Origin of the sequence: Halobacillus locisalis (assembly GCF_013694105.1) — a bacterium.
GTDB classification, from domain to species: domain Bacteria; phylum Bacillota; class Bacilli; order Bacillales; family Halobacillaceae; genus Halobacillus; species Halobacillus locisalis.
The window spans coordinates 346029-401886 of the sequence record NZ_JACEFG010000003.1 but is presented as its reverse complement, the minus strand read 5'-3'; the positions used below and the strand labels follow the sequence as shown (position 1 = coordinate 401886).

Annotated in this window: 72 protein-coding genes and 3 pseudogenes (1 of these 75 running past the window's edge); 20 read left to right on the top strand and 55 right to left on the bottom strand. The window is 42.5% G+C overall.

Going from position 1 to position 55858, the window contains the following annotated elements; genetic code table 11:
* Positions 1-218: 218 nt before the first annotated feature.
* Complete coding sequence (locus H0266_RS15165; RefSeq protein ID WP_181473268.1) at positions 219-1067, top strand: STAS domain-containing protein; 849 nt, start codon at positions 219-221, stop codon at positions 1065-1067.
* 89 nt (positions 1068-1156) lie between these two features.
* Here H0266_RS15165 and H0266_RS15160 read toward each other — a convergent pair whose 3' ends face one another.
* Complete coding sequence (locus H0266_RS15160; protein ID WP_220127291.1) at positions 1157-1687, bottom strand: 5' nucleotidase, NT5C type; 531 nt, start codon at positions 1685-1687, stop codon at positions 1157-1159.
* Positions 1688-2115: 428 nt separating this feature from the next.
* Between H0266_RS15160 and H0266_RS15155 the strand changes: the two are divergent.
* From H0266_RS15155 to H0266_RS15145, 3 genes and pseudogenes are all read left to right on the top strand, one after another.
* Positions 2116-2544, top strand: a pseudogene (locus H0266_RS15155) (sigma-70 family RNA polymerase sigma factor); the annotation flags it as partial.
* Positions 2537-3628 (top strand): anti-sigma factor, encoded by a 1092-nt coding sequence (locus tag H0266_RS15150; protein ID WP_181473265.1) that lies wholly within the window; start codon positions 2537-2539, stop codon positions 3626-3628. The pseudogene H0266_RS15155 and the gene H0266_RS15150, both read left to right, overlap by 8 nt.
* Positions 3616-3927: a hypothetical protein gene (locus H0266_RS15145; RefSeq protein WP_181473264.1), complete on the top strand. Its 312-nt coding sequence runs from the start codon at positions 3616-3618 to the stop codon at positions 3925-3927. Before H0266_RS15150 ends, H0266_RS15145 begins: the two co-directional genes overlap by 13 nt.
* A 70-nt stretch (positions 3928-3997) precedes the next feature.
* Here H0266_RS15145 and H0266_RS15140 read toward each other — a convergent pair whose 3' ends face one another.
* The 3 genes from H0266_RS15140 to H0266_RS15130 form a co-directional block, all read right to left on the bottom strand.
* Positions 3998-4432: a stage III sporulation protein AH gene (locus H0266_RS15140; protein WP_181473263.1), complete on the bottom strand. Its 435-nt coding sequence runs from the start codon at positions 4430-4432 to the stop codon at positions 3998-4000.
* Positions 4433-4527: 95 nt separating this feature from the next.
* A complete protein-coding gene (locus tag H0266_RS15135) occupies positions 4528-4785 on the bottom strand; it encodes a SunI/YnzG family protein (RefSeq protein ID WP_181473262.1) in 258 nt (85 codons plus the stop codon).
* A 308-nt stretch (positions 4786-5093) separates the two neighbouring features.
* Positions 5094-5258, bottom strand: a complete 165-nt coding sequence (locus tag H0266_RS15130) for a hypothetical protein (RefSeq protein WP_181473261.1) — start codon at positions 5256-5258, stop codon at positions 5094-5096.
* Between the two features lie 614 nt (positions 5259-5872).
* On the opposite strand from H0266_RS15130, the gene H0266_RS15125 reads away from it, so the two are divergent.
* A complete protein-coding gene (locus tag H0266_RS15125; protein ID WP_181473260.1) occupies positions 5873-6118 on the top strand; it encodes a hypothetical protein in 246 nt (81 codons plus the stop codon).
* 91 nt (positions 6119-6209) lie between these two features.
* Here the strand turns inward: H0266_RS15125 and H0266_RS15120 are convergent, their stop codons facing one another.
* The 4 genes from H0266_RS15120 to H0266_RS15105 form a co-directional block, all read right to left on the bottom strand.
* Positions 6210-7052 (bottom strand): nucleotidyltransferase, encoded by an 843-nt coding sequence (locus H0266_RS15120; protein WP_181473259.1) that lies wholly within the window; start codon positions 7050-7052, stop codon positions 6210-6212.
* 66 nt (positions 7053-7118) lie between these two features.
* Positions 7119-7550, bottom strand: coding sequence for a hypothetical protein (locus tag H0266_RS15115; protein ID WP_181473258.1), 432 nt, complete (start codon positions 7548-7550; stop codon positions 7119-7121).
* Positions 7547-7738 (bottom strand): monothiol bacilliredoxin BrxC family protein, encoded by a 192-nt coding sequence (locus tag H0266_RS15110; RefSeq protein WP_181473257.1) that lies wholly within the window; start codon positions 7736-7738, stop codon positions 7547-7549. Before H0266_RS15110 ends, H0266_RS15115 begins: the two co-directional genes overlap by 4 nt.
* Positions 7739-7742: 4 nt before the next feature.
* Positions 7743-7901, bottom strand: coding sequence for a glycine zipper domain-containing protein (locus H0266_RS15105; protein WP_181473256.1), 159 nt, complete (start codon positions 7899-7901; stop codon positions 7743-7745).
* A gap of 60 nt (positions 7902-7961) precedes the next feature.
* Between H0266_RS15105 and H0266_RS15100 the strand changes: the two genes are divergently transcribed.
* Positions 7962-8459, top strand: coding sequence for a DUF948 domain-containing protein (locus H0266_RS15100; protein ID WP_343063325.1), 498 nt, complete (start codon positions 7962-7964; stop codon positions 8457-8459).
* 116 nt (positions 8460-8575) lie between these two features.
* Here H0266_RS15100 and H0266_RS15095 read toward each other — a convergent pair whose 3' ends face one another.
* The 23 genes and pseudogenes from H0266_RS15095 to H0266_RS14985 form a co-directional block, all read right to left on the bottom strand.
* Positions 8576-9235, bottom strand: coding sequence for a Type 1 glutamine amidotransferase-like domain-containing protein (locus H0266_RS15095; RefSeq protein ID WP_181473254.1), 660 nt, complete (start codon positions 9233-9235; stop codon positions 8576-8578).
* Between the two features lie 78 nt (positions 9236-9313).
* A complete protein-coding gene (locus H0266_RS15090) occupies positions 9314-10204 on the bottom strand; it encodes a phosphotransferase enzyme family protein (protein ID WP_246364131.1) in 891 nt (296 codons plus the stop codon).
* Positions 10205-10295: 91 nt separating this feature from the next.
* Positions 10296-11549, bottom strand: coding sequence for an aminopeptidase (locus tag H0266_RS15085; protein WP_181473252.1), 1254 nt, complete (start codon positions 11547-11549; stop codon positions 10296-10298).
* Positions 11546-12481: an alpha/beta fold hydrolase gene (locus tag H0266_RS15080; RefSeq protein ID WP_220127290.1), complete on the bottom strand. Its 936-nt coding sequence runs from the start codon at positions 12479-12481 to the stop codon at positions 11546-11548. Before H0266_RS15080 ends, H0266_RS15085 begins: the two co-directional genes overlap by 4 nt.
* Before the next feature lie 5 nt (positions 12482-12486).
* Positions 12487-13559 (bottom strand): annotated as a pseudogene (locus tag H0266_RS15075) (ABC transporter permease).
* 53 nt (positions 13560-13612) lie between these two features.
* Entirely contained in the window at positions 13613-14305 is a 693-nt protein-coding gene (locus H0266_RS15070; protein WP_181473249.1) for an ABC transporter ATP-binding protein, read from the bottom strand.
* 88 nt (positions 14306-14393) lie between these two features.
* Complete coding sequence (locus H0266_RS15065; RefSeq protein ID WP_181473248.1) at positions 14394-14789, bottom strand: group-specific protein; 396 nt, start codon at positions 14787-14789, stop codon at positions 14394-14396.
* 113 nt (positions 14790-14902) lie between these two features.
* Positions 14903-15034 (bottom strand): annotated as a pseudogene (locus H0266_RS15060) (alpha/beta fold hydrolase); the annotation flags it as partial.
* A 147-nt stretch (positions 15035-15181) separates the two neighbouring features.
* Positions 15182-16195, bottom strand: coding sequence for a C45 family autoproteolytic acyltransferase/hydrolase (locus H0266_RS15055; protein ID WP_181473246.1), 1014 nt, complete (start codon positions 16193-16195; stop codon positions 15182-15184).
* Positions 16196-16259: 64 nt separating this feature from the next.
* Positions 16260-16532, bottom strand: coding sequence for a hypothetical protein (locus tag H0266_RS15050; protein ID WP_181473245.1), 273 nt, complete (start codon positions 16530-16532; stop codon positions 16260-16262).
* A gap of 219 nt (positions 16533-16751) precedes the next feature.
* Positions 16752-17210, bottom strand: coding sequence for a hypothetical protein (locus tag H0266_RS15045; protein ID WP_181473244.1), 459 nt, complete (start codon positions 17208-17210; stop codon positions 16752-16754).
* A gap of 76 nt (positions 17211-17286) precedes the next feature.
* On the bottom strand, positions 17287-17559 hold the full coding sequence (locus tag H0266_RS15040) for a hypothetical protein (protein WP_181473243.1): 273 nt from the start codon (positions 17557-17559) through the stop codon (positions 17287-17289).
* 79 nt (positions 17560-17638) lie between these two features.
* Positions 17639-17866 (bottom strand): hypothetical protein, encoded by a 228-nt coding sequence (locus H0266_RS15035; protein WP_181473242.1) that lies wholly within the window; start codon positions 17864-17866, stop codon positions 17639-17641.
* Positions 17867-18296: 430 nt separating this feature from the next.
* Positions 18297-18584 (bottom strand): hypothetical protein, encoded by a 288-nt coding sequence (locus H0266_RS15030; RefSeq protein ID WP_220127289.1) that lies wholly within the window; start codon positions 18582-18584, stop codon positions 18297-18299.
* 145 nt (positions 18585-18729) lie between these two features.
* Positions 18730-18918, bottom strand: a complete 189-nt coding sequence (locus H0266_RS15025; protein WP_181473240.1) for a hypothetical protein — start codon at positions 18916-18918, stop codon at positions 18730-18732.
* Between the two features lie 148 nt (positions 18919-19066).
* A complete protein-coding gene (locus tag H0266_RS15020) occupies positions 19067-19924 on the bottom strand; it encodes an alpha/beta fold hydrolase (RefSeq protein WP_181473239.1) in 858 nt (285 codons plus the stop codon).
* A 256-nt stretch (positions 19925-20180) separates the two neighbouring features.
* Positions 20181-21332, bottom strand: coding sequence for an FAD/NAD(P)-binding protein (locus H0266_RS15015; protein WP_181473238.1), 1152 nt, complete (start codon positions 21330-21332; stop codon positions 20181-20183).
* Positions 21333-21349: 17 nt separating this feature from the next.
* Positions 21350-21619, bottom strand: a complete 270-nt coding sequence (gene rpsN / locus H0266_RS15010) for a 30S ribosomal protein S14 (RefSeq protein WP_181473237.1) — start codon at positions 21617-21619, stop codon at positions 21350-21352.
* A 76-nt stretch (positions 21620-21695) separates the two neighbouring features.
* Positions 21696-22058, bottom strand: a complete 363-nt coding sequence (locus H0266_RS15005) for a hypothetical protein (RefSeq protein ID WP_181473236.1) — start codon at positions 22056-22058, stop codon at positions 21696-21698.
* A gap of 223 nt (positions 22059-22281) precedes the next feature.
* A complete protein-coding gene (locus H0266_RS15000) occupies positions 22282-22605 on the bottom strand; it encodes a nucleotidyltransferase family protein (RefSeq protein WP_181473235.1) in 324 nt (107 codons plus the stop codon).
* A gap of 105 nt (positions 22606-22710) precedes the next feature.
* A complete protein-coding gene (locus H0266_RS14995; protein ID WP_181473234.1) occupies positions 22711-23424 on the bottom strand; it encodes a hypothetical protein in 714 nt (237 codons plus the stop codon).
* Positions 23425-23589: 165 nt separating this feature from the next.
* Entirely contained in the window at positions 23590-24042 is a 453-nt protein-coding gene (locus H0266_RS14990; protein WP_181473233.1) for a flavodoxin, read from the bottom strand.
* A gap of 3 nt (positions 24043-24045) precedes the next feature.
* On the bottom strand, positions 24046-24432 hold the full coding sequence (locus tag H0266_RS14985; RefSeq protein WP_181473232.1) for a hypothetical protein: 387 nt from the start codon (positions 24430-24432) through the stop codon (positions 24046-24048).
* Positions 24433-25113: 681 nt separating this feature from the next.
* Between H0266_RS14985 and H0266_RS14980 the strand changes: the two genes are divergently transcribed.
* On the top strand, positions 25114-26478 hold the full coding sequence (locus H0266_RS14980) for an LVIVD repeat-containing protein (protein WP_181473231.1): 1365 nt from the start codon (positions 25114-25116) through the stop codon (positions 26476-26478).
* 99 nt (positions 26479-26577) lie between these two features.
* Here the strand turns inward: H0266_RS14980 and H0266_RS14975 are convergent, their stop codons facing one another.
* From H0266_RS14975 to H0266_RS14960, 4 genes are all read right to left on the bottom strand, one after another.
* On the bottom strand, positions 26578-27942 hold the full coding sequence (locus tag H0266_RS14975; protein WP_181473230.1) for a M20/M25/M40 family metallo-hydrolase: 1365 nt from the start codon (positions 27940-27942) through the stop codon (positions 26578-26580).
* 63 nt (positions 27943-28005) lie between these two features.
* A complete protein-coding gene (locus tag H0266_RS14970) occupies positions 28006-29010 on the bottom strand; it encodes a hypothetical protein (RefSeq protein ID WP_181473229.1) in 1005 nt (334 codons plus the stop codon).
* Between the two features lie 113 nt (positions 29011-29123).
* Entirely contained in the window at positions 29124-29537 is a 414-nt protein-coding gene (locus H0266_RS14965; protein ID WP_181473228.1) for a DUF3021 domain-containing protein, read from the bottom strand.
* Position 29538: 1 nt separating this feature from the next.
* Positions 29539-29994, bottom strand: a complete 456-nt coding sequence (locus H0266_RS14960) for a LytTR family DNA-binding domain-containing protein (protein ID WP_181473227.1) — start codon at positions 29992-29994, stop codon at positions 29539-29541.
* Positions 29995-30202: 208 nt separating this feature from the next.
* Here H0266_RS14960 and H0266_RS14955 point away from each other — a divergent pair, with 208 nt between their 5' ends.
* Positions 30203-31513, top strand: a complete 1311-nt coding sequence (locus H0266_RS14955) for a cytochrome P450 (RefSeq protein WP_181473226.1) — start codon at positions 30203-30205, stop codon at positions 31511-31513.
* Positions 31514-31631: 118 nt separating this feature from the next.
* Here the strand turns inward: H0266_RS14955 and H0266_RS14950 are convergent, their stop codons facing one another.
* From H0266_RS14950 to H0266_RS14930, 5 genes are all read right to left on the bottom strand, one after another.
* Positions 31632-31775: a hypothetical protein gene (locus H0266_RS14950; protein WP_181473225.1), complete on the bottom strand. Its 144-nt coding sequence runs from the start codon at positions 31773-31775 to the stop codon at positions 31632-31634.
* A gap of 30 nt (positions 31776-31805) precedes the next feature.
* Positions 31806-32006: a hypothetical protein gene (locus tag H0266_RS14945; RefSeq protein ID WP_181473224.1), complete on the bottom strand. Its 201-nt coding sequence runs from the start codon at positions 32004-32006 to the stop codon at positions 31806-31808.
* Between the two features lie 36 nt (positions 32007-32042).
* Positions 32043-32267, bottom strand: a complete 225-nt coding sequence (locus H0266_RS14940; RefSeq protein WP_181473223.1) for a hypothetical protein — start codon at positions 32265-32267, stop codon at positions 32043-32045.
* 178 nt (positions 32268-32445) lie between these two features.
* Positions 32446-34782: a GGDEF domain-containing phosphodiesterase gene (locus H0266_RS14935; RefSeq protein WP_181473222.1), complete on the bottom strand. Its 2337-nt coding sequence runs from the start codon at positions 34780-34782 to the stop codon at positions 32446-32448.
* A 100-nt stretch (positions 34783-34882) separates the two neighbouring features.
* On the bottom strand, positions 34883-37066 hold the full coding sequence (locus tag H0266_RS14930; RefSeq protein ID WP_181473221.1) for an ATP-dependent helicase: 2184 nt from the start codon (positions 37064-37066) through the stop codon (positions 34883-34885).
* Between the two features lie 426 nt (positions 37067-37492).
* Between H0266_RS14930 and H0266_RS14925 the strand changes: the two genes are divergently transcribed.
* The 8 genes from H0266_RS14925 to H0266_RS14890 all read left to right on the top strand — a co-directional run bounded on the left by H0266_RS14925 (position 37493) and on the right by H0266_RS14890 (position 42453).
* The gene (locus H0266_RS14925; protein WP_181473220.1) at positions 37493-38683 is read left to right on the top strand and encodes a DUF4317 domain-containing protein; all 1191 of its coding nucleotides are present in this window, start codon (positions 37493-37495) and stop codon (positions 38681-38683) included.
* A 219-nt stretch (positions 38684-38902) separates the two neighbouring features.
* Positions 38903-39082, top strand: coding sequence for a hypothetical protein (locus tag H0266_RS14920; RefSeq protein ID WP_181473219.1), 180 nt, complete (start codon positions 38903-38905; stop codon positions 39080-39082).
* 87 nt (positions 39083-39169) lie between these two features.
* Complete coding sequence (locus H0266_RS14915) at positions 39170-39307, top strand: hypothetical protein (protein ID WP_181473218.1); 138 nt, start codon at positions 39170-39172, stop codon at positions 39305-39307.
* 67 nt (positions 39308-39374) lie between these two features.
* Positions 39375-39536, top strand: coding sequence for a hypothetical protein (locus H0266_RS14910; protein ID WP_181473217.1), 162 nt, complete (start codon positions 39375-39377; stop codon positions 39534-39536).
* A 369-nt stretch (positions 39537-39905) separates the two neighbouring features.
* Positions 39906-40073: a hypothetical protein gene (locus H0266_RS14905; protein ID WP_181473216.1), complete on the top strand. Its 168-nt coding sequence runs from the start codon at positions 39906-39908 to the stop codon at positions 40071-40073.
* Positions 40074-40159: 86 nt separating this feature from the next.
* The gene (locus tag H0266_RS14900; RefSeq protein ID WP_181473215.1) at positions 40160-41050 is read left to right on the top strand and encodes a fructose bisphosphate aldolase; all 891 of its coding nucleotides are present in this window, start codon (positions 40160-40162) and stop codon (positions 41048-41050) included.
* Positions 41051-41083: 33 nt separating this feature from the next.
* Positions 41084-41824, top strand: a complete 741-nt coding sequence (locus tag H0266_RS14895; RefSeq protein ID WP_181473214.1) for a hypothetical protein — start codon at positions 41084-41086, stop codon at positions 41822-41824.
* A 65-nt stretch (positions 41825-41889) separates the two neighbouring features.
* Complete coding sequence (locus H0266_RS14890; protein ID WP_181473213.1) at positions 41890-42453, top strand: hypothetical protein; 564 nt, start codon at positions 41890-41892, stop codon at positions 42451-42453.
* 31 nt (positions 42454-42484) lie between these two features.
* Here the strand turns inward: H0266_RS14890 and H0266_RS14885 are convergent, their stop codons facing one another.
* The 4 genes from H0266_RS14885 to H0266_RS14870 all read right to left on the bottom strand — a co-directional run bounded on the left by H0266_RS14885 (position 42485) and on the right by H0266_RS14870 (position 45352).
* A complete protein-coding gene (locus H0266_RS14885; protein ID WP_181473212.1) occupies positions 42485-42730 on the bottom strand; it encodes a hypothetical protein in 246 nt (81 codons plus the stop codon).
* A gap of 39 nt (positions 42731-42769) precedes the next feature.
* On the bottom strand, positions 42770-42973 hold the full coding sequence (locus H0266_RS14880) for a hypothetical protein (protein WP_181473211.1): 204 nt from the start codon (positions 42971-42973) through the stop codon (positions 42770-42772).
* The gene (locus H0266_RS14875) at positions 42970-43572 is read right to left on the bottom strand and encodes a methyltransferase domain-containing protein (RefSeq protein ID WP_181473210.1); all 603 of its coding nucleotides are present in this window, start codon (positions 43570-43572) and stop codon (positions 42970-42972) included. The genes H0266_RS14880 and H0266_RS14875 overlap by 4 nt, the downstream gene beginning before the upstream one ends.
* A 259-nt stretch (positions 43573-43831) precedes the next feature.
* Positions 43832-45352, bottom strand: a complete 1521-nt coding sequence (locus H0266_RS14870; protein WP_181473209.1) for an AbgT family transporter — start codon at positions 45350-45352, stop codon at positions 43832-43834.
* Between the two features lie 466 nt (positions 45353-45818).
* On the opposite strand from H0266_RS14870, the gene H0266_RS19650 reads away from it, so the two are divergent.
* Both H0266_RS19650 and H0266_RS14865 read left to right on the top strand, forming a co-directional pair.
* Entirely contained in the window at positions 45819-45950 is a 132-nt protein-coding gene (locus H0266_RS19650; RefSeq protein WP_281374348.1) for a hypothetical protein, read from the top strand.
* A 230-nt stretch (positions 45951-46180) separates the two neighbouring features.
* On the top strand, positions 46181-47134 hold the full coding sequence (locus H0266_RS14865; protein ID WP_181473208.1) for a calcium/sodium antiporter: 954 nt from the start codon (positions 46181-46183) through the stop codon (positions 47132-47134).
* A 113-nt stretch (positions 47135-47247) separates the two neighbouring features.
* Here the strand turns inward: H0266_RS14865 and H0266_RS14860 are convergent, their stop codons facing one another.
* The 3 genes from H0266_RS14860 to H0266_RS14850 form a co-directional block, all read right to left on the bottom strand.
* Complete coding sequence (locus tag H0266_RS14860) at positions 47248-47787, bottom strand: GNAT family N-acetyltransferase (protein ID WP_181473207.1); 540 nt, start codon at positions 47785-47787, stop codon at positions 47248-47250.
* A 336-nt stretch (positions 47788-48123) separates the two neighbouring features.
* Positions 48124-48675 (bottom strand): hypothetical protein, encoded by a 552-nt coding sequence (locus tag H0266_RS14855; protein WP_181473206.1) that lies wholly within the window; start codon positions 48673-48675, stop codon positions 48124-48126.
* 1 nt (position 48676) lies between these two features.
* Entirely contained in the window at positions 48677-49156 is a 480-nt protein-coding gene (locus H0266_RS14850; RefSeq protein WP_181473205.1) for a GNAT family N-acetyltransferase, read from the bottom strand.
* A 300-nt stretch (positions 49157-49456) separates the two neighbouring features.
* Between H0266_RS14850 and H0266_RS14845 the strand changes: the two genes are divergently transcribed.
* Complete coding sequence (locus tag H0266_RS14845; RefSeq protein ID WP_181473204.1) at positions 49457-49933, top strand: hypothetical protein; 477 nt, start codon at positions 49457-49459, stop codon at positions 49931-49933.
* A 160-nt stretch (positions 49934-50093) separates the two neighbouring features.
* On the opposite strand, the gene H0266_RS14840 is transcribed toward H0266_RS14845, so the two are convergent.
* The gene (locus H0266_RS14840; RefSeq protein ID WP_181473203.1) at positions 50094-50720 is read right to left on the bottom strand and encodes a DJ-1/PfpI family protein; all 627 of its coding nucleotides are present in this window, start codon (positions 50718-50720) and stop codon (positions 50094-50096) included.
* 252 nt (positions 50721-50972) lie between these two features.
* On the opposite strand from H0266_RS14840, the gene H0266_RS14835 reads away from it, so the two are divergent.
* Positions 50973-51200 carry a hypothetical protein gene (locus H0266_RS14835; protein WP_181473202.1) on the top strand — a complete coding sequence of 76 codons (228 nt, stop codon included), beginning with the start codon at positions 50973-50975 and terminating at the stop codon, positions 51198-51200.
* 116 nt (positions 51201-51316) lie between these two features.
* Here the strand turns inward: H0266_RS14835 and H0266_RS14830 are convergent, their stop codons facing one another.
* The 7 genes from H0266_RS14830 to H0266_RS14800 form a co-directional block, all read right to left on the bottom strand.
* Positions 51317-51799 (bottom strand): DUF4188 domain-containing protein, encoded by a 483-nt coding sequence (locus H0266_RS14830; RefSeq protein WP_181473201.1) that lies wholly within the window; start codon positions 51797-51799, stop codon positions 51317-51319.
* Complete coding sequence (locus tag H0266_RS14825) at positions 51799-52359, bottom strand: PadR family transcriptional regulator (RefSeq protein ID WP_181473200.1); 561 nt, start codon at positions 52357-52359, stop codon at positions 51799-51801. The genes H0266_RS14830 and H0266_RS14825 overlap by 1 nt, the downstream gene beginning before the upstream one ends.
* A 261-nt stretch (positions 52360-52620) precedes the next feature.
* Positions 52621-53091 (bottom strand): tetratricopeptide repeat protein, encoded by a 471-nt coding sequence (locus H0266_RS14820; protein ID WP_220127288.1) that lies wholly within the window; start codon positions 53089-53091, stop codon positions 52621-52623.
* A 125-nt stretch (positions 53092-53216) separates the two neighbouring features.
* Positions 53217-53369 carry a hypothetical protein gene (locus tag H0266_RS14815; RefSeq protein ID WP_181473199.1) on the bottom strand — a complete coding sequence of 51 codons (153 nt, stop codon included), beginning with the start codon at positions 53367-53369 and terminating at the stop codon, positions 53217-53219.
* Between the two features lie 1086 nt (positions 53370-54455).
* Positions 54456-54743, bottom strand: coding sequence for a hypothetical protein (locus H0266_RS14810; RefSeq protein ID WP_181473198.1), 288 nt, complete (start codon positions 54741-54743; stop codon positions 54456-54458).
* A gap of 131 nt (positions 54744-54874) precedes the next feature.
* On the bottom strand, positions 54875-55387 hold the full coding sequence (locus H0266_RS14805; protein WP_343063301.1) for a GNAT family N-acetyltransferase: 513 nt from the start codon (positions 55385-55387) through the stop codon (positions 54875-54877).
* 133 nt (positions 55388-55520) lie between these two features.
* A protein-coding gene (locus tag H0266_RS14800) for a serine hydrolase domain-containing protein (protein ID WP_181473197.1) crosses the window boundary here: on the bottom strand, positions 55521-55858 show its 3' portion. 688 nt of this gene lie beyond the right edge of the window; only the last 338 of its 1026 coding nucleotides appear in the window; the start codon falls outside the window, past its right edge — the gene reads right to left on this strand; its stop codon occupies positions 55521-55523.

Genomic DNA, 55858 nt, shown 5'->3' with positions numbered 1-55858 from the left:
GACGAAATTTTGACGACTTTCTCCAAACTATGATTCCTCCCTCAAGCTGCCAGCCTCACGTCACCCTAAATTCACACACCACCTCACCTGATGATCATTTTTTTAAAAATATAGCATCGTGGGTGCACGGCCCCATCGTTTCTCTAAAAATTCTATGTTTAACTACCCTTAAAAAAAGGAAATAAGTATAAGTTAGGAACAGGAAAGGAAGATAGAAAATGAAAAGCTCAAAGATTCCATTGAAGAAGCTGAATAATTTTGACGAAGCGGCAGATACGATTCTAAAGATGATTGCCAAACTAGCCGATGTGAATACGGTCTTCATTGCAAAAAATGATCGGACCACAAACGAAATCGTCAAGGTTCGGAACGAAGACACAGAATTATTACATACAGGCGAACAGACTCCATTCGATCAGACGTTCTGCAACTTGAGCATCAACCACGGCAATTGTGTGTTGCTAATTGAGGATATCAACAAAAATGAGACGACAAAGGATTTGGAAGTGACGAAGAATCTCGGAAGCGGAAGTTTCATCGGTATACCCATCAACTATGAAAATGGCGACAATTACGGTACAATTTGTGGACTCGACACGACATCCGTCAAATTCTCCGACGACCATGTGGAGCTGTTCGAGACAGCAAGCTCGCTATTGTCGTACGTCCTTGAACTCGATGCCGCCCATAAAGAAATCACCAATCTTTCTGTTCCGCTTGTACCGATTACAGAAGGTATCGGAATCCTACCGATCATCGGCACTCTCAACGAAGACAGGTTGAGGGGCCTTAGTGAAGTCGTCTTGTCGAGGAGTCAGGAGCTGATGTTGGATTATCTCGTAATCGATTTGTCAGGGGTTGATACAGTAGATGAAATCACGATTCAATCGCTATCCCAGCTTGCCGACATGCTCAACCTGCTCGGCATCACTCCATTGATCACCGGCATCCGCTCAGAAGTCGCAATTCAGACGACGAATATGCCCTCTTTGTTCCGAGATATTAAGACAACCTTGAATCTGGAGAGCGCGTTACAGTACATCGGATTCAGACTTGAGAAAAATTGATTATACGAATAGGAGTGCCTGTTCCCCGATAACGTCTTAAGGGGGCAGGCATTTTTCGTGAGAATACTAAATCGATGACCAATTCGCATTCATTTAAGGAAATAATGCCTTATCTCATTCCAATTGTTCACTCTTACATAATCCGTTTCAGCACCATTATAAGGGGAAGTAAATAAGATCCCCTTACCTTTAAATCTTCTGAAATGCTTAGGGTTGTCATCAATCAGGTAATCGGCATCGACTATACTTTTATCCCCGCAAAAGACAAAGTTGCGCTGATCCAAAAAGCCGAAATGTTCTTTCAACCATTCATATTTAGAGGTGAAAGACGTCGGCATCTCCATAGCCGCTGTCACTATGAATACCTCATAATGCTGACTCAGTTCTTTCAGGACTTCTTGGCTGCCTTCCATGACTCTTAAATCACCAAAAAAACCTGGTTCGTTTAATATGTTCATAATCTCTTCTCGTAAATGAGGTCGTACTTCTGTCAAATATGTACTTTGTAAATCGTTTACTGAAATATTCTCATTGTACCTTGTATTAAATATCTCTAAATGTTTAGATAGAGGATCCGCTATTACGTCATCCATATCCACCGCTATTCTCTGCACAAACATTCCTCCACCACCGTTCCTGGATCCAGGCATCATTCGATAACATACATAGAGACTGCCGTATGAGATGGCAGTCTCTTTTAGTGATTACTTTTGATGGTACTGTACACCATCATCCCGATACTTACGATAATGACGCCGATTATCACCCACATAAATACGTCGTATAGAGTCATTTCTTCACCTCTTTTGCTCTTATTTCAAATCAATCTTCCTTAAGAAACCTATTCCAATTGTAACACTTATATGGTAATAAATAACACCACGCCAGCAAATTCACCCAAGAACCTTATGGAAATATTTCTCTTGATTTTGCAACTTTTCCATCTCCTCATTCGTTGTTTAGAAAGGAGGAGGAGAAGCTTTGGATATCAATCAACTTTATAAACAATACATAAACGACGTCTACCGCTACCTTCTCTCTTTGCAGGGACCCAAGCCTGGCGGAGGATTTGACACAAGATACGTTCATGAAGGCATACGGTGCCCTTGAGAAGAGTCCACCTAAATCGATGAAATCGTGGCTTTTGAAAATCGCCTATCATACCTTCATCGACTACGTGAGGCGAAGTAAGAAGACGAATGTCGAGGAGCCGGAATATTTTATGAACATGAAGACAGACACGTCAGCCGAAGAGAAGGTACAGAAAAAGATCGAGAAAGAAGAACTCTACGAGAAGCTCGACCAGCTGAAGGATGTTCAGAAGCAGGCGATAGTATTATGCGATTTACGTGGCTACTCGCATAAACAGGCGGCCGCCACACTTTTGCTTAATGAGAATACATTGAAGACCCATATTTTTCGAGGGCGTGCAAAATTGAAACAGCTTTATAGAAAGGAAGTGTCTCAGAATGAGTGAGGAATGGAAGCAGCGATTGAAAGACTACTATGAAGGCAACCTCTCAGATAAGGAAGCTGCCGAAGTAGAAAAAGAGCTGGAGAAACTCGATACCTACCAGGAAGTCATCGCAGACGAATTGAAGCCTCCTGAGGATACTACGGATGAGTTGGAACCGGATAAAGCCGGGAAAATCATCAAAAACAGCATCCGAAATGCGAGGTTTTCACTCGCTGCTTATGTCACAATGATTATCCTGCTGATTCTGCCAGTCATGATGATGGTCAGCTACCTTTATTATGGATGGGGCCAGAAAGCAGAAGATCTCATTCAAGTCGCGATCCAGACGGTCTATGTTACCGAGCCGAATGTCAGCCTGGAGGAAATGGAGATTGAGCGGACATTCGGATTGTTTACGTTCGATGTTCATATGGATTTATATAAACGCGTCGGGAAAAGCGATATTTCCCTAGGCGATTGGGACGTTTCCTATAACTTTGATCAAGCAGAATTCCCGAACCGCCATTACATCATCGAGAACCCACCTCAGGACATCCCGTTACCTGACCAAAAGAAGCTGTTCCACCCAGAAGCTGAAGTTACGAATCGCGACTTGAACGCGTGGGATAAGCTTGAGAAATTGCCCGAAGGAACGGTTTCGGAACTGTACGTGTCCCTTGAAGGTACGTATTCCCCTACTGAGATGCGAGGTGTGTTGGAGGACGTGAGCGCCGAATGGATCTGGTATGCGATTGATACAGGATTGGAAGCAGAAGGAAAAAGCTCAGAAGGCGGGTTCCTGCCCCCAATCGGGTATCCGGCCAAACCCGACCCTGATGGATGGTCTCCTTATCACTCCAGAGAAATGAATGAAGAACAATTCATGGACAGCCTCCGTTTTTTAAGCAAGTATGAAAACCAGGCAACAAACATTGCTCACGCAAAATGGCTCGACCTTGAGGAACGAATAAATCATTTAGAAACGAATGGACTGAAAGCATACGGAGGAGTTGTGACAGGGCCTACGAAAGAATTGCTGAAGCTTGAGAATCATGAAGCAGTACGGTTAATCCATATCGGGGAGGTGCGGTTATGGAACTGGTGAAAAAGAAACCGAAGATAAAATTGAGGGAAACAAGATTGGGCGTCGTCTCCTTCATTTGCGCATTACTGACGCTCGGATACTTGAATATCTTCCTTTTGTCATTGGAAGGATACAGCCCCATTGCGAATCTATTTTTGCAGATCATTCCGACGACCGGCATCATCACAGGACTCCTCAGTTTGGTTCGGGTGCGCTACCGGAAAACATTCACATGGTGGGCGTTCGGTTTGTATGGATTTATGTTCGTCTGTGTTCTCGTCATTGGATTCATTGAGTTTGCTACGTACACGAAACCATAAGAAAAGTGACTGCACTCAACCGCCCTAAATCCAGGGTGGTTGAGGCAGACACTTTTTCTATTCACACACGTCAAATCGAATTCATCAGGTCATTAAAATCCTTGTATTCCTCAGTAACTATAAAGCGTTCATGAGAACAACCCGCCAGCCAAATGTCATCTCCATTATAGAACATCAAATCTTCTGGCAGCGGAGAAACCCAGTCAAATAAAGCATGGGCTTTCGATTGTAAAAAAAGCTTGGTTTGTTCATTCAACTCATAATAAAAGACATACGCGGTCGCACCGAAGAGTTGGGTTCCCGGCCATTCTGATTGTGCTTTCCTTTCAATGAACGAACTTTGAATATCTTTCACCCATTCATTATGGTATTTCAAGGCTACTTTCTCGTCTGCCATCATATCTCTTCTTTTGACGAAGGCGAATCTATCACATTTCTTTGAAGCAAGTTCAATCAGCGAACGATAATCGTCTCCTTTTAGATCTATATCATGGATTGTGTTCATGTTGTTCTCCTTCTCTCCATCATCATGTTATTTTCACGAAAAGGTCCTTGACGCTGGATTTCAAGTGGATTCATTGTTCATACCGATCCGGACGCTCATGTAATAAATTGCTCTATTTTATTTTTAACTGAAGTATTGTTCGTATATAGTATGTAATCCTCTTTAGTTGTTTTTATCACAATTCTCTCTGTTGTAGCATAAGGGAAGCCTATTCTCATCGCCTTTCTCTCTTCACCACCATAAGTGTCATCACTGATGACTTCTTTGATTTCATTTATCGGAATCTTAACTTTGCTGAACTGCCAGGAGATCAGCACATTTTCTCCACTCTCTCTTACTTTAACCCCGATCATACACACTTTCCTCCAATACTTCATTCATAATCATTCATAGCTATCAAGATAATCTGATAGTACATATACGATAAAAAATCCATTCCGTTTCAATTTAAAAACCAAGAGGATTCCCTAATGTGTAAGCAGTTCTAGTAACCTCGAAAAATCTTATAATCGCGACTTTAATCAAAGTGCTTACGTATTCCAAATAGCGAACGGATTAACAATAAAAAAATACATACATAAAGAGCTCATAATATCCCAAGCTCTTTTTCATTGACTTTGCTTCCTTATTCAATTTAGAAATCCTTAGGACGTATGATTAATCATCTTTTTTGGTTCTGTTTCTTTCTTTCTTTCAGCATTTCTAACTCAATTTCCTTCTCCTTTAAATCCATTTCCCTTATTTTTTGCTGATGGTTCAATTTATTCTTATGAGCATAATAAATCAAAGAAAATCCAACAATTAACGGTAACCAGAGCCAACCCAATATTATATCCCCCTCTCTTTCGTTAACAACACATCTATTGTATATTTAACCGATCCCTACATCTAATTTGATGTTGCCAAGAGTATAAGTATAGTCTTAGTTTGAAAGTACAGTACCAACTCATGAAACTTAGAAAGATTCTTATTTTCCATAAGTAACACTATGAATTGTGTTATATTTCAACTATTGTTATAGCTGCTGAGGGATTAATGATGATCTTCTTGTCATGTGTTGCCAAATGAAGAAAAAGTGAAAAGGATGATGAAACATTTATACCGAACCGCCTATTTTTGATACGATCTTAAATTTATTACTAACATTACTCCAAGTATTTATGTACATAGCCATCATAGGTTTTATTATCTGGTTTGCCTTATCACTAATAAAGACTCTAAAAGAGAAAAACAAGCTACTAGAAGAAATCTCCCAAGGAATTCAGCAGCTAAACCGTCATGATAGGTGAAACCAAAAAGACTGCTTAGGCAGTCTTTTTGCATGGCTAGTTATTCAAATTAATTAAGAATCGCAACTCATAAACAGATTCATTGGGAAATAGAGTGATGTGTGAGACAATTGACATAGTAAGAAACTCAGAAAAAAATAGGAGGTCCACAGTGAATCCTTATCGCAAAATGGAAATCAGTAAGATTTTTGAACTGTATTCCTTCTTAATAGAAAAAATACATACGGAAGAACTATCGACCATCATGTTCCAAGAAACGAACCTCTTAGAAAAAGCGGCTTTAGACAAAGGATTCAAGATTTTCAATTCAAAGAAAAACCGTTCATTGTCGCTCGTTTTTTATTACAAGCACCATTCCATATCACGGCAATATTGGTACCTATCTCATTACTCATAATGCTCTTACTTATCAAGCACCATGCGACATCCTATTGAAACCACCTCATCCTATCTCCCTTTTCCCCGAAAGTCCCTACTGCCTAGTATAATCAAAGCGGCAGATGCATTTCCCTCGTTGGATTATGAACATCAAGCCACTTTTCTTTTTCCATCTCCATCCAACTTCCGAATCCATTCAAGAATTCCAAGATTTCTTCAGGATTTGATAATGGATTGATCGAATACCAAAGCGCTCTTCTCATTTCCTGCTCTTTTTCAGGATAATGCTTCGAAAATAGTTCATACGCAGGGTATAAATCCCTTGTGTATGCACGTTCTTGGTCAATGACCAGCACACCACCCGCTCTGACGATAATTCTCATGATCCATGAACAGCAATCTCGAATGTCCTCAGGATCGTCATTTCCCTTTAATTCTCCCTTGGCCGTATCAATCAGAGATGATAAGTGGATGAGGTGTTCATTCGCCAGTGAGGTGTCGGGTTTATAATCAGGCAGCTTGCTGATCAGGTTCTCCCCGTAAACACATACACCATAGGTTTTGAGAATAAACGGAATCATCGAGCAATACTCGGTCTCCTCCATCTCACTCAAAGGAGAAAATCCTAATTCCACACCCTTTACAAAGGAGAATCGTTGATCAATCAATTGGCACGTTTCCTCTACCCAATCAAGGTTGAGATCTTGAGGATCGGAATAAGTTACGACAACGGCATCCACATCCGATACACCATCTATATCCTCCCCTTTTGGCACAGACCCTCTTATGTAAATGCTGTGAACTTCCTTTGGTAAAAAGGATAGGCAGCTATCGATGATGAGCTGGATAGCCTCTTGAAATTTAGGGTTGATTTTTCCGTGATCGGATTCGTTGATGATGTAGCCATTCTCGTCTACAGCACACAAGGATCCTATTTCTTTAATTTCTGTCATGTTTGAAATTCCTCTTTTCTAAATAAGTAGATTGTATTCAATAAAATAGCTTCTAAAATCATGTTTTTAATTATTTCCTGATATCGTCCCGAAGTTTGACTCTTTGCCATTGTGAAAAAGCAGGGTTTCCTCATATTCTTTACCTACTTCTATTTTATAGAAAAGCTCATGATCTAAGGATAAATTGGAGGAATCAGCTATAGCATCACTTTCATAGCTTACCTGTAAGCTCTCTTTAACCCCTTTCACATCAAACCCAGTAACATATGTAGCTTCTTCTCCTTGATCCACATTAGACTCGTTCAAATATACAAACATTGATTCATTACGCTTATCAAAATAAAGGTGCACCCCATTCTCTTCTTTGACACCTCGGAAAAAGGATTGGGTATCCTTTTTCAACTCTTCTTGACTTACTTCCGCATAAGACAATCCGGAGTTTGTACTACACCCTGTCAATAAAACAAAACCAAACAGTATGAACAGCGCTTTTTTCAATTCATGTCCCCCCTCCGGACAGTTTTCCGAATTTGATTTTTGGTAATCATCCAATGCGATGTATTCCATACTACTTCCTGATTATAGATGAGGAAAATTCGCGGTGATTTATGAGGGATGTTCGTATCTTTTGCCATTTCATTAGAGATCCTCCTGTTTTCAATAACGTTCACCAAGAAGCAATCCATATGCCTAACGATCACGTCGTTTGTCTATACTCGAACCAACAATCAAGCCGAGCACGATGCCTAACGGAAGAGTAATCGCTAGTTGATCAACAGCTACTCCCACACTAGTTCCAATCGCTACACCAAGGACGATTCCTATTCCACGGAACCTTGAGTTTCTCATATGAGCTCTCCTCTCCACATGCTAAAGGGAACGAATACATACTAACAAAAGCGTCGATACATTATATACGGCCATACGCTGCATTCGTTTCAAAAATGTACTCTTGCAAGCGCATGGATAAGGAATGTCCGTCCCTACACCCCCATAGACTTAGAAAGAAGAGAGGAGGGGTTCTCGATTATCGAGTGGAGTATTAGCCTGGCAGCAATTGCGTTTATCATTCTTGTGGTCTATTTGATTATGACATTGCGAAAACTCATGGCCACACTATCCGAAACCAAAGAGACGCTGTCTGACGCACGGCAATCGGTAAACACCATTACAAATGAGGCAGAAGAACTGATGCAGGAAGCGAACGACATTTCCGTTGATGTAAAAGGAAAAATGGAAGCCGTCGATCCTTTAATTGAGTCCGTTCATGATGTGGGAGATATGCTGCATGATGTGACCAGTTCAATGAAACGCACAGCCTTGCAAAAGGAAAACAGGAAGACCGTTCATACACAAGATACAGAAGATAAACAAGAGAACAAGCCGGTGAGAATTAAATTGAAGTAAGAGATATAGATTGAGAAGAGGAAGAAAGCGCCCACTATAGAAGGTGAATTTCTTCCTTTTTCATATGCCAACATTTTTATAGAATCTTTCTCATCTCACCCCTTTTTTATCGCTCCCTAAAGCGTCTCTTCCAATTTGTGAATCTTTGAATGTGAAATCAAATATACATCACTGATAATATCCATTCGGTCTCCCAATACACGAACAGCACAATCTTTGTTCGACGCATAAATATTGATTTCTTCTGATAATGGAGACAGTTCTCTTTGGACAAGATCCATATTATTCTCAAGGTCAAAATGTGCTAAGACAGAAAAATCGTCAAGGCCGATACCGTCGTAAACAGAGCTATGTTCAACTTTGAACCCAGAGCTTTCAGAGCCGAACCCTTTAACGGACATGTTAATGGCACCCGCACTCGCCCCCATCACAACGGCATTGCTTTTCTTAATCCATTCCGATAATTCATATTCCTTCAAAAATGCAATTTGCTTGAGAGGATCCCCACCCAACAAGAAAATAACGGAAGCTTCTTGGATCAACGTTTGGGCATCTTCCTTTAGGACGTGATTGTTAATTAAATGGTATTCATCAAACAGAATGCCGGCTTGATCAAGCCATGATTGTTCAGTAGCACCATCTTCTTCTTCATAAGATGATGGATTCGCGCTGATCATAACGACTGATTTCCTATCTGTTATATCCTCCTGTAAAACGCTTTTCAGATTCTCTGGAAAAAAGTGATTGAACCAGCCTAAATAATAGTGAGTTTTCATATGTACCTCCGTATCGGTATTAACTGATCCTTTTGTGTACCTTTTTGAAATAGTTCAATGCAACAATGGCCATTGTGGTTACAAATGAAGAATGGAATGCTTATATTCGATCCTCATTCTAAAGTGGTTCATTATTCTAATTTGTTCCTCAGTTAGTTTTTCTTTATCCCAGTACATGTGCATCAAATTGTATTCAAATACCTCTTTTAATTTAATGAATAGAGAAAGCTTTTCTACCATTTCTGGGGATAGCACATTTTCTTCTTCGTAGCCTTCTATGAGCGCTTTCGTAATACTTCTCCCATATTCAATTATGTTACCTCCACCGACAAACGAATACTCCATTGCACTATATATCGGGACAGCCAAGTCAAAGATATAAAAATTCTTTTCACAATCTTGAAAATCTATCAAAGTCAAATCCTTGTGTTTATCAACGAGTATATTCTCTAACCATAAATCCCCGTGTAGTAGCCCGTAATTCGAATCATTTATAGGGATTTCATTAATAGTTGATAGTAACTCTTTTGCAATTTCTCGAATTCCAGCCTCTTCTTTAGGAATATATTTGAGAAAATCATATTCCTCGTTATCATTCCAATCGTTGATATATTTTATTTGGTGTAGTTCTTCAAAATTTTTAGACATACGATGCAACTTGCCAATTTGCCTGCCTAACTCTCTTAAAATATCTTCATTCCACTCATTCCTTGATAAGTGTTCCCCAGGTGCGGATTTATAAAGAACGGTTAAAATTTCTTTATGATCAAGAGTTATCCTTTCTACCACTTGACCATGGATAGAAGGTATAGTTGGTGACACTCCCAACCCTTCTTTATATAAGAAATCCGTATATTTAACCTCTTCTAATTGTTCATTGAAACTTTTATAATTTGTAATCCTTGCAAAGTAAATTTCTTCTTCAGCCATGCACCTAAAAATTTCATCCGTTACTGATTCAACTTTCATTATATTTACTGGATATAACCTGTTGAGTGAATCACGTAGCTTATGCACCAAATTCGCTCCCCTTTCTCTCTCAGTAAAAGTAACTTTCATTTTAGAATTGGAAATCCCCATCCTTCATGAGCAGGACTTCAGATCCATCTTCTTTAATTCCCTCCACTTTCATATCCTCGGTCCCAAAGGTCACATTGACTAGCAATAGTGAAGTATTCAGCCCCGCTCTCTTCAACTCTTCCTCGGATTTCTCGTTTCCACTTTTAACATTGGAGGGTGACGCATTTCCGATGCCAATATGACAAGACGTATTTTCATCAAACAAGGTATTGTAAAAAAGAGTATCTGCCTGCGCAAGAGGAGAATTACTAGAGACCAAGGCGATTTCACCTAGATAATGGGAGCCTTCGTCTGTTTCGATGAGGTTCTGTAACACTTCCTGTCCCTTTACGGCATGATAGTCGGTAATCCGTCCATCTTTGAAAGTGAGATAAAATTCATCGATGACACTTCCACCATAAATAAGAGGTTTGGTGCCTACCAATTTGCCATTCACCTGATTTTTATGGGGGGCCGTAAATATTTCTTCCGTAGGAACGTTCGGAAAGAATGGGATTCCCTTTTTATCTGTGACACCCCCGCCAATATAGAGGTGATTTTTCGGTAGACCAACTACTAAATCAGTCCCAAGACTATTTTTAAAATGCAGCGATTCAAATTGACTCTCGTTCAGCATCTTTTTTCGAGACTCGAAGGCTCTATGATGACTTTCCCAATCTTCTACGGGGGTTTCACCATCTGCACGAGCCCCTTTTACTATTAGTTTCCATAAAGATTGCACCGCTTCATCTTCACTTAGGCTTGGAAATACTTTCATTGCCCATTCAACACTCGGGACAGCCAGAAGACACCAGCGTACCTCGTGGGATCTGATCTTCGCATGGTGATCCCTCAATTTGGTACGAGAAGCTTTTTCATAAGAATTGATCCTTTCTGCAGAAACCTCCTTAAAGACTTCTAGATTTTCAGAAATAATATGGATGTAAGCAGCACCTGCATCCTCCCATTCCTTAAAACGGGCAGCCTGCCAATCAGGAAATTGGTCGATAGCACGATCTGATGCATGCATGTAAAATTCTTTGGTAGACAGTTCATCTGTCCAATCTATCCATACATTTGAAGCTCCTGCCTCGTAAGCTGCTGTTTGGATCTGACGCGCAAACGCAGCATCTTTTATATCACTGTGAATAATCAATAGTTGGTTTTCTTGCAAATTAACACCAGCTCGTACAGCAAGTTCTGCATATTTTCTGAGCTGTGCTTCATTTACAAATTCATATATTCCTTTATTCATTTCGTATCTCCCCTGTAATATTCAACATCATTCAAAAAATCCCTTACACACTCCAAAAAACGCGACTCTTCTTCGATATGAGAGTAATGAGAGGAATTTTGAAATTCGACATGTGTACTATCTTTAATCCCAGACTTAAACAGCGATGCTTGTCCAACTGAAATGCCATCAAACTTGCCACTCACAATAAGCGCCGGGCACTTTATTTCGTGTAGCCTGTCACAAATATTATAAGTAGCCATCGCTTCATTTTTTTCAGGATTCCAGATGAGTTGATTTGTTCCTATATCCTTATCTTCTAATGATTGTTTTAAATAATCAGGATACTCAACTCTACAATAAAAATGGCTGTTAAATGCCTTTAATAACCTGTCCCTCTCTACTGTTGAAGTGGGTATCCCATCCCGTTCTTTCTTCATAATCTGTTTTAGTTCATCAGGAGAATGCTTTTCTTCAAACTTCACTCTTTCCTCAAGACATTTCTTCCAGTCCGCAATACCACTATGTAAAATAAGACTCTGTGTTTCTTTTGGATATTGTAAAGCAATGTTCACTCCCAAAACCGTTCCCCAAGAATGACCAAGTAGATGAAATTTCTTTAGGTCCATTTCTGTCACAATAGCATTGAACTGTTCTATAAAGTCTTCAATATGTAGGGAACGGAAACTTTCAGATCTCGTTGACTTTCCACTTCCTAATTGATCATAAGCAATGACTTTCCTTTCTTCGGCTAATTGAAGTAAAGGAGTCAGGCTTGTAAAGGAGAGCCCGGGTCCACCAGCTAAAAGGATGATGGGAGTTGAATCATAGGGATTACCGCGTGGAGTATGAACTTCGTAGTATGTTCGATAGTTATGCTTTTCTATGAATCCCTCTTCGCTTTTGATACGATCACCTCCGCTTAATTTATGATGCTCTTTCACTTTTATCATACTGACTAGTTCATGAAGTAAAAATACAGGATGATTACACTTGTCAGTATGATGGGTGCATAAGAAATCCTCTTCTTAAATCCCGCTTCCACCACATCCAGCTTCGTATCCTTTAATGGAACAACTTGAAAGAATGGATCCGTGAGCATCTTTCTAGAGATCATCCCACCCCAATATTGAATGAAGAAAATAAAACTTCCATAAATGATGATTTTCACCCAAAAAGGAACAATGATAAGAGCAAAACAGGTCAAGCCTACTAGCTGCGCATATGAAAGCATGTAATTCCGATCTCTGAGGAATGACTTCAACTGGAACTCCAACAGACCATTTTCCCGATTTCTTTTCTTGAATATCCTGTTTGAATTCCTGAACAACAATCCTGGTTTTTTGTTGTAATTGTGAGACTTTTTCTCCACCTCTACAGAATGTTTTAAAATAAGATGGGAATATTTCGACCTTTCACTTTGTTCAATACGCATTTCATTCAGTAGCCAGCGATTGTTTTTCGCAAGGTTCCTATGCAGAAGAACAAGAGTAACCAAGAGAACCACTGCGATGAATGCATTAACAGACGGAGGAATGATTTCAATCATAAGGATGAAAGCCATAAATATAATGGCAGTCAGCATCCACTTCCATAACTTCTTATTGAAAACTTTTTTAACAGTAAGAATCGTGAGTTGATAAGCTCCAATGATGGTTACGATATATAAAATATCGCGATAATCTAAACCGTAGATCTGAATTAGAACGGGTAAGGCAATAAAAAAATGATCAAATTTCGCAGTACTGCTGAAAGAAGGGAAAATAGGAAGCCGTATTGTTTTAATTCCCACAAGAGTCGCTTTTTCTGCAACAGGTAAATCAAGTCTGCTTCCCATACATAGGTTCTAATATTTCCTCTGCCTGCCACTAATAGAAGCAGTCCAGCAAGAAAAATGAAAGGGACTTCTCTCCCCCAATATAGATGAACGTTTTCCCATGCATCTATATAAAAAAACGGGAAAACGATCATGAAAGGAACAACTATATAGAGAAGGACACTCCAGTCTAATATGGCACGAACGGGTTTCATCTGTTCCTGAACATCTTGAACGAGTCTTCTTTTGAAAAGTTGGAATCCTGTCATTACGATTCATGCTCCGTCAACTTATCAAAACAATCGAATAAAGACCCATCCAACAAGCCGGCTTTATCCTGAATATCCGAAAGGCTACCTTGAATGACTAGCCTGCCCTCAGAAATCAAAACGAACCTGTCGCACCGTTTTTCTGCCGTATCCAGTACATGCGTGGACATAAGAATTCCCGCACCCTTCTTCTTTTCTTCTTCCAACAAATTCAATAAAATTCTAGTCGCTTTAGGGTCCAGCCCCATGAACGGTTCATCAATTATGTATAAATCAGGCTTTCTCAAGAAGGCGAGAATCAGCATCACCTTCTGTTGCATACCTTTTGAAAAGCTGTCTGGATAATGGTGGATGACCTCTGTTAACTGAAAGATCTCAAGAAGCTCTCCAGCTCTCTCCCTGAATTCTTCTTCATCCGCTTCTAAAATGGTTTGTAGAAAATCGATATGCTCCCACAATGTGGCCCTATCATAAAAGATAGGTCGTTCTGGTACATACGAATAATCGCTCACGTCAACCGTCCCTGTGAAGTTAGTGAGGATGCCAAGGATTGATTTGACTGTCGTGCTTTTCCCCGCTCCGTTAGGTCCAATTAAACCTACGAGTTCTCCTGGATTGATGGAAAAATGGATATCCTTGAGTACCTCTGAACCTTCGGAGTATCCAGCCTGTTCGATGTTTACCACTAGCAAATTGTGTCACCCCAAGTCTATGAACTAACTATCATTATGTACGTGTTTTCTATTAGTGAATTGAATAGAAATATTCCCTTCACTATGATCAATTTCCCACAGAAGAAGTAACCAAATATAATAAGTCACTTATGTCTCCATTAGATTTGATGACTTCTGGAAGATGATAGAAGGTACTCGTCGTTTCAAATTGATTGAATTCATTGTTAGGTGAATGTAGAAATATCCGTTTCCCACCAGCAAGTGCCATTCCCATTTCAATATGACTTCCTTTGCCAGCAGGTAGTAAAATAATGACAAAGTCCGCTTTCTCGACGGCTACCTTCTCCTTTGTACCGATTTGTTTTAACTTCTCGAATGAAGAGGCTCTCTCGTTTTCAGTCCAATCATACGTTTGGATAAACCCTTTTTTTATCAATTCACCACTAACGTAACGGACTCTTTCGATATTTTTAAAGCTTGAAGCGACATAAAATTTCTTCAATACATTACTCCTATCTTATATAGTTCTTATTACTAAGGAATTTCATTAATGAACAAACACTATTTTAAATTTATTGCTTTTTAATCAATCGGAAAAATGTACACCGAATAACTGTCGTCTTTTAATTCTTCAGCAATTTCGATGAAACTAAGGCCGGTGCTCCCCAGACCATGTAAGCAAAGAATCACAGGCCTTCTTTTTTCGCCCCATTCTGTTACGCGTTCATGGATAAAGTACCTTTTCAATGTAATCCTCCCCAATGATCAAAAATGACATAGCTTTTCTTTTAAATTTAGGAATTCTTAGTGAAGTCTAAACTCAGCTTATAGAATATCTCTGTTACCTCAACTATCAATGTGCTAAGGTCTTTTTGGAATACAGTTTGAAAGCACTCATGTTCCTATAACACCTTTTAACCTTTGGACTTTGATATCCTTTCCATTCACCCACTCTTTAAAATCCAACTCTATAGTCTGACTGCTTTGTGCAATAGTAGTTAGAATCTTTGAATCTCGATATGAATAAGAAAAGGTGTGAAGAGTCCCGAAAAGGTTATCATAGTCAGTGAAGAATAATGGGGATTCTAAATTTTTGAACTCATTGAAGGCCTCTACATGAGTCATATTATTTTCATTGAGTTTATGTAGATAGTGATTTCGCTTTAATGACCCCTCGATAGAATCTCGGTTTTTATTTTTCAGATGGTCACCTTGAAAATGATTAACACAAGTTAAGAAACCCTCTCGTCTAATAACGATTTCATCTGGGCTCGCTTCAACAACAGCCATATTTCCCTGACGATCTCCTATCGAGAAGTTATAGCAAGCAGAATGAGGGATTTCTTTCAACAGGACTATAGCTTCATCAACTGTGGTGCACGTATCTAACGCCATTCGAATAGCAATCCATGGAGATATTCCTTTTGCGTAACCTTCATTGCTTACAAAGTGCAGTCCCATTACTAAGCCTTGTTCGTTCACCCCATCATGCCTACCTAGAATCTGCAGGTTATAGCCCGCTGAAGCCAAAGATTTTTCGGGTTGTATTATACTGAAAAGCCCGTCATATAGAGAGGGGGAAAAGTCATAATTTCTAACGTAATAATCTTTCGTGAGAAGAGCTGAGCACCCCATAGCTTCTGTTCTCGGCACATCATAGCCACTAAACAATGCTGCAGCTTTATTAGAAGTCAGCTCCAAGCTCTTTGCTAAACCATCCAACTCCTCAAGTAAGTGTGGAGCAAATGAAGAGTAAATGGACTTCATATTTTCATAATCAATTTCAGCCTTAGTGATTGCTTCGAAAGTTTTAACTATGGGTTGGTTTTTAATTTCTGTTCCGGTCTTAATACCAATATCAAAAGAACTACCCCTAACTTGAAGTACATTTACATATGTATCCGACACAATAGACCTCCTTTGTGAAAATCAGGCATTAAGATTGCTGTGTTTCATGGAAGTATAAGACGACCTAGCTCATATCATTATATTTCTTTTCATTTAGCTTCCACCTCAAGTTTGCAGTAAAAGCACCAAGAAAAAAAGCAACAAAAAGGTACCAGACGCCTGTTACTATCCATTCTCCTAAAAGGGTTGTAGATTCTAGATAGTGCTCAGAAGATAAAAGGAAAATCGTTAAATAAAAAAGCGTGAATAACACACTCATCTTATTCATATAAGATTGCTTTCCCTTTCTTCTTTGTACAACCCATTTAACAAGAAAATCGTTGTCTTGTTTTTTCAAAATCGTACACCTTCCAAACAAAGAATATATATTAAGCTGCTATTACAATCCAATAACCATCAAAGGATGAAATACACCAATCATTAAGAGTACCTTAGCATTCTTTTCATTAGAATTAGTTGCTTGGTACACAATCACTAGAAGTATCAAAAGAAAAAGAGTTAGCAAGGTTGTGATTAAGTACATGTAATCGTCCTTTTAACCGGGATGAGTTTATTCTCAATCATTACTTTTTGCTTTTTGAATCCAGACACCCCATCCTTCATGATCATCCAAATCTATAATTGTAGTGTCCGCTTTTGCCTGTAACTCGTTGGATCCGTCTTTGATATACCCTGCTTTATACCCTTCTCCAGATTCAATTCTAGTTACAAAAGAACCCATGTCTTTTGTAGGCACTTTCATATTGGTTAGGCCTTCTAGTACCCAATGGTTTTTAGCTTTAACGAATTGGACATCCGCAAGCCATATTGCTTCTCCCGTGTATGTTCCCTTCAATAGGATGAGGGTTTGATTGCCCCTTATTTCATGGGAGCCATATATTTGATCAATATCACTGAATTTGTCCGTTTGCCTAATCGCTTCCTCAGGCGTGTTCACCCCTCCTTCTTCAGCTTGGATACAGCTTGCTAACAGGATCAGTAACGAAACAGAAATGAGCGAGATTACAACTTTCATAAGTTATGCACTCCCTTTTTCTTAGTTTCTAGAATTCCCTTGATATGTAGCCAATTCTCTCTATAATCTGTGGAAATCAAGCCATTTGGGACATTAATAACCCAGTACCAAAAACGAATACATTGACTGCTCCTATCAAGAAAGAAATAACTGCTAGGGAATTTCTTTCATCCTCTCTAAAACAAGCCATAATACCACATACATAAGTGGCTGCAATCATAATTCCTACCGCTATGACACCCAAGTGAAAAGGGACAGGTAGAAAGCCTTTAATTAGTAGGAAGAAAAAAGGCAAAGTGAGAATACTGACCCAAAATGAAATATAACTGTTCGTCATAAATTTCTTCACGAAATGATCTCCTTTTTAGCGGCAATACACAAAATCCACCAAACCTTCATACGCCCCATCACCTTGTAACATCCCGTATTCAAAACGGAATTCCTGTAAGTATGAATAGTAAGGAAGATACTGAAACCATCACAAGAGCGCTACCTCTCCTCTTCTTCCCTTCGCTGAACCATTCTGCTCCAGTGTGAAAGACTGTTAGAAAGGATAGCAAGCAAACAAATTCAGTTAGATTAAAGATGCTTGTTGTTAAAAAGAGGACAATGACCAGAGCACCTAAAGCAGATAGTGAAATTGTTAACTTCTTCATGAAACCCTCCTATTCGGATATGGTCACAAACAGAACGTCAGCTATCACAAAATTAAACTAGAACTTTCAGCAACTCTATTCCTAGACCTAAAAAAAGCACGAATGCTACGAGCAAATACAAACTGAAAGGTTTCTTTTCCTTCTCTTCTCTCAGTACATCTTCTATACCAGAAAATAAAAACATGAAAGCTAAAAAGGAGAGAACATAAGTGAAATTCAAATCTATATTGTGTATGAAGAAATGATAAAAACAAGCAACCAAACCCACGATGACAAAAACCACATTTACAACCTTCAATACCTTCACGCTATCAATCCCTTGGTTGAGAGTATTATGTTTTACCCTCCTATTGAGAAGAACCCCCTACCTTCAAACCTTCTAGAGATGTCCATAATAGTTCACAAATTTTTTGAGTTTCAACATTAAGTACTAACTTCTCGTTTGACGTACAAATAATAGTAGAGATACCATACAAAAAGCCAGCATACCAAAAGACATTAATCCTACAGTTTGAACTACATAAGGTTCATTTACATAACTCAAAGTCCCACCTACTAGACCGTAAATCAATGCCAATACGGAAACGAATACATTTACTAATAACAGCTTTAAAAAATCGACACTCTTCTCCCTGGACTTGTAGAAAGCCATTCCTACCACCAACACTCCAGCATTTAAAAGAAAACCAAGTAATAATATCAAATAAAACATACCCATCTCACCCCGGTTTTTATCATTTTTGTTTTCGCTATACCAGATTAAAAACGAAGTGCTCTGCTATTTACAATCATTTACAACACTGTACCCACAATGAAGAAGTTTCTTATCGATGAATGACACTAATAAAGCAACTTCCCCCTCGTCACATCATCTCTCGCTTCTTTTTATCTTTGTAGAATAAGTGATGAAAGCTTATTTCAAATATCAGAAAGCTTACAATGAGTCCCGCAATATATTGAGACGGTGATTCAATCGCATAGAAAATGATGAAACATAAAACAAAAGTAACCAGACCAGCAAGGATCGAATAAGTCACGTATTGATTACTCAACTTATAGCCCCCTGATATAAATTACGAACAGCCCACTTTAAAGTTTCAAAAATCATCCATTTACACCAATTAACCAGAAACCTGAGTCTTCAACATTCTTCTCTTTCCTTGAAAATATGTATTATGATACAAAGACCTATACCTTCATTCACTCAGCTATAGTCAAAAAATCCTCCAGTTCATTTATCGACCATTCACTACTCCAGTTAACATAGTGACCGCCTTTTACAGCTCTGTACGTTACAGGAAGGTCGTGCTTTTGGATTTTTCTTATGTAATGATAAGTGTTGTTGTACTCTTTTTCATTCAGACCTTTAAACGTTCCGTAGACCAAGTAGGTCGGGACGCTTAACTGCTTCAACAACTTTGGAAGATTGAGGTTGTAGTAACCGAACATGAGATTCAGACCGTTCACGGAGAAGTCGCCTTGATGTTTCATCGCTGTTCGGATGTATTCACTTTCTTCAACGTCGACAATCTGACAAAATTGTTGGATCTGTTTTTCTATATCATTTTTTTGCTCGTCACCTTTCATAAATAACGGGGCAAGCTGCCTTAGAAAAGGCTGCCCGAATGACTGTACACCGAGATTCAGGAATGGAAAGAGATAAGCGAATGGTCCGAATTCAGACGTAGGTGCTTTAGGGAATGGTTTATGTCCCTGATCGAGCAAAATGAGTTTGTTCACTTTGCTTGGGTAATGTACGGCAAACGCTAATGCAATTGCACCACCGAGAGAGTGTCCGATCAGGTTCGCTTCGTGGATTTGTTGTTGTTCCATGTATTCGTTGACCCAGTTCGCTAACGTCAGACTGGTTACTTTGCCTTCCAAGCCTGCGCTTTTTCCAAGTCCCGGGAGATCGATCATATGCGTTTCATAATCCTCTTGCAGATGTTCGGCGATGTTCAGGCCTTCGTTTCCAGAGAACCCTGCTGCAGGTAGAAAAAGGGTCGGTTCGCCTTTTCCGATTCGTTCTACATAATAGTCATATAGGATTGTTGTCATGTTTCAAACCTCCACGTAATTGACCTTCATTGATAAATCTTACGTTCATTTTAACATAAAATGGTAAACTATCATTATACAAAAAAAGGACCCAATCATCGTGATTGGATCCTGCTTATATGAAACTTGGAAGAGGGTCGTACAATCTGCTCCGATCCTGCTAGATTCTTCGTCTATCATCAGCATGTAGTGTCGCCCGATTCCTGGACACGTCATGGACGGTGAGGGAAATTTTTTTCTCATGATGGTGTCCTCTTTAAGTAGATGTTGCAATACGTTCTGCCGCTTTTCTAGCTCCGGCTATATTTCGGGATACAGGACCGATCTCCAATTCTGCAAGGGCTCCTGCAACAAAGAGTCCCTCCGCCCACTCCAAGTTCGACTGGACAACCGGAAAACCACAGGGGGCACAGGGCAACTTGAACTGATGGATAGCCGTTTGGAGCCACTCTTTGCCAGGTAGGCAAGACTCGGCACCAGTAGCCAAAACGAGGGAATTTCCAGTGACTACTGTCTCGTCTTCCATCATGAGATGAATACGATCATCATTGGCCTCACAGCTCAGGATATCACCTGTAAAGACCTTCAGCCTTCCCGCTGTTTCCTGCCTTTGGAGTTTCACCCGTAGTTCTCTTGTGATCGATCCTTTATGCCTCGCTTCGTGTATCATACGACGACGCTCCTCGTAGCAGGTCACTTCGCGATACCCTTTCAGGAACTTAGGACCAAGCCACCCGGGATCACTGTCAAAATCGTGGATCCGGAAAGGGTGGCGTTTCACTAAGGTCACCTCATCAATATGTTCAGAAGTGGAGAGGGTATGAGCGGTGTGTGCCGCCGTCATCCCTCCTCCAACGACGATCACGTTCCCTTGTTCAGGTAGGGGTTGATCAAGATTGAACAGATGCGAAACGGAAGGACGGTTTGATAGTGCTTGCGCCCACACCGGATAGTGGGGAATATGATTCACACCGATTGCGAGAACCACTTGTTCCGCCCCGATCGTTTCGCCCGGAATTTCAACTTTCCAGCCTTTGTCTGTAGGGCTCAATCCTTGTACAACCGCTTGCTTCCAACAATCATGCACACCGGCGTTTTTCATTTCATCAAAGGTATGTTGATTGAACATATCGAGACGTGGTCTGGAATAACGCCCTTTGAAAGGCGCTGTATAATCCTGCATCCGGGAGTATTTCTTCAAACTGTAAGGGTCGTCTGCCAGGTGGTGGACAGAAGGCGACCTCAAATAAGGCATCCCGGTTTTTTCCGTCAATGTCTCCCAAACATGCATCGGTTCAGGATGAGGGTCGATGATGAGCAGCTCTTCCCGCCTCACTTTTTTCTCCAGCAGTCGGGTGGCAATGCAACAACCTTGCACGCCACCTCCAATCACGACCCAAGCATACATGGGAACAACCTCCTGCCCTACCAGCTTGCTTTCTTCACGCCGGGTACTTGGCCTTTATGGGCGTACTCACGAAATGCAATACGGGACATTTTGAACTTTCTCATGTACCCGCGTGGTCGTCCGGTCACTTCACACCTTCCCGTTAAGCGGGTCGGTGAGGAATCACGCGGGAGCTTTCTCAAGGCTTCATAATCCCCTTTCGCTTTCAGTTCCCTTCTCAAATCGGCATACTTTTCCACCATTTCTTGTCGTTTTTTCTCTTTTGCTACTTTAGACTTCTTCGCCATTTTGGCATTCTCCTTTTCTAATTCGTATTGGTTACGATTTAAATTTATCAAAAAAATTTGGAGCTCTTGATAGCTCCTAGGAATTTGAGTCTTCTAGACGTGGTAAAGGGACATAAAACAGTTGTTGATTCCCTCTCGTTTTCAGATGCGTACAGTCGATCAAGCTGACCTCACGCACCATGTGTTCCAAGCGATCCGAGATATGCTCTTCTATATCCTTTAAGGATTGCAATAGTTCGAACAACGTCATGCCTAAATGGTCGGCCGCCTGCTGGTGAGGTCGATCGGTTTCGAGACGCGCCATAAACTCACCCTCTGTCGCGACCATATCAGCCAGATGATCTTCTATATCAATGACATACGTATAAAGTGCGCGCTGATGCTCGGGTAAAGATTGGAGGATATACCTTGTTAAATGTTCAATGACGTAATCACTCATGATAACCACCTCGTAAAATCAAACTATAAATCGTAATGATTACTCTTTGCTGGATAGGAATTTAATGTACCATCATTTCTTATAAAACGCAACCCTGGAATGGGGGCGGGTGTCTAATTTCGTTTTTGATGATTCATTAAACAAATCCCCTTACGTAATGACGTACGCTCGGGGACTTCTACATAGAACCTTATGCAGGCAAACTCTTGGGACCTTTTTGATTCTATTCGTCTGTGTAATCTTTCCATAACACACCCTCACCCTTAACTCGTTCGACGAAAGATTCATTAGCATTGTGTAAATCAACCACGTCCACCTTGTAAGGAATGGTAGACTCTTCAATTTGCTCGAGTAGTTCATCCCATTTAGAAGGAGAGATCGGGGATAAGGATTCAATGGCGATATCGATATCAGAACTATGTTTCTCTTCGTGACGTGCCCAAGAACCAAATAAATAAACACACGCTTTTTCCTGAGCGAGTTGCTCATTCAAAATCGATTTCAATTGACTAAGAATTCGGTCCCTTAAACCAGAAGGACACCCCATAACATCCCTTCCTTTGCCTCTTTTTGCCCTATTATAGCATATGGACCTGTTTCGATAAGGAAGATAGTTGTTTACTGGTTTGATGAACTTTTCGACTAAGGTGGATCAGAAAGGAATGGGGGCGATGTTCGGCTGCTTTATAGGAGATGAGAGGTCAATCCCTAGGAAATGTCTATCCATCTGCAAGGTCTCAGATAGCGCCAGGAAAAAGGCTTCGTACGGGGAGGAATGTTGTTTATGGTCCTGATAGGATGCTTTGGCGATGACCGCCAATATGTCTTCAACATACTCAAAATGGTAGAAATCGAAAAATGTCGTATGGAGACCTTTCCCGAGGGGTATCAGCATCCCTGCGAGGAGTGCGCCTTTTTGGGCTTTTTCCGCTTCGGAATCATTCACATAAACGAACCGGTACGTTTTCGATTCTAAGTCTAGGACTCTGATGACGTCTCCATCCAAGGGGTCGGCCACGTAATAGAATTTGGGCAGAGCCCTCTCACATTCTCTAAGCCAGGAGGTGGTGAAGGTTTGATGCGGGCCTTTTTTACCGTAAAGCTTCATGTACCGCTTCGCGTGGCCAACTTCTCCTCTGGAAAAGTGTTCGGCCAACGCCAGGTTCAAGGCGAGTATATCGATTTTGTCCTTCGGGATGTCGTGTTCGTATAGGAACTTGTGGACGCGCGGTGATTGTTTTTCCAGGTGACGGTCGATCATGTACAGGATGAAGCCGCCGAGTTCGATCATCATTTGATCCGCCAGTTCGCTTGAGATTTCGGCCCCTTCATGGAAGAGCCGTGTGACGTTGCCCGCTGCTTTCATAGATTCATTCCTTCCTTTGTGTATGATGTCTGATGGTATAGGAAGATATGAATCGAGTCGAATGGTGAAGTTTGAGTTTTAGGATAAGGTATGATGGATAAACGTCATGTTTCAGTATAGCGTTTATCCATTTTCATAAGTATGGGATAGGAAGAACGGCTATTTTCACCCAACAGTCGAAAAATGGGCTGTCACCGCCTCTGCAAAAGCACGGCAACGCTCCAAATCATCGTCCGTATCCGGGTTCATCTCAATCGTCAGTCCTTCTGAAACAAGGGTCGCACCGCTTTCTTTCAGTTGTTTCTCAAGCGTGTGGACCGCTTCACAGAACATCGGGTAGATGCGGTCGCCTGAACCGAACACCGCAACGGGAAGACCGGTCAGATCGACATCGGTGAGATCATCATGAAAGTCCTCTACTTCGTACGGCAGGTCCCCGTCATTCCAAGTATAGGAACCGAGTAGTACCGCATCGTAATCGAGCAAGTCTGACGGTTCGACATCGTCGATTTCCTCGACCGTCACCTCGTGCTCCTCTGACAAATGCGACTGCAATACGTCCGCGATATCTTCCGTGTTTCCGGACATACTGGCGAAAGCGATCAGAATATGAGCCACGGCTTATCTCCCCTTCACAAGAGCAGGTTCTGATAACACCGACTTGATTTTTTGGTAGGCGGCCGAGTGCTTCATAAAGAGTTCCTCCTCTTTGTTTTCTAAGGCTTCATCAATTTTATGGTTATGGTAATTCAGCTCAAGCGATAGGTCGACGGAAGTACGAAGCGCGTCTTTCGCGTACAGTTCATCGATGAAGTCGGCGGACATCGGAAATGGCTCCTCCCCCTCTTTCACTACTCCGACGTACCATCCTATGTGATCGACATAGAACGGCTCTCCTACAACCTCGAGTTGCTCTCCGATTTGGAACCTGAGAATTCCGTGGCAGGAGCACCCCTTGTTTCCTTTTTCATATGTAAATGGTCTGAATACGTATAGGCATTGCTTCATCGTTATCGCCCCTCTCTGTTTGTTAGCTATATATTAATTGATAATGATTATCAATGTCAATAGTGGATTGAGGTGGCGGGTGTCCGAATTATTGATGCAATTGTCCGATTTATGGGCAAATGTCTGGAATAAGGCGGAGCTTGTCCGAATTACGTGATGCGGTGTCCGATTTCCAAACGAGGTTGTCCGGATTACAAGATAATTTGTCTTAAATCCGGACTGGTGCCGGATCGGGTGGCGGGTGTCCGAATTATGGGGGATGGTGTCCGAATCCGGGGTTCAATTGTCCGATTTACGGGCAAATGTCTGGATTATCGCGGGGCTTGTCCGAATTACGTGATGCGGTGTCCGATTCCCGATCATGGATGTCCGGATTATATGATGATTTGTCCGATAACCGGGCGGGTCGTCGAATCCAGAGCCCAATTGTCCGATTTGCGGGCGAATGTATCAAGATAAAAGCTGCTGATCAATAACTGATCAGCAGCTTTTGCTTAATTCCATAAGAGAGTTAACAGTGATTAGGTACATATATTCACTTCATTTTCACATTAAGGTCGTATCGCCCATTTCATACAGTCTTTTGACATTATATTTGTCTTATTTTTCTGATAATTAATGAAGTAGTATTACACTCTGTGATAGTGTGTATATGTAAAATATTTCAATTGGAGGGGAAATATGAATAAAAAGATTTTAGTAAATTCGACTATTGCTGGTATCATGACTTTCTCTTTACTTACACCTACTGCTTTTGCTCACGATATGTTAGGTGAGATCGGGATTGAAAAAGGGTCTCAAGATGCAGACCTAAACGATATCCCTGTCATTGAAGGGGATAAAAGTCTCTCGAATTGGAAAGAAGTTGCAGCGGTTTCTTTAAAAGAATATGACGGGATCAAAAATAGTACAGCAGACGTTTATGCTCACAAGGGATACGCATACTTAGGCACACATACGGCGAATGGTGGAGAAGGCGGAGTCCGAATCTTTGATATGAAGGATCCTGAGAACCCTGTAGAAATTACAAAATTTGCAGACGATATTCCTGGTACATGGCAAGAAAAAGTGATTGTGAAAAAGGTGAATACACCTGAGTTCAAAGGCGACTTGGCTGTTGTCAGTGTTCAGCAATTAGATAGCAAACACCCTGATTCTAAGGGCGGCTTCCTGTTATATGACGTATCTGACCCACATGACCCTGAGAAACTCGGTTTTTGGGAAATGGACAAGCGTGTTCCAGGTACTCATGAATTATACCTGACTGTGCAAGATGGCAAGCCATTCGTACTGTCATCGAACCCTTACGCCGACTATTACACTCATGGGGAGCGTAAAGATTTCGCGTTAGTAGACGTCTCGGATCCGAAGAACCCTGAGACCATTTATGAGTTTGACCCGCGTACACTTCCAGAAGTATCAGATGACTTCAACGGGTATCACTGGGATTCCCCAGATGGGAAAACCAGACCTGTTTTCAACCATAGCGCTATGGCCGATACGAATGGAGACAGAGCCCTATTGTCTTTCTGGGATTTAGGAACCATCATACTCGATATTTCTGACCCTTATAACGTAAAATATGAGGGCCGTACAGACTATGCACCAGACGTACAAGGCTCTGCTCACTCTGCAGCTTTAGCGAAGGGTGGAAACGTGTTGATTGAAACGAGGGAAGTCTACAACCCTGTTAAAGAAGGGTACGAGGAATCATACGGATACACGAGGATTTTTGACATCAAGGACCCGGCTAATCCAAAAGAACTGAGTACATTCAAGACGGATTTAGTGGATAACGTGGAAGACGGCATCACATTCGCGAACACCGTTCACGACCCTAAAGTACACGGCAATACCTTGTACCTGTCTCACTATGCGGGCGGTCTAATCGCAGCCGACATTACAGACCCTGCTAACCCGGTCCAAACAGGACAATACATGCCAGAAGGAGCTTTTTTCTGGGGTGTTGATATGGAGCGGAACTATATCCTCGCTTCTGATATGGATCAGGGATTGAAAGTTTTACAGAAAAACAACAGTAAGTAATGGCTTGGAATAAGTAGTTTCAAGGCCATAGAGACTTTCTCTATGGCCTGTTTTATTGTTTTAGATAGTCATATTTTAATTGTTAGAGAGCACTCTTTCTTAAAGGGCACGTACCGATGAGTTGTGGTTCCGATGTCTTGCACCTGCTCTCAGAACACTCTTTAGAACTCTCGCCTCAGCAAACACCCCAGCCATCACGTTCACCGTTTCATAGCAGGCATCGACATCGAGACACTCATCATCCGTATGTTCCATGTGATATCCGACAGACAAGTTCACCGTCTGGACGCCACGTGAGGCCCAGATTCTCGCATCGCTGCTGCCCCCGGTCGTGCACGCCCAGTCACTGTGACTATACTGCCCCGCCGTCTGTTCGACCCACTCGCCGAAAGCTTCATCACAGAAAGGTTCGTATCCTCCGCACGACGTCACGATATCACCGCTTCCTCGCCGGTCGAGGACGAACGCAGCATCGACGTCCCACAAAAACGATTCATCCACGTGACGGGCGCCCAGGAGACCCACTTCCTCCTCGACGGTACAGAGGATTTTCACGGTTCCATTGAAGTTTGTCGCATGGAGACGTTTCAGAGTTTCCAATAACACCGCAAGCCCAGCGCGGTCATCCGCTCCAAGAATCCCTGCGCTCGACCGCCAGATGGCGCCCTCCTTCACAATCCGCCGCCCCTCACAGAATGACCTCGCCGTATCCAAATGAGCATTCAATAGAATCGTCGGTCCGTTCCCTGATCGGAACGCTTTTCTCCCCATCAAGTTTCCGTAGTCATCCACTTTAAGCTGATCCAACCACGGCGTCAGTTCTTCTTTGACAAAAGCACGGATGTCGTCTTCATCCCCGCTGACTCCGTCGATTTGAAGTAAGCGCTCAAGCTCCGTTTCAAACTGTTTACGCTGAATCCAGTCATCGCCTTTTTCGAGGTCTGCCACCTCAAGGGAATGAAGGAGCTCGCACAAATCAAGAAGCTGACCCCGCTCTGTGAAAATCCGCACGTCCCGTCTCCGCTTCATGACTTTGACTCTTCCCGCAGTACGAATCAGGTTCTCCGCTCGTTCCGCCGTCTCTTCATCGACGAATCCGATGTGCGGCGTCCGGCGATCGTGTCCATCGCAGCTGATAATCGTCGGCAGTCCGAGACGGTTCAGCTCTTTCACGAGTCCACTGATATACGTATCAAACTGACGGATGATCAGCTCTGATCCCATCGATTCTGTGCGACCTCGCCCGCGGACGTCGACAGCCTCAAGCCAACGCTCCTCATCCACAGCGGCATCCAGAATGGTGATCATTGAACCCGACTCGGCATAATCGACGCCGATTTTTTCAAGACATGTGAATAGGAATGATAAGTTTCCTTCTGATTCTAGGGATGTGTCGAATACGTGGTCTTTCACTTCCGGCAGGTCGAATCCTTGTCTGATGAATAATCGGTTCCATGTTTTCATGTAGCATCATCTCCCTTATTGGTATGAATTAATTATAAAATAAGGGCGATGACACCCCTGTCATCAGACTGACGCTTTCTCGTCTGGACGGTAAAGGACGGTGTAGGGGTAGTCAGGTCGGAAGAAATATTTATGATCTCTTTGCTCGATGGCCTCCGATAATCCCACGTCTTCCAGTTGACGTCTCAAACGGGAGATGTTCTGTGTAACCGTGCTATTCGAAGAGGGTTCCAACCGATCCCGAAGTTTCGCTAACCGCTCACCGTCAAAAGGATGCTTGCCTGAATATAAGATCAGGTCTCTTAACACATCTGCCCGGGTAAACTGAAGATGGGTGCTGAGGTTTCCATGAAACAATTCAACCCCGCGATCATTGAAGTACAATACCACTCGATCTGGATCTGGGTTGCCTGCTATTTCTTCACATTCGGCCTTCGAACAGTACTCTTCCCCTTCATTCGTCACTTTGACAAACTCCCGGTTCGCCAAGTACGCATCCGACTCCAACAAGCGCTCATACAAAGCGGACATCCCTTCTGAACCTAATGGATCGTAACGTTCTTCTAGGTCCAGGCTGTTCATCTTCTGATACGTTTCATAGGCTTGGTGAAGGCAACTATTAATCTCATATAGATGGGCGTAATACAATTGGCGTTCATCCAGACGATAGATTTCCTTGGCGATTTGCTGCAGGTCGATCGCCTTATCGAAGTGAGACGCCGCTTCTGTATAATGATGATCACGGGAGTAAAGGAATCCGAGACGATAATGCGCAACCGGAAGACGGTTATGTAACGCGATGGCTTTCTGTAGAGAGTCGATCGCATCCCGCGTCCGTTTCTCGTTGCCCATTTTCAAATAAGCCCCGTAGTTGATAAGATTCTGAATCAACTTCTTCTCGACAAACGAGACCGACTCCCGTTCCCGATCCCTTTTGTACCGCTTGATCATCGCTTCGTACACCTGAACCAACCCACTGTATCCATAACGCCCATCCTCTTCAATCAAATCCTGCAGGCGTTCTTCTTCATCAATCAATTCGTCGATCGTCATATCTCTTAAGCGCACATCCCCACTCCCTTTCTACCTAATTAATGTTCCACCCATTATGGAAGATTTCCTGTTTTCTTTTTAAAAAATCAAGTCCCAGCGGCTCAGTCAGAACCGCTGGGACACTGGAGTTATTGGATATGCTGCAAATCGTCATTCATTTTCTTCGATTCATTCCTGAAGTACAAGTAGAAGGCCACCCAGAAGATGGCATACACGACGAGCGTCATGGCGCCGAAAATCAACACATTCGAAAGGCCCGTTGGCATCCAGCCGATTCCGTACGCGAGCACCCCGTAGCCGATCATGACCGTGAAGAAATGGAGCGCCGTCTGTTTCGGAAGCGACAGCGACGGGATTTCAAAGTACAACGGCGTGACCGTGAACAACCATCCACAGATAATCGATCCGAGTGAATTCGTGACGAATCCCCTTGAATCAATTGTGGACAGGTCTCCGAAGAAGATGAAGGCGAATGTCAGCAGAACAGCCAGAAACCCTCCGAAGAAAATCCCGACAACACTTCTGAATAAAAACGTTTTCATATTATTGATCCCTCCTGTTTAATTTTAAGACTTCTTTGATTTTGACTACGTAATGCCTCGATGCATATTCTTTGTAACCAGATTTGAAATGCACCGACAGCGTACCGTTGAAGGACGGTTCGAAATGACGGATTTCATAAAGGTTCGCAATCACTGATTTGGATAATCTAATGAACGTGTTCGAAGGCAGGCTTTCTTCCAATTCATAGAGCTTTTCTTTCAATTTATAAGCGCCATCTGAAGTCGTCGCAATGACATGATCGCCTTCCGAGTGAAAGTGGTGGACGTCTTTCGGATTCAAGATGTGCTGCTCCTCTCCGCTTTTTCCGACTAAGAAATCGGTCTTCCTTTCATTAAAGAAATCGAGCAGTTCTTTGATCGAGTCATCCATCTCCCTGCAGTGGATGGTGACGCTGGTCTCCTCATGCTTCACATCGACGTCGAGTAAGACTTTCATCTCCGCTCCCCCTTTTCTTTGTAGGTCTTAACGTTAGTATAGAACTGGAAAAGCTTGCTGTCATGCTGAATCGGATAAGAGGATGATTTCGTAAGGTAAGTGGCAAATAAAGACTCCTTAGTTACAACATCGGTTTTACCAATCCACCATATGGGTAAAGATAGGAAAAAGTGTGCAATCGTACATATCCACTCAAGGAGCTGATCCCATGACAAAACATAAACCGATCATTCGCGCCGAACGATTCGATAACACGATGGCCCTCATCAATGAAGGCTTTCAATTTTTCCCGAACCAACGTAAAGAATTAGGAACCGATATTTTCGAGACCCGCCTAATCGGAAAGAAAGCGATCTGTATCGCGGGTGAAGAAGCGTCCGAAATCTTCTATGATACCGATAAATTCATGCGCGAAGGCGCAATGCCGAAACCGCTCAAAATGTCACTCTTCGGCGATGGCAGCCTTCATGGTATGGACGGTGAAGCGCATCGTCACAGAAAACGCACGTTCCTTTCCATGTTCACACCTGATCGTGTCACAGAACTGAAGCAGATGGCCCTTCGTTATTTGGATGCCAAAGCAAGTGAATGGGAGAAGCGTGACCAAGTCGTTTTATTTGATGAAATGCAGGAAGTGCTCGCGATGGCCGGCTGTGAATGGGCGGGCGTTCCGCTTGAGAAAGACGAAGTCCAGCAGCGTACGAAAGAAATGATTGATATGATCGATTCGTTCGGCGGCTCCCTCACCCGCTTCCGTGAAGGGAAAAAAGCCCGTGACAGCCACCAGGCATGGCTTGAGGGCATCATCAAAGACGTTCGGAAGGGCCGGTTGAATCCCAAACCGAATACGGCCGCTTATATTATGGCTCACCATACCGAACCGAACGGCAAGCGGTGGGACGTGAAGACCGCGGCTGTCGAGCTCAGCAACTCGTTCCGCCCGCTTCTAGCGACCGCCTATTTCTTGACGCTCGGTGCGGTAGCGATGCACGAGCATCCGGATACCCGTAAGAATTTGAAAGAAGATACCGGCCAGTACAGCCACTGGTTCGCTCAGGAAACGCGCCGCTTCTACCCGTTCGTGCCCGCGATGATCGCCAAGGTGAAGGAATCCTTCACGTGGAAAGGCTATGAATTCAAGAAGAATACCCGCGTCGTGCTCGACCTCTTCGGAACAAACCGCCACCCGGACAGCTGGGAATATCCAGACGCGTTCATTCCGGAACGATTCAACAATTGGCAGGGCAGCCCGTTTGCGTTCGTACCACAAGGCGGAGGCGACCATCACACCGGACATCGCTGTGCCGGGGAATGGCTGACGGTCATCGTGATGAGTTCTTTCTTCGAGTTTTTCGCAAAAAATATCGAGTATGATGTGCCGGAACAGGATCTTTCCTTCAGCATGGAGCGGATGCCGACGTATCCGAAGAGCCGCTTCATCATGACGAATGTGAGAAAAACGGCGGATTATGAGGAGAACTTGAATGAGATGAATCAAGGCTTTTCTGCTGTGAGGTAACTAAAAAGGGACAGGTACTTGGGCTATAAAGCCTTCGACCTGTCCCTTCTTTTCATTCTTTCTTCAGTAACATACTGTTTTTCGCTTCGTAGCCGGTAATCACAGGGGCGGATCAACTTCATTCATTCTGATCCATTTGATTGAGCTTGTTTTCTATTTGCTCCATTCGTTTCTTTACATTCACCAATAAGGCGATGACGATCAGGAATAAAAGCGGAAGCCCTACAAATAAAAACAACGAGGCCAACTGCTCTGCAATCATATTATGGACATGCCCCCTCTACACTTCGATCTACTGAGAATGACGGTTGATCTTTTTCTTACTCCCTATACCTGCCCAAAAGAAGTAAACGCAAGCAGCAATTGAGCTCACCAAGAAAATGATATTCAGCCATAGCCATCCTTCATCTGATACGATTCTGTCGATGTCATGTGCTGCACTGAATAGTAATAAAATCGACAATGAAAAATTCAGGACAGGACTTTTCAGCACACAATCCCTCCTTCAACTCTTGCCCGTGATACAGTATTATGTAAAGAACTTCATGCCACCATAAGCAGCGAAAAACAAGGAAACAACTAGATAGAAATATCCCGACTTGTCTCGGTCTCTCGATAAGCTATTCCACCCTACAATCAGAAAGTTTATACCCGCGACAATGAGAGCGTAAGGTAAAAGTTGTACGGGATAGGCAATAAAAGCAAAGATAATAAAGGCTAGACTCAGAAGACCAAACACCTTCTCTATTTTCATCGATGCACCTCCATGTACCCCATTATGTCAAAATTTACAATAGTAAACAAATGGAAGCCCAATCCTATTAGCCCAATCTCCTGCCTTTTCGTTATCTAATCATAAAAAAGGAGCACAAAACGCGAGGCGCCTTGTACTCCTTTTTCTTAGACCATTTAACTAGTCATCCTTGGTTCTTTCACGAATTCATCAAGTATAAATACTGCCGTTCATACTCATAAGCCGGTACCGGTCTTCCGAAATAGAACCCCTGCACCTCCGTGCATCCAAGCTCCCGCAACGTTTGCAGCTGCTGTTCATTCTCCACACCTTCTGCAATAACGCGTAGATTGAGACTATCGGCCATCTGGATGATCGAGGCGATGATGCCCTTCGCATCGTCTTGCTGGACGAAGGACTGATCGATTTTCAAGCGGTCGATGCTTAACTGGTGCAAATAACTGAGCGAACTGTAGCCCGTTCCGAAATCATCGATACTGATGGTGATGCCCATACTTTGCATCTCTCTCATCTTGGCGTTCACTTCTCGTTCATTCTGCATGACCATCCGTTCGGTGAGCTCGAATTCGATCAGATCCCCGGAAATCCCGTGATATCTTAGTGTGGCTTTCACGTAAGGAATAAACTGCTGTTGCAAGATCGTCGCTAAGGATAGATTGATAGAAACGCGGAACACGGCTCGCCCAGCCCTCTTCCACTCTTCCATTTGAGCGACCACTTTTTTGATGACTAGATTCTCCAACGTGACAATCATCCGGCTTTCTTCGGCAATCGGGATAAATGTCGCGGGTGACACGGGGCCCCATTCCGCGTGCGTCCACCTGGCAAGAGCCTCCGCACCGAATAGTTGCGAGTCCCTCTCGTCACACACAGAATATTTCGGCTGGTAATACACCTCAAGCCGCTCTTCGGCAAGCGCTTTTGACAACTCTTTCTCAATCGAGAGGCTGACTTCCTTCCCTTTGAACTGTTCCGGGATATAAGGTGTCGCGGTGTGACCGCCTTTTTCCTTCGAAGCATACATCGACATATCGGCGAACTTCAACAATTCATTCTGGTCTCCGGCCAAGCCGCCATACGCATAGCCGATACTTGTCGTGATGCTGAGCTCGACGCCTTCGACGATCAGCGGATCGTCGAAATGGGCAAGAAGCGTTTCCGACATGGCATGAGCATCTTTCGACATGCACACGACAAGGAATTCATCGCCTCCTAACCGGATGGCCGTCGCCCCGTAACCCTCTGCCATTTCCTTCACGTCGACGGCGAGCTTTTTCAACAGACTGTCCCCGAAAGAATGGCCGAACGTATCATTGATCCGTTTGAAGCGGTCGAAGTCCATTAATAGAAACGATACGTCCTGCAAGTCTTCCATCGTCAGCTGTTCCAACTTCCGGCGGTTCGGAAGCCCCGTCAAATCATCATGGTAGGCGAGATATTCGATTTTACTCCTCGATTGCAATTGCTCGGTGATATCTTCGACAAGGCCGAACGCCCCGACGACACGCCCTTTCACAATGTTTCGAACAGCCGTGATCCGGATCGATTTCTTCTCTCCGCTTTTCGGAATCAAGGTCGTGTTCAAGTGCGTGACTTCCCCCGTCATCGCCCCCTGAAGATGAGCACTTATGGCGTTGCGGTCCGCTTGACTGACCAAGTTATAAATGTGCAGATTCTTCAAGGTTTCCGGACTGAATTCGGTAAGCGACGCAGCCTGATCGTTGACGTCGAGGATATAGCCTTTTGGATCGGTTGAAAAAATGGCGATGGGATTGTGGTGGAACAGTGACTTGAACGCCTCCACATTCGTCGTACGCACCTCATCACCGAGCGTATCCGGCACAAGCATCAACAGGACGTTCGCCGTGATCATGCAGACGTATGGAATCAGGTAGGAAAAGTCCGTCGTCGGCGTTTGGAACAGACCGACAAACAGCATGTAAGGCACACAAGATAGCGCAAGACCGGAGGCCACGATTCCGAATACTTTCCATTTTCGACTGGAGTAATCCTCTGAATGGATCAAAAGCAGGAAACGGAACATCGGAATCGTCATACTCCACGTGAGCAATAACGAAACGAGCAACAATAAAGGGTGAATGACTATATGCTCATCAAACAAAACGTAAAAAGAGGGAATGTCAGCAATCAAGATGAAGCTTGCGAACAAGATGCTCGCTGCAATGAAAGAGGCTGTTTCTTTGAGTTTCCTTTGGGCGACGGTCAACAAAATGGCACAGCCGATCCAAGAGGCGATTAAATTCCATGATATGTAGAGGAGGTAATGGTCGGTCGTAAAGGAGAGGCCGGTTGAAAGCGCAGCAAATTGATGGGCGCCCCATAAGGTCGCACCGATGATGAATGAGTATAGAATGAGAGGTTTCTTCCGTTCGGATTGTTTGAACCGGCCCAGCCTTTGGTTCGATTCAATGGCAAATAGCAGCCCTAATGTCGTGAACACAGCACAGGCGATGACATAGATGAACTGAAAATCATTGACAGACCATTGTCCCATAGCGCACCTCGATTCCTAGTCCCTTCTTCTTACCAGTTTACTACAAAAAAGGGGGACAGGTCCATTGACTTAGAAAAGCCATACAGCCTGCCCCCTATTTTCATTCCGCTTTCTGCAGCAAACCGTTCTCCAGACAAACGGCTAACACCAATTCCTTATAACCTACCCCGTCGAACGTGATGCCGATCGAATCGCCGCCATAATCCGAAATCAATCCGGGACCGAATTTCCGGTGGATGACTTTGTTCCCGAGCTCGATGTCATCCATCGTCACAAGCGACTCATCAGAAAAGTCCACGTGTCGATTCGGCTTCGACTTCTTCACCGCCGGCTGCACGATTTTCCGGACATTCATGACGAAAATCGATTCCGTGACGCGTTCGTTGCCTTTGTATTGATACGTCAAAAGCTCCAAGTCCGTCCGCGCCCGCGTCATGCCGACATAGAACAACCGCACCGCTTCCTCCATCGGTCCCGTATCCTTCAGGCGGTACTGATCCATATCATCCTTCGACGGAATGACACCGTTCACGAGGTCGATCATGAACACCTTGTCATACTCGAGCCCCTTCGCGCTGTGGAACGTCGTCAGCGTGAGCGCGCTCTTGTTCTTGTTGTATTTCGACGTCTGCACGAGCTGCTCGAGCTCTTTCAAACGGTCCGCGAACCCTTTCAGCGACCCGAGCCCAGACGCGATATTCTCAAGCACATCGAGAATCCCGTTCAAGTGTTCCAGATTGAAGCCGAACTTCTCCGACAGCTTGCGGATCGCCTGGTCGTAACCGAGCTTCTTACGGATCGTCCGGATCGCCCGGTGCGGCTCCATCGTGTTGATATCGCGGAACAGCTTCTTCGCCGTCTTCAACGCCTTCCTCTGATAATCCGGCACCCCGTTCTCGATGAGGACCTCGAATATCGAGTCCCCCACCCGTCCCCTTTTCAATGAGGCGATCTGGGCTTTTGACACATAGGCATTGCATTTCGTATGGAACCGCTCGAAGACGTCGACGCGCTGATCGTTGTAGGAGAACCGCATGAAGTTCAGGATGTCCTGCACGACCCAGTGCTTGAAGAACTTCGGATCGATATCTTTCATGTAAAAATCGATACCGGCTTTGTCGAGCTTGTCAGCGAGCGGCACGGCGGAGTTGTTATTCCGGTACAATACCGCAACCTCATCATTCGGTGCTGTCTGTTTGATCTGCTCCATCAAATGGGTGAGCTGGTCATCGTACGTTTTCATCGACGTGATTTCGACCTGTTTGTGGGCCGGATTCTCGGTGAACATCTCCTTCTCGTAGCGGTCTTTGTTGCGCTTGATGAACTGGTTCGACGTCTTCACGATCTCCTGTGACGAACGGTAATTTTGCGACATGGTGAGTACCGTTGCACCGGGGAACGTCTTCTCGAACTGCAGGAGCTTCGTCACATCAGACCCGCGCCACCGGAAGATCGACTGGTCATCATCGGCGACGACGCAGATGTTGTGCGAGGGACCGGCTAATAGCTCGACGATTTCATGTTGAACGAGGGAATTGTCCTGGCTTTCATCGGTCAGGATATAGTCGAACTGACGCTGGTAGTTCGATAATAGCGCCGCATCGTCCAAGAGCATCTGGTGGCAGTACGTCAGCATATCATCGAAGTCGAGCAGCAGCTTGTGATGATTTTTCTTGAAGCGCTCGTACGCTTTATAAATCGTCGCCGCCTGACTGACGGTGCATTTGATCTTGTCCAAGTCTTTATAGGCGACCATCCGGTTTTTCACGAGGCTGATATACGTCATCAGTTCGTCGATGTCGTCATCTGAAATCTGGCTGCCGTTCGTGTCTTCGTACAGCTTTTTCAAAATGAACTTCTTATGCAGCGGCACGTCCGGTCCGTCGAATCCTTTCTTCAATTCGTCCTCGCTGATGTTGCCTTCGATCAGCTGAAACGCTTGGCCTTGTTTGCGCAGTGCCTCTCGTACGACTTTGAACGCGAAGCTGTGGATTGTCGAGAAGTGCACCTTTTCATTGGTCAAGGTGGAAAAGAAGCGGTCGAAGCGCTCGGACATATCGCGTGCCGCCGCCTTACTGAACGTCACCGCCATGATGCGGTCAGCGGGTACGTTCTTCTCAAGCAGCAGGTAGCCGATCTTCATATTGAGTGTCGTCGTCTTGCCTGATCCGGGTGATGCAAGTAGCAGGAGCGGTCCGTCCGTGTGGGTGACGGCCTGCTGCTGGACGTCGTTCAGACGCACGCCCGTCGTGTTTTCCATGAGGTCGAAAAAATCCGTCGTCATTATTGGGGTGGCCTCCTTTTATTTCTATCGTGAAAAAATCGATGGAAGAAGGCCGAGCACCCCTCTTCCATCGATTCCTTTTTCTCCATTATAGCTTGTCAGAAGGCGGTCTTCTACCTCAATTTTCTGATACTTATCGGGGGTGCGGCGGCTTATGACGGTTTCTAGCGCTGTCGGGCTCGGAAACCGTCTTGATGATACCCCTCACAACGGTTTCCGATGCTTGGATCTGCCAAAACCGTCTTGATTGCATTACTTAAGACGGTTTCATCGAGTCTTTCTCCTCAAAACCGCTTTGATGGCGCTCATCACGACGGTTTCGGCGACACGATACGATGAAATACGCAGTGAGTTTTCATCCCTCGAAAAGCCGTGCCTGTGATAAAATAGGGGAAGTATCATTCAAGCCGTAGAGGAGTGGATCCAATGGAGAAGAAAGACATCGCCGGCATCCGGAAACAGTTCAAAGTCGACAATGACTTACTTAAAATCACCGACATTTTCAATATTTATATCATGAAAGATTCGACCGATATTTATCATTACCAGAACCAGCCGTTCGACATGCTCGACCGCGACCAGCAGGAGTTGTTCATGAACAATTTCAAAAAAGTGCTGACAGGTCAGCTTGATGAAAAATTGTTCGAGCTCAGGTTCCAGCGCGACGTCGAAGACCCGGCGCAGCTGACATTACATAAAGCCCTGCTCAGTAATGACACCGACGAGTGGATGGCATACATGGTCAAGCTGACGGAGCGGATGATCGATGATAACCCGTTTGAAAAAGACATCGTCGTCACGTTCATCAAGGCGGAATACATGAAGCCGATGCGCGGCAACAATGAGGACCGCGAGGAAAGTGGGCGCGACGCCGTCTACTCGAATCCGTTCATCCTCTGCAGCGTCAACCAGACCGAGGAACCGAAGAAGGAAATCCAGTTCGATTACATTGAGAAAGAATTCAAATACAACATCCAGGTCGATCCCGTCATCGATTTGAAGAAACCGATGACCGGCTTCCTGTTCCCGTCGATCACCGATGGCGCGGCAGATGTGAACCACATCCTCTACTCGACTGGTAAATCGAACGAGCCTGACCTTCGATTCATCGAAGACGTGCTGAACGCGGAGGAAGCGACGACCGCGGAAACCGACAAAGCCGTGTTCGAAGAAGTCGTGCGCGAAGTCGTCGGCGGGCAGATGAACCCGTCCACCTTATCGAAAGTGTACGGTGAAATCCATCGGTCCGTTGAGGAAAATGAAGACGACGAGCCGCCGAAGATGGATTATAAAGACGTCGGCCGCATCCTGACCGAGAGCGGTCAGGATGTCGATGAGGAGCAGGTGAAAGTCGCCTTCCAACGTTTCGCGGATGATGACCGTTACGAACTGAAAGCGAAAAACATCGTGCCGAAATACAATTCGAAATCGATCAAGATCCAGACGAAAATCGCCAATATCTCGATCAGCCCGCAGGATCTCGAGTATGTGCGCCAAGTCAACTACAAAGGCAAGCGTGCGATCATGATCGAGATTGATGAGGATGCCGAGATCGATGGCTTCAAGATGCTGCCGGAAGCGTTCGGCGAGGAAGAGCCTGCAGATTCTGAAGAATAACATTACATTAAGACCATTTGCTATTTTGAAATGGCGAAAAACCGTCGTAAATGCTCATTCACGACGGTTTTATTTATGAAGAAAAGTCGGAAACGTCATTAATCAACCATTATGACGGTTTTAACCCAAACAGACGTTGGAAAACGCACTAAGCCTGCTTTTTCAAGAATAATTTAGGCCACTCGTTTCAAAATAACGTTGAAAGGAAGTGAGATGGAGATGGCGAAGAAGACGAAAAAGCATGATGCTGAACAGAAGAATAAAAAAGGATTCAAGCCGGATCGAAACGATACGGAATTCGGCCAGGAGTTCGGCAGCGCTGTGGCTAACAAACAGCATAAAGAGCACGCGAAAAAAGCAAGAAAAGCAAATAAAACACAACAAAAGCTTGATCGTTAGGATATAAAAAAACTATTTTATTCCAAGAATACAGGACTTGAAAATGTATCATAATAATCTTTGTAAAGCGAAAGGAGATGAGACACGATGGCGAAACGTAACAAACAACAACAACGCGAAAACCAACAAAGTCACGAGCCTAAGAAACATCAAGCTGAATTCGCTCAAGAATTTGGTGCTGAAGAGGCTAAAAAAGCTCGTAAAGCTGAAAAACGCGAGAAGTAATCCAAGCGGGGACACCTCTTATATTAAGGGGTGTTCTTTTTTATCGGTCAGATAAGGAGATGATGATTTGACTCAATATACGAAGAAAAACGAAGCCGGCAAAGCTGGAAAGACGATTGTCGACCCGAAGAAGCAGCATCCTGAGTTCGCCAAAGAATTCGGCAATGCGCTTTCGAACCAAGGGCACAACCAAAAACACAAAGAAAACCACAAAGGCGATCGATCCTGATCTTGATGCGAGCACCTCTCTTGTAGAGGTGCTCGTCTAACTGTTGAAGTAGTCTGTGGAACGATTCTGTTAGATCATATAAGAATACCGTGGGATGGAAAACGACTCGCTTTCCTGCGGGGGAGCCGGCGAGCCTCCTGCGGAAAGGAAGTCGTTTCCACGCCACCGGCCCCTTCTAGACTTGGAAGAACCGAAAGTAGCTTTCGATGGCAGCCTGGCGAGCACCTCTCTTGCAGAGGTGCTCGTTTTCAAACATGAGAACCGTCCCCACGCACGCCCACGAACGAGACGGACCCACACACATTCCGTAATAAAGTTGGAACTTTCGACCAAACTAAAGACATCTATGAGCAGAAGGAGGCGTCCGGTATGGACAAAAGTGAGTCACTGGCTTATGCGACGATTGCGATGAATGAACTTGGTTATAACCGCGCGGAAATTGAGAAGATCACCAACAAGATGTATGAAATCCTTGAGCGAGTTCCTGAAACAGATGCCGAAATGAAGGCGGATGAAATCCTGTACGGGACCTACTAAGCCTTTCGACAATCATCGATGTTAAAAATCAACGATGAACGGGAAGAGTAGTAGAGGAATCGAATTTACAAAGGAGTGTAGTTTACATGAACCAACAACAATTCGAAAAAATGAAGCACGGACAAGGATTCATCGCGGCCCTCGACCAGAGTGGCGGAAGTACGCCGAAGGCTTTAGCCGCTTACGGTGTACCGGAAGATTCGTATTCAGGTGAGGACGAAATGTTCGACCTCGTCCATAAAATGCGGACGCGCATCATTACGTCCCCTGCCTTCAATTCCGATCAAATTATCGGTGCGATTCTTTTCGAACAGACGATGGATCGTGAAATAGAGGGTAAATACACAGCGGATTACCTAGCCGATCAGGGCATCGTTCCGTTCCTTAAAGTCGATAAAGGACTTGCGGACCAGACGGATGGCGTCCAGCTGATGAAGCCGATCGATAACTTGGATGAAACACTACGTCGTGCCAACGAGCGTAATATCTTCGGTACGAAAATGCGCTCTGTGATTCACGAGCCGAACGAAAGTGGCATCAAAGAAGTCGTCAAACAGCAGTTCGAAATCGGGAAGCAAATCATCGCGGCCGGTCTCGTACCGATCATCGAGCCGGAAGTGAATATCCACAGTGAAGGCAAGGAGAAAGCGGAGGAAATTTTGAAAGAAGAAATCCGCAAACACTTGGATCAGCTATCTGAAGATGAAAATGTGATGCTGAAGCTGACCATCCCGACAGAAGCGAACACGTATAAGCAACTGATCGACCACCCACGCGTCGTGCGTGTCGTAGCGCTTTCCGGTGGCTATGATCGTGACAAAGCGAACTCTCTGCTTAAAGAGAACGATGGCTTGATTGCTAGCTTCTCCCGTGCACTTGCCGATGACTTGAATGCGAATCAATCGGACAAAGAGTTCAACACCGCTCTTCAAAACGCCGTCGATTCGATTCATAATGCATCCGTCAATAAGAAGTAAGAGAATGAAAAAAGGCCAGGTCCGGTGGCGCACATGCCACTGGACCTGGCCTCTTTATATGCTTTCGGCGTGGGGACGGTTCTCGCGTTCGGTTCACCTCCCATCATTGGGACCTCTGGCCAAACAAGAGAACCGTCCCCACAAAGAAACTTTTTCCTTGTTCAATCGTATTACCTAGTAGACGTACATATTAGGAGTGGTCATATGGAAGAACAAGAACTGAAACGCCTGCGAAAAAAACAATACCTCAAGGTGACCATTGCTATGATTACGGTCGGGGCCATAGCTTTGCTCCTGGGAAACCATATCAGTTCAAAAACAGGATTTCTGCTATTGCTCATCTCAGTTGTAATCGCATTAGCCGTCGAAGCATACGGATTCTTCACAGGACGCTACATCACAGGCAAAGATACCCGTAAACTCATTGCCTATGAGAAAGGAAAGCTCGGAGAAAGAGCGTTTCGGAGAGAAAAACGAATGGGGCTGATTTCACAAGTGTTCGTCATGCTCATGATCGGATTCCAGTACGTGATCGCTGATTCGAACAGTCCATTTTTTCCTCCCAAATTCGCTTGGGTCATCATCGTACTCCTCTCTGTTATGTTGATCATGATGAACTGGAGTTTGCGATCTCGTGCTAAGAGAATTGATGTAGATGGGCCTGTTCAAGGAAAAGCGGTACGCAAGAACACTCTGAAAATCGCCCTGATAACCGGAGTTGTCTTCACATTCACTAGCATCTTGGTTTTCTTCATCATGCTTTCAACCATTTAGACACAAAAAAACAAAAACTCCCGTTCCACTAAAACGGACGGGAGTTTTTCCGAAAGGGGATATATATGAAGGAACAAGAACGTAAGAGATTACGGAGAAAACAACTACTATACATAAACGCCATCATGATCAGCATCGTCGGACTAAGTTTGATCATACTCAACTTCCTATCAGACAAGACCTTCTTTCTCCTTTTCGCTGCCCTCCTGCTGATCACTGGAATCGTCGAACGGTGGAAATACAAAACCGGCCGATACGCATGGACATCCGATATGAGAAAACTAGCCCTTTACGAAGAAAAAGTCATGAAAGAGCGTTCCTTTGAGAAAGAACGCCAATCCCAATATTGGTCCAGGTTCCTCATTGCACCCATGATCTTCCTCCAAGGATTTGCGGCCGACAGCAACAGAACGCTCATCGACCATTCCGGTTTCCTATGGATTCTGACGGCCATCGTCGTCATCCTCATTCCGATGCTGAATGTCGGCCTCATCATGAGGGCGAAAAAGATCGATGAGGGAAGAGGATACTATGAAGAAATCAAGCAGACCAGCTGGATGACCGCCCTCCTCTTTCTCGTGCTCGTCGTCTTATACGCCCTGATCATGGCTTTCGTATTCAACCTCTGACTCAAGCGTACCCGCGCTTGGGTCTTTCTTTTCAAAAAATCGGACTGCCTTTCCATACTTCAACAAAGAACAAGCCAAAAGCAAGAAGAGAAACGAGAAGGGCTGCTGTACCTGTGATTTTCCGTTTGTCCTCACCCTGCAACATAATCAATCCCGTGTTAAGAAAAACAATCCCATTCACAAAGTTAAGCAGCGTATCCGACAATCGATCAATGAAAATATGATAGAAAAAGACACCTGCTAACAAAATTAAAACAACCCCTGTCACCCTTCGCATTCCCTTCATACCAAACACCTTTCTCTCTTTTTTCAAAACTTACGATGAACCCCACCACACAACACCGAACGTTGTGATAATGACAGCCAACGATATCGAAAGGAAGAAGTACCCCACCTTCCGATCCGCCTCCAGATCCAACAGGCTTTCGAGACCAAGCAAGAAAAACACGACAGCATTCAATAATATGACCGTGCTCGCAGATAAGAACATCTCTCTACCACTCTCTGTTAGAAGATTCAAACTCGCTTCGGACGCGCCCGCACCAAATGAAAGATTCCCGACCAATGCCCCTCCGCCGACACAAGCTCAAGATCCGATCTTCTTACAATCTCCAGAATATCCCGGTGAACATGGCAGCCTGTCACCTGGTGGAACACCGGCTCGACACCTTTTTGCAAAGCCCTTATCGCCTTGTTCACACTCAAGCCATGCTCGAGAAGCAGCATTTCGCCATCGTCCTTGCACCACTCCCCGAACCGATTCAACACACGGACAGGATTCGGATAGCTGCACAGCGTCAGCGTCGACACCACATAGTCGAACTGCCCCGCCCGAAGGTCCACTTCCTCGATGTCCTCCACCATCAAATCCGCTTCAATCCCATATTTAACAGCCTGCTCCTGCGCACGCTCGATCATCTTCGGACTGAAATCGACACCCGTCAGCCGGACATCCTTCCCGTAGTAAGGAAAATTCCCACCAGCCCCGACACCAGAATCCAACACCGAACCCTGCACCCCATCGAGCAGCCGCGCCCGCCACCGCTCGATCGTCGGATGCTGCTTGGAATGAAGCTCGACATGGGAATCATATTTCTCAATCAATTTCTCCTTCTTCACGTCATCACCACCTACTCCTACACTTCCACAAAAAGACATTAAATACCTTCTTTGAAAAAGCTATAAGCGAGCATCGATGAACGAAAAGAGGATGCACCTCATAGGAGGCACACCCTCTTCGTCTTTACTTCCGTTTCAGTATATAGAGGAGGAATCAGCACCAAATTTTGCACGCGAGGAATAAAAAAATGAAATTCCATATAACTGGAATTTCATTTTTCATTACAGCGTGATTTCCTCCATCTAAATAGAAGATTCATTAATAGTGGATGGGAGAGCCTGGTCCCAAATTAATGCCAGTCATCATCCAGATAATTAACATGAGTGTCCATGATACAAGGAAGAAAATCGTATATGGGAACATAACAGAAATTAAAGTCCCGATTCCCATTTTTTTATCGTATTTTTGAGCGAATGCAATAATGATAGCAAAGTAAGTCATTAAAGGCGTAATGATATTGGTTGTAGAATCTGCCACACGGTAGGTCATCTGTGTTAATTCAGGTGAATAACCCAACTGCATCATGATCGGTACAAATACCGGAGCCATCATTGCCCATTTTGCAGACGCACTGCCTATAAACAAGTTAATCGTTGCCGCCACTAAAATAAAACCTAAGATTAATGGGATGCCTGATAGGTTGGCCGATTCTAATAATTCCGCGCCATAAACACCGATGACGAGTCCCATATTTGTTTCTGAAAAGTAAGCTACAAATTGTCCGGCCGTAAAAGCAAGTACAATGAACATCCCCATGGAAGCCATCGTCTCAGAAAGCTGGTTTGCCACATCTTTGTCATCTTTAATAGCTTTGACAGCTATGCCATAAAACAACCCAGGAATAAAGAATAGAATGGTGATGATCGGCACAAGAGAACTCATAAACGGAGATTGTATGATTCCTCCATCGTCTCCTCTTAACGGCGCTCCAGCTGGAAGAATCAAAAGAGCAATGAGCAAGGTTGAAACAGCGACAGAAATACCCGCCCATTTCAAACCTTTCTTTTCTGTAGCATCCAATCCCTTTAATTCTTCACGGAATTCGCCTTTGTATTGTCCCAAACGGGGCTCGACAATCTTTTCTGTGACCCATCCCCCTACGAATGTTAGCAGGAATACAGAAACAAAGATGAAATAGTAGTTCATCGCTATGTTCATATTCTCCGCATAGGCAGGATCAATGATAGCAGCAGCATCAATCGTTAACTCCCCGAGTAGCGGGTCTGTCGCTGATAAAAACAAGTTAGCGCTGAATCCTGCAGAAACACCCGCAAATGCAGCAGCAAGCCCCGCTAATGGGTGACGGCCAAGTGCTGCAAAAATGACAGCCCCGAGTGGAGGTAATACGACATAACCAGCGTCAGAAGCAACACTGGACATGACACCTGCAAATACAAGGCCATAAGTGATGAATGGTTTTGGAACGGACTGCACAAAACCACGTAAGCATGCACTAATCAGCCCGGTTCTTTCGGCTACCCCTATCCCAAGCATTGTCACTAGAACAACCCCTAAAGGAGCAAATCCAATAAAGTTATCGGTCATACTGGAGAAAATATACTCAATACCTTCTGCACTGAGTAGATTGTTTATTTCAACTATTTTCCCTTCTTCCCCAGGGTGCTCTACACTCAGTCCAAAACTGGAAACGATAGCAGAAAGTACGACAACTAGTAGTGCCAAGATCGCAAATAGTGTAATGGGATGGGGCAGCTTATTCCCTACATATTCAATGGCATCCAATCCTTTTTGAAACATTCCTTTACGTTTTTTAACCAATACAATTTCCCCTTCTCTTGTTGTAAAAGTAAAACCAGCAATGAATATTCATACCGCAGCCGTTTTTGTCTATTGCTGTCGTTTTTCAGTATAAAGCATTATCGATACAAATGAAGGCGTTTTCAAATATATATAATATTACTTTTATTCTGAAAAAAACCAAAGTAGGTATAAAGTGCCCAGTTTTAGAGAAAAGGAGGAAAGTGCCTTTACCGATGCCTGATTCGGAATGCTTGAATTGATTTTCTACTCGTTTCCAATTAAAAATGGGCTCCAGACACTCAAGACCCCGTCTACGTCGGACTTCACCATCTGTCTTTAATTTGTTTCTTCCAATATATCATAGGTTTCATCCCTGTCATTTCATGGGAAATAACCCTATAATGACCTATTTGCGAAGGAGGAATCATATGGATGGGTAAAGAGGAATCCGGATCATCACTCTCGTCCTCATCATCTTCTGTTTATGCTGTACACAAGTCGTCATACAAGTATCGTCAGCATCGGCCTGGGAATCAGCGGAGGAGCCCTGAGCGCTTCCACCATCAAGATTGAAGGTGAATTGAAAGACCGGATTAAGAAACTGAAAGAATCATGAGGAAAGACAGCATTTTGCTTGGTTGAGCCACTTGCTGCCATACGTATGAATGCTGGGGATTGCAGCGTTTTCTACCAACTATCATTCTAGTATACTAGTACTTGACCCCCAAATACGTAAATACTCTAGAGGTAGGCTGGCGAAACGTCGCCTACACAAACCACACTTGTAAGAATGAGCCTGAGCGGGGATCGTTTTCAAAGAAATAGAAAGGAGTTTTATCACTCACTATGGAGTACCTATTATTAATACTTGGTTTTGCCTTATTGATCAAAGGCGCGGATTGGTTCGTAGACGGTTCTTCCAACATCGCAAGACTGCTCCGCGTCCCCCCTATATTGATCGGTTTGACGATTGTAGCGTTTGGTACAAGTTCACCTGAAGCGACCGTCAGCATCATTTCCGCTATGCAGGGAAATGCCGAAGTGGCGCTTGGAAATGTCGTAGGAAGCAACATCTTCAACATCACGTTAGTGGTCGGGATTGCTGCATTCCTTTACCCCTTGATGGTCGAGAGTGAGACAACCAAAAAAGAAATCCCCTTTATCTTACTGGCCAGCGTTGCTTTAATTGTACTCATAAGTGATACGACGCTGCAGGGATCCAGTGACAACTTGCTCACACGCAGCGATGGCATCATATTTCTACTATTCTTATCGATCTTTATGTACTACTTAATCGAAGTCGGTTTGAGAAGTCGTAAGGAATCGATTGCTGCCCCCATCCCATCAGACATCAAATGGGGAAAGAACATGGCCTTGACTTCGATCGGTCTAGTCGCGATAATTTTCGGTGGTGACATCGTCGTCGACAACGGAACCACCATTGCCGTTGACCTTGGCATGAGCAACACATTAGTCGGACTGACCATCATCGCAATCGGAACATCACTCCCTGAACTGGTGACCTCGATATCCGCCGCCTTGAAGAAAGAAAGTGGCATTGCACTCGGAAATGTCGTAGGAAGCAATATCTTCAACATCTTATTCGTTCTCGGGTCCTCAGCTCTGATCTCGCCCCTGCCCGTGAACGGGAGTATATGGAGCGACGTGATCCTCATGACGGTCTTAAGCCTACTGCTGTTTATATTCTCGAGGACAGGTTATAAAGTTGGCAAAGCAGAAGGTATGATTCTAATGACTATGTATATCGCCTACCTCGTGTATATTATTTTAAGGAACTAGGGTTTTTTCAAGAAGCTCTGTAAAAGTTTAGTGTTGATATTACTACAAAAAAGGAACGACCAATAGTATGGAAGTTCCTTTTTTGTATTTGGCGTATTCAACTAAAGCTCCCTTTAATTTAAGAACTCATTTTTCAACATGCTCATTCTTAAACGATCAACAAATTTACCCTTTCTTAAACGGTCTTGTCTTAAAATACCTTCTTCAACATAGCCCATTCTCTTATAAGACTTAATTGCCTTCTCATTATCAACTTCAACTCTAAGCCAAATCTTGTTAAGACCTAATGCGTTAAATCCCCACAAGAGCATTTGGTTCATTGCAGATAAACCATATCCTTGTCCCCAGTAGTTTTTATTACCTATCGCTACGCCTAATTCAGCGTGTTTGTTGAGTTTATCGATGTTTTTCAAATCAATCCACCCTATATGTATCCCTGCGTCGGTGACAATAGCTTTTTGTTCATATCCATTAGTTTTGTCAATGCACATTTGAATCCAATTTCGAGTCTCATCTTTACTAAAGGGAGGGTATTTCTCTGGCATATTCAAGTGTTTTGTCACTTCTTTATCAAGACACCATTGATAACGGTCTTCTACGTCATTAAGAATTAGTTCTCTTATTTGGACTTTTGGTAATTCACTTGTTTTCATCTTTTCTTTCTCCTTCACTGATTCAATTAAACTGCCCGTGTGTTGAAATGCTAGCCTTACCTTTTTAGTCCCTTTGTATAAGAAAATAGGAGAACATATTTTTGAAGACTTAATATCAAGATGAATGTCTTAATTTTCGTTTATTAGATCAAAATCATAATGGTGTACATAATCGTTGTACAACTATACATCTTTTTCAGTAAACCTTCTTTTGTAACGCCTGACCAGAATGACTGAACTTTTTCATTCCAAGTTGTACATATAGACCTAACCTTGATTGATAATCTCTCCAAATTCTATTTTACTAAATATCACTAAATAACAAAGCAGACGCTTTTAATATTTTCCATAGTGCAAAAGATGAAGACCGCTCACTTTAAATGTCCAAGTTTCTCCCATTAACAAGTCTTCTTCCAGCAGCTCATAGTGATAGGACTGATTATACGGAGCCTCTCCATCGCCACCACCATGTGCAACGTCTACATTTTTACCATCCTCATTAAAAACTTCGTACGTTACCGTTCTTGAAGAGGATTGATCAGGATTTAAACGGAACATCGCAAGCATCGTACCTCCTAAAGAATGATACTCATCCTCTAGCCCGATTACAATGACATACTTTCCATTATGATTTCCTCTTTCATAAACCTCTATAAGAGAAACATTTGTATCATGCACCTTTTCTAACAATCTTGGTTCCGTTATACCTTTGCGAATTTGTTCGTTTGACAATGTAAACGTGATTCCTGTTTCGTAAGGCGTTGTATAGGCACTATACTGATCCGGGTTATTTCGTATTGTTTGAATATCCTTCTGAACTAGATTGTACCCGACTATGAGGACCATAGATAAGACAATCCAAATAGATAGCTTGTTCATTTTCTGCATATCAATATGTATCGCTAAGCTGTTTGCTTAAGCTATACATGAGTTTACCTTCATAGGCTCTTTCATTAAATACCTGAACCCCTAACGAAGTCCAGAATGTTAGAGTTTTAGTGTTGGCTGCATGAACCGCGATTTCTATGGTGTCTACTTGTTTGTCCGTCATTAACTCTTCGTAAAAGTGATAAATTTCTCTTCCAATCCCGTGACCATGAAAATCCTGATCAAGTAACAATAGACTCAACCATGGCTTATTTTGGTTCGGTGAACTCATCCCATACTCTACAATCGAGATAAATATGTCACCTTTCTTAACTAAGTATCTTTCTAACCCTAACTTTTCAGCGTCTCTCCAATGTCCTCTTATATCATTTTCATTAAGGTGATTTTTATCATAAGCGATGTTGTTATAATCTGGATTCTTGTTATGTATGCTTTTTTCTATTTGAATGAGGTCCTCACTGACAGGTACAAATTGAAACATTCTCATCTCTCTCCTTTGATACCATCTCTCTTTATACTTGATTTATTTTCTTGAACAGTGCCTGCCAATCCTCTACTGCTCTTTACCTTAGAGGGTAGGAAACAGTTATTTCAGTATCAATTATTGCTCGCTATAAGGGAAGGATCGAATTCAAAATAATCGAGGCAAAGTGTTTTTTTATGATTCATTTCTTACTACATTAACTATTAGTTATATGAATTCTTATTTGTTGATATTTCCCAATTAAGACATTACAATCCCAAGTGTAACATTTATGAAGTATTCCAACGGGGGTTGAAAATGAAAAAATTTCTGCTTTTTCTTTTTATTTCAATTAGTTTAGTAGGTTGCTCATCAACTGATCAAGGTGAAGAGGATAAAGACGCTAACAACAAGGGTGAGGAATTGAGTGAAGAAATAACTATCAATACTGGGGGTAAGGATTACGAACTTGATCCTATATATACATGTAACAAAAACTGCACTTTAAAGGATGATCTTGAGATGGTACATGAGAATTTTGATAGTTATGGAGTTCCTGAAATAGGCACTCCGGCAAAACTACAAATTAAGCAAGCAGACATAGACGTTAATAGTTCTGGAGCTATGATCCATTATACTTCCACAACTAAACAAGTAAACTTAAGTGATGATTATTCACTACCCGTAATAGGCAATAAAGGAGAATCTTCAAAGTATATTTATTATAAACACCATAAGACTGAAGATGAAAAAGTTAAGTATGACATTTACGCTTTTACAGTTATCCCTAATTAAACCGCTCTGTTAAAGTTTAGTATTAATATTACAGCAAAAAACAACTTCCGTTTTTAGGAAGTTGTTTTTGTGCTGGGCTTATTCAACTAAAGTTCCCATTAAAGGACTCTAATTCAAGATATTTTAATTTCCTTTATCAACATTGGTTCATTCAGTTCAATTAAGAAGGCAGTGTCTGCATTAAATCGTAAAAATATTTAGGGTCTCCCGTATTGAAGTAGCTATACCATGCCTCAAGGGTCTCCTCAGAGAACACATCTAACTTAGCTAGTATAATTTGAGCGAATGGTAACGCACCTGCAGAACTAGCTGTTATCAAGTTTTGGTCCGAAATAGCTTTAACGTCTCTATAATAGGATTCTCCTTTATAATTCGAGCTTACCATCTTGAGATAATCAAGACTGTTGCTAGTATGTACACGTTTATTAAAAACACCTGCTTCGGCGAGTACAGTTGTAGCACCGCAAATTGCACCAACGGTTGCACCGCATTCTAACAATTCAACTGCCTTGTTGATAATCGGTTTGTTTTTTGGGTCGTTCCACGTATCTGAACCTGGTAGCAACAAAACTGTTTTTGGTGAAGAAATGATTTCGTCAGTGGTTAACTCTGGTACAACTCTCATTCCTCCCTTAGTTATAATTGAATTTCTGTCAGCACCAACGATTTTAACAGAAACATTATCGCTATTTTTCTTAAAGTATTGGCCAGAATTTAATTCTGACGTCACATATCCAAGCTCCCAGTCTGCTAAAGTGTCCAGTGCATAAATATAGACATTAATCATATTACTCCTCCAATAGAAATACTCTTATTTTAAACAGAAGGAGACAATCCTCTGATATAGAATCGCCCCCGTTTCTTTAAGACTCGAAATCAAGACATATGAAGTTTTATCATACCCAACCTACCATCACCTTAACCTTGGTTAGAGTACGAGGAATCGTCTTACTTAATTTGTTAAGGCGCTGTTTTCAAGAACAATGATTTTAGGGCATGATCAATTAAGAAGAAAGTTATAGCAACCGGTAAAACTATAATGAATAACAATAAAAACAAAGCTGGCGCAGTAGGCATAATAAGAAACGGGAGTATGCATGCGATTATTACATGTAGCATTAATCTCAGTGAGAAGCTATTGTATTCGGTTCTAGATAATAATGTATCTATACCTAAAGATGCGATTGTTCCAATAATTAGCCCTGTTGTTACTATTATTATAATCACAGAGAAGCTTTCTTGTCCTCCTTCTAAAAACATAAATTAAAAGGCTAATAGAGATGCAATTAGTGTAATGGCTGCTGATAGTATTTTTCTGGTGAATGTCTTTAGCATTGAACGCCCCCGTTAGTTGAAGATTCAACTTCAAGATATTAAGATAATTCACCTTAGATTTTTAAGACGTTGTCGTGCGGTTCTAGAGGAATTTGTAATAGGTGTATGCCCTAGGGCTTTCGCTAATCCGAACCTTGGCATATTCCCATAAATTGACTCAAATTGACTAGGTTTAATTAAATAAGTTTCATGGTAAATACCCACTGCATCAGTATTTTGGACTTTTTTATTAAAGTCTCTCCATGCTTTCAAATGTTTATCTCCTCTTGCATACCTTAATAAATCCTCTTCTGATTCCCAATATTGGACCATGAGTGTCGAACGAAAGTTGAAGAAATTCTCCATAGTATGAAACCCTAAATCCTTGTTGCTGAAGAGCTCTCTAACCATAGCTGGCATTGCTAAGAATACAGGAATCCATTTGTGTACTGCCCACCATTTATTTATCCGCATACCAATTAGGAAGACAACAAATTCACTTTCATTCCTATTATCAACAGTAAACCTACCCTTAAATATTTCTGCTCCCATCATTCTTCCTCCTTAAGATTAAGTAAAGTATCTTTTGTTTTTATACACCAATCAATAGCTGCATGAGTAGTACTAAGTCCATAATCTAGCGTAATAATCCAGAAAGGCGCATCCTTATGCTCAGACGACTCTAAAAGGATCATTTTCTTAATACCTTCGTAGGTGTTATATCTCTCAAGAAGTTTTTCATGATAGATTTCAATTTGTTTGATAGTTGTGGGTTTGTCCTGTTGGCGGCTAAAAAATAGCTTTAGAAGTAGCTCATTTTTCTCTATAGGAAGTTCTTGTACAGGTTGTTTTAACCATTGCTTCAGTGCTTCTTTTCCAGACGAAGTTATATAATACTCTTTCTTATCAGGCCTTCCTTGCTGAGACGTGTACTTCACTTCTGCATAACCTTTATCCACTAACATCTTTAAAGCAGGATAAATTTGACCGTAGCTAATCTTCCAAAAATGGTTTAAGCTACCATCGATCATCTGCTTCATTGAATACCCAGTATGATACCCCGTTGTTAGTAGGCCTAGCAATGCATATTGTGTGTAATTTTTCTGAGCCATAGTATACCCCTTAATATCTTTTTGATATATATCTTTTTGATATGTTTAATTTATCAGATATTCAAATAATTGTAAATAAAAATAAAACCCCCTTAAGGAATTCCTTTAGGGGTTTACGCTGAGAGTATATAGTATTGTTCGTTTATTGATTCAAGTCTTCCTAATAATCCTCCTTATCTAAAGAGCAAATGATGATATTAAACAATCGCTCCCAATACAGAAAGACTTGAAATCAAGATATTAGCTTTATTACAGAATAATTCACCATGTTTGATTTAGTTTGCCGGAATAGAAATCTATAGCTTTTCTGTAGCTATTAATCCAGGGATCGGACGATGTTTTAACTAATGCTTCCAATAAACTTGCAACTGAATTTTCTTCTTCGTTTAAATTGTACATAACAATGGCCAAGAAGGTTTTTATCGCTAGATTATCTGGATATTCGACTTCTCCTTTTTCTAATATAGCCTTACTTTTTTGGTATTCACCAATACACCTCAAACTACTACCCAATTGTACATATGTACGCTCACGCAACTCTCCATTTATCCCATAAGAAAGAGCTGCTTCATAAAAAGGTATAGCCTCTCGCTCCATACCTAAAGCATCATGTGAAACTGCACTGTAATAGTTTAGCTCCGCATTTTTCGTACTTTCTCTTACTAATGGAAGAAGTTTTTCACGAGCTGTTTTAAATTTTTTATCTTCAATTAATTTGATTATCTCTTTCAAGATTTAACCCCCTTCAAATAATCGCTCATTTCTCAGTATTGCCCCCTTTAGTTGAAAACTTGGAACTGAGTTATCTCGCATTGGACTTGAATTAAATAACTCTCTAGTGGGAGAGGAAACAAGGTTTATGTTTCCTTTTCTTGTTTGTTTTTACCTGTGAAATCAGGAATAAGTAAACCGCCTCCAAAAAATAAAATAATACCTGTAATTTGTAAGATAAATGCGTATTCAGTAGAACGCAGAAAAAAAGTTCTGACCATAATAATAGCTGCACCCAAAAAAATGATAGTAATTCCAATATTTTTTTTCGAGAACAAAGTGTTTCTCTCCCTTCAACATTACTACTCCTTTAGTACAATAAACGATAGCCGTTGCGCAACTATATCCACAGTTTCCATAAGACTCGAAATCAAAATAATACTTTGTCATTAGATCTGATGTGAAATTATCCACCAAAGGAAAAACCGAATAAGAAGAGAAGAAATATCAAAAGGAATACTACACCGACGATAAGTGTAATAAGAGGTACTATCCTCTTTTCCCGTTCTTTATTTAAGCTCGTTACCCCTAGTATGATACCAACTATGCTTGTATATGGGGTAATTTTAATGAACTGAACCATCGCTCCGAGAAAGTTAATTGACATCATCGTCACAAACAAAACAATCTGAATGAAAAATATAACCAACATTAACAAGCATAACTTTCCTAAGACTGATTTTGGCACAAAAACCCTCCCTAAATTTTCTATTAACCTGTACCAAACTTAAAGAGAAGGATTTCTCTTGTTTCAGAATTGCCCCACCAATTATAAAAGACTTGAAATCAAGATAATTTAGACTTTATATACCTATGAACGGTTAGAACTATTATTATAGATAAAGGAACGCTAAATAAAACATCATAACTACCAAGCGAGTACATAAAAATAACCGGAATGAGTATCATCGCAATAATACTTATAGATTTACTGTATTTATACAAGAAATATCCCATTAGACTAGTGATCATTGTTGGAAGTAGTACTAACGTTATTAATATCATTGAAAGCAACACCTCTATTCTGCTTATATTATGTACACGTTTATCATCAAGATAAATATCATGTTAATTCTACACTGATAATTGCTCTTTCCAAAAGCAACTCAGCATAGTTCCAATTATTTCAAAACTCTGCCAATCACTCAACCTCTTTTACATTATATGGTCATTTATCTCGGAGCTGAGTCTTCAACTAACCCGCCCAAATCATTAAGAAGGAGGCAATTCTTCTGCTAAAGAATTGCCCCCATGAGTTGAAAACTCGAACTCAAGATTTGAGTAGTTTCATCATTATCGATTTTATAGAGATTTTAGAGTTAATATTAAAATAGCATCCTTGCAATCTCCATACCGGATGGAGACGTCCAAGTGAGAATGATGGAAAGTAAGAGGAAAAAAAACCTTTTTCCTCCCTCACTTTTCTCTATTTTATAGATATATAAGCCAACCATCACTCCAATTAACCAGGCTGGAATAATCATGAAAAACTCTGGATAAACAATCCCAGAAATTTCTGGCGTCTCTGCAATACCATGTGTTGCACCAAGTAAAATAACGAAAAACATAAAAATACCACTGACAACGACATTGATCCAATAAATGATTTTCATAATCAAGAGTATCTTCTCCCTCATTTTAAACTCGGTTACATATCCCCATCAAAAGGTAAAGAAAAGGAGACTATACTTATTGAACAAACGCCCCCGTTTCCGTAAGACTTGATTTCGAGATAATTCTCAAATTAGGTTGAGTAAACATGAACTTTTTGATCTCCAAGTACAATTTCCTTATCAAAATCCATCCCTATTTTATTAGCCACCTTTCTGGAAGGCATATTATTAGGTTGAATTAAAGAAACAAGTCTATTTTCACCTAGATCAATAAGTCCGTATTCCTTCAAAGCTTTTGCTGCTTCTGTAGCGTAACCTTTTCCCCAATGTTTTCGAGAAACCCAATACCCTATTTCAATTTCTTCAGCTCCGTCAACTGTTTGTGGTACCAGACCTGCATGCCCTATTTGAGTATTATCTTCCTTATTTTCTAGTACCATTAAACCCAAATCAGGACCAACATCATATGAACTATAAATCCAATTTAAAAAATTTTTGGTGCTTTTCTCGTCTTTTGTATTTCCATCACCTATATACCTCACCATTTCTGGATCTGATAGTAAAGAAAATAAGTAATCGAAATCCTCATCATTGTACTTACGAAACTTTAACCTTCTGGTCTCATATATCACTTTTCTATGCACACTCCTTCCAAGTTTCAATCATCTAAATGCATCACTTATCATTCCTCAGCTTATGAGGGGGTAGGGTACTCTTACATAAGAAATGCCCCCCGATTGATGAAAACTTGATTTCGAGATACTTTCCTCATCAAACTTATCTTAAAAGTACCTCCTCAATTTTTTTAGTAATATCGAAAGGACCAGATTCTATATTGGAAGGTATAACAATCTTCAAATTAGATTCAGGGTAAATAGAAGCTCTAAAGCTGACTCCTGGATCATACCCCATCACATGATATTTATATATTTGCTGCATCCTTTTGTTCATCCATACACCATAACCATAATGGATTTCTCCATTTACATGAACATGCGGTTTAAGCATTTTCATTGTCGTCTCTTCATTCAAAAGTTTAAAGTTAAACAACGATTCCCACAATTTAATCATATCGGCTGCTGTAGTAAATGCACCACCATCAGACCCACCTTTTT

Bases quoted from the DNA above. Each gene is read 5' to 3' on its own strand.
- H0266_RS14830 (WP_181473201.1), bottom strand. From the start codon at position 51,799: ATGGGAGCAGAAATATTTAAGGGTAGGTTTACTGTTGATAATAGGAAT.
- H0266_RS15095 (WP_181473254.1), bottom strand. From the start codon at position 9,235: ATGAAAACTCACTATTATTTAGGCTGGTTCAATCACTTTTTTCCAGAG.
- H0266_RS15045 (WP_181473244.1), bottom strand. From the start codon at position 17,210: ATGAAAGTTGTAATCTCGCTCATTTCTGTTTCGTTACTGATCCTGTTA.
- H0266_RS15080 (WP_220127290.1), bottom strand. From the start codon at position 12,481: ATGATAAAAGTGAAAGAGCATCATAAATTAAGCGGAGGTGATCGTATC.
- H0266_RS14915 (WP_181473218.1), top strand. From the start codon at position 39,170: ATGGCGAAACGTAACAAACAACAACAACGCGAAAACCAACAAAGTCAC.
- H0266_RS15030 (WP_220127289.1), bottom strand. From the start codon at position 18,584: ATGGGTATGTTTTATTTGATATTATTACTTGGTTTTCTTTTAAATGCT.
- H0266_RS14975 (WP_181473230.1), bottom strand. From the start codon at position 27,942: ATGAAAACATGGAACCGATTATTCATCAGACAAGGATTCGACCTGCCG.
- H0266_RS15020 (WP_181473239.1), bottom strand. From the start codon at position 19,924: ATGACAACAATCCTATATGACTATTATGTAGAACGAATCGGAAAAGGC.
- H0266_RS14930 (WP_181473221.1), bottom strand. From the start codon at position 37,066: ATGACGACGGATTTTTTCGACCTCATGGAAAACACGACGGGCGTGCGT.
- H0266_RS14810 (WP_181473198.1), bottom strand. From the start codon at position 54,743: ATGAAAATCATTTATTGGATCAATGTCGTTGTCAGTGGTATTTTTATG.
- H0266_RS14905 (WP_181473216.1), top strand. From the start codon at position 39,906: ATGGACAAAAGTGAGTCACTGGCTTATGCGACGATTGCGATGAATGAA.
- H0266_RS15135 (WP_181473262.1), bottom strand. From the start codon at position 4,785: ATGATCGGGGTTAAAGTAAGAGAGAGTGGAGAAAATGTGCTGATCTCC.
- H0266_RS14955 (WP_181473226.1), top strand. From the start codon at position 30,203: ATGACAAAACATAAACCGATCATTCGCGCCGAACGATTCGATAACACG.
- H0266_RS14995 (WP_181473234.1), bottom strand. From the start codon at position 23,424: ATGAAAGCAGCGGGCAACGTCACACGGCTCTTCCATGAAGGGGCCGAA.
- H0266_RS15140 (WP_181473263.1), bottom strand. From the start codon at position 4,432: ATGAACACAATCCATGATATAGATCTAAAAGGAGACGATTATCGTTCG.
- H0266_RS14925 (WP_181473220.1), top strand. From the start codon at position 37,493: ATGGAGAAGAAAGACATCGCCGGCATCCGGAAACAGTTCAAAGTCGAC.
- H0266_RS19650 (WP_281374348.1), top strand. From the start codon at position 45,819: ATGCTGTACACAAGTCGTCATACAAGTATCGTCAGCATCGGCCTGGGA.
- H0266_RS14940 (WP_181473223.1), bottom strand. From the start codon at position 32,267: ATGAAAATAGAGAAGGTGTTTGGTCTTCTGAGTCTAGCCTTTATTATC.
- H0266_RS15110 (WP_181473257.1), bottom strand. From the start codon at position 7,738: ATGGATTGCTTCTTGGTGAACGTTATTGAAAACAGGAGGATCTCTAAT.
- H0266_RS14980 (WP_181473231.1), top strand. From the start codon at position 25,114: ATGAATAAAAAGATTTTAGTAAATTCGACTATTGCTGGTATCATGACT.
- H0266_RS14885 (WP_181473212.1), bottom strand. From the start codon at position 42,730: ATGCGAAGGGTGACAGGGGTTGTTTTAATTTTGTTAGCAGGTGTCTTT.
- H0266_RS14985 (WP_181473232.1), bottom strand. From the start codon at position 24,432: ATGAAGCAATGCCTATACGTATTCAGACCATTTACATATGAAAAAGGA.
- H0266_RS14860 (WP_181473207.1), bottom strand. From the start codon at position 47,787: ATGAAAACAAGTGAATTACCAAAAGTCCAAATAAGAGAACTAATTCTT.
- H0266_RS14920 (WP_181473219.1), top strand. From the start codon at position 38,903: ATGGCGAAGAAGACGAAAAAGCATGATGCTGAACAGAAGAATAAAAAA.
- H0266_RS14935 (WP_181473222.1), bottom strand. From the start codon at position 34,782: ATGGGACAATGGTCTGTCAATGATTTTCAGTTCATCTATGTCATCGCC.
- H0266_RS15165 (WP_181473268.1), top strand. From the start codon at position 219: ATGAAAAGCTCAAAGATTCCATTGAAGAAGCTGAATAATTTTGACGAA.
- H0266_RS15090 (WP_246364131.1), bottom strand. From the start codon at position 10,204: ATGAAAGTTGAATCAGTAACGGATGAAATTTTTAGGTGCATGGCTGAA.
- H0266_RS14845 (WP_181473204.1), top strand. From the start codon at position 49,457: ATGAAAAAATTTCTGCTTTTTCTTTTTATTTCAATTAGTTTAGTAGGT.
- H0266_RS15085 (WP_181473252.1), bottom strand. From the start codon at position 11,549: ATGAATAAAGGAATATATGAATTTGTAAATGAAGCACAGCTCAGAAAA.
- H0266_RS15105 (WP_181473256.1), bottom strand. From the start codon at position 7,901: ATGAGAAACTCAAGGTTCCGTGGAATAGGAATCGTCCTTGGTGTAGCG.
- H0266_RS15120 (WP_181473259.1), bottom strand. From the start codon at position 7,052: ATGACAGAAATTAAAGAAATAGGATCCTTGTGTGCTGTAGACGAGAAT.
- H0266_RS14840 (WP_181473203.1), bottom strand. From the start codon at position 50,720: ATGATTAATGTCTATATTTATGCACTGGACACTTTAGCAGACTGGGAG.
- H0266_RS14900 (WP_181473215.1), top strand. From the start codon at position 40,160: ATGAACCAACAACAATTCGAAAAAATGAAGCACGGACAAGGATTCATC.
- H0266_RS15145 (WP_181473264.1), top strand. From the start codon at position 3,616: ATGGAACTGGTGAAAAAGAAACCGAAGATAAAATTGAGGGAAACAAGA.
- H0266_RS15005 (WP_181473236.1), bottom strand. From the start codon at position 22,058: ATGAGTGATTACGTCATTGAACATTTAACAAGGTATATCCTCCAATCT.
- H0266_RS15035 (WP_181473242.1), bottom strand. From the start codon at position 17,866: ATGAAGAAGTTAACAATTTCACTATCTGCTTTAGGTGCTCTGGTCATT.
- H0266_RS14950 (WP_181473225.1), bottom strand. From the start codon at position 31,775: ATGATTGCAGAGCAGTTGGCCTCGTTGTTTTTATTTGTAGGGCTTCCG.
- H0266_RS15015 (WP_181473238.1), bottom strand. From the start codon at position 21,332: ATGTATGCTTGGGTCGTGATTGGAGGTGGCGTGCAAGGTTGTTGCATT.
- H0266_RS14890 (WP_181473213.1), top strand. From the start codon at position 41,890: ATGAAGGAACAAGAACGTAAGAGATTACGGAGAAAACAACTACTATAC.
- H0266_RS14835 (WP_181473202.1), top strand. From the start codon at position 50,973: ATGAATAACAATAAAAACAAAGCTGGCGCAGTAGGCATAATAAGAAAC.
- H0266_RS14865 (WP_181473208.1), top strand. From the start codon at position 46,181: ATGGAGTACCTATTATTAATACTTGGTTTTGCCTTATTGATCAAAGGC.
- H0266_RS14855 (WP_181473206.1), bottom strand. From the start codon at position 48,675: ATGCAGAAAATGAACAAGCTATCTATTTGGATTGTCTTATCTATGGTC.
- H0266_RS15000 (WP_181473235.1), bottom strand. From the start codon at position 22,605: ATGGGGTGTCCTTCTGGTTTAAGGGACCGAATTCTTAGTCAATTGAAA.
- rpsN (WP_181473237.1), bottom strand. From the start codon at position 21,619: ATGGCGAAGAAGTCTAAAGTAGCAAAAGAGAAAAAACGACAAGAAATG.
- H0266_RS14960 (WP_181473227.1), bottom strand. From the start codon at position 29,994: ATGAAAGTCTTACTCGACGTCGATGTGAAGCATGAGGAGACCAGCGTC.
- H0266_RS15160 (WP_220127291.1), bottom strand. From the start codon at position 1,687: ATGTTTGTGCAGAGAATAGCGGTGGATATGGATGACGTAATAGCGGAT.
- H0266_RS14895 (WP_181473214.1), top strand. From the start codon at position 41,084: ATGCCACTGGACCTGGCCTCTTTATATGCTTTCGGCGTGGGGACGGTT.
- H0266_RS15150 (WP_181473265.1), top strand. From the start codon at position 2,537: ATGAGTGAGGAATGGAAGCAGCGATTGAAAGACTACTATGAAGGCAAC.
- H0266_RS14965 (WP_181473228.1), bottom strand. From the start codon at position 29,537: ATGAAAACGTTTTTATTCAGAAGTGTTGTCGGGATTTTCTTCGGAGGG.
- H0266_RS14825 (WP_181473200.1), bottom strand. From the start codon at position 52,359: ATGGCTCAGAAAAATTACACACAATATGCATTGCTAGGCCTACTAACA.
- H0266_RS14850 (WP_181473205.1), bottom strand. From the start codon at position 49,156: ATGTTTCAATTTGTACCTGTCAGTGAGGACCTCATTCAAATAGAAAAA.